This is a genomic window from Mucilaginibacter sp. BGA-UO-ETr-C110, assembly GCF_059567985.1.
In genome coordinates, this window is record NZ_JCAQPB010000002.1 from 3,574,465 (window position 1) to 3,632,135 (window position 57,671).

49 protein-coding genes (2 of these 49 only partly in view) are annotated in these 57,671 nt (G+C 41.0%); 19 read left to right on the forward strand and 30 right to left on the reverse strand.

Annotated elements, in window-relative coordinates; all coding sequences use genetic code 11:
• Nucleotides 1–647: the final stretch of a DHA2 family efflux MFS transporter permease subunit gene (locus tag AC57BQ_RS15455; protein ID WP_496407141.1), read on the forward strand. 904 nt of this gene lie to the left of the window's left edge; 647 of the gene's 1,551 nt are visible here — the last part of the coding sequence; the start codon falls outside the window, past its left edge; its stop codon occupies nucleotides 645–647.
• A gap of 483 nt (nucleotides 648–1,130) precedes the next feature.
• Here AC57BQ_RS15455 and AC57BQ_RS15460 read toward each other — a convergent pair whose 3' ends face one another.
• The gene (locus AC57BQ_RS15460) at nucleotides 1,131–3,665 is read right to left on the reverse strand and encodes a phosphocholine-specific phospholipase C (protein WP_496407142.1); all 2,535 of its coding nucleotides are present in this window, start codon (nucleotides 3,663–3,665) and stop codon (nucleotides 1,131–1,133) included.
• Between the two features lie 540 nt (nucleotides 3,666–4,205).
• Here AC57BQ_RS15460 and AC57BQ_RS15465 point away from each other — a divergent pair.
• Nucleotides 4,206–5,822: a Na+/H+ antiporter gene (locus AC57BQ_RS15465; RefSeq protein WP_496407143.1), complete on the forward strand. Its 1,617-nt coding sequence runs from the start codon at nucleotides 4,206–4,208 to the stop codon at nucleotides 5,820–5,822.
• 681 nt (nucleotides 5,823–6,503) lie between these two features.
• Here AC57BQ_RS15465 and AC57BQ_RS15470 read toward each other — a convergent pair.
• The 25 genes from AC57BQ_RS15470 to AC57BQ_RS15590 all read right to left on the reverse strand — a co-directional run bounded on the left by AC57BQ_RS15470 (nucleotide 6,504) and on the right by AC57BQ_RS15590 (nucleotide 39,090).
• Nucleotides 6,504–8,018 carry a RagB/SusD family nutrient uptake outer membrane protein gene (locus tag AC57BQ_RS15470; protein WP_496407144.1) on the reverse strand — a complete coding sequence of 505 codons (1,515 nt, stop codon included), beginning with the start codon at nucleotides 8,016–8,018 and terminating at the stop codon, nucleotides 6,504–6,506.
• A gap of 11 nt (nucleotides 8,019–8,029) precedes the next feature.
• A complete protein-coding gene (locus AC57BQ_RS15475; protein WP_496407145.1) occupies nucleotides 8,030–11,434 on the reverse strand; it encodes a SusC/RagA family TonB-linked outer membrane protein in 3,405 nt (1,134 codons plus the stop codon).
• 131 nt (nucleotides 11,435–11,565) lie between these two features.
• Entirely contained in the window at nucleotides 11,566–12,546 is a 981-nt protein-coding gene (locus tag AC57BQ_RS15480) for a FecR family protein (RefSeq protein WP_496407146.1), read from the reverse strand.
• A 374-nt stretch (nucleotides 12,547–12,920) separates the two neighbouring features.
• A complete protein-coding gene (locus tag AC57BQ_RS15485) occupies nucleotides 12,921–13,520 on the reverse strand; it encodes an RNA polymerase sigma factor (RefSeq protein WP_496407147.1) in 600 nt (199 codons plus the stop codon).
• Nucleotides 13,521–13,846: 326 nt separating this feature from the next.
• A complete protein-coding gene (locus AC57BQ_RS15490; RefSeq protein ID WP_496407148.1) occupies nucleotides 13,847–14,671 on the reverse strand; it encodes a DUF4249 domain-containing protein in 825 nt (274 codons plus the stop codon).
• Between the two features lie 3 nt (nucleotides 14,672–14,674).
• The gene (locus AC57BQ_RS15495) at nucleotides 14,675–17,308 is read right to left on the reverse strand and encodes a TonB-dependent receptor (RefSeq protein ID WP_496407149.1); all 2,634 of its coding nucleotides are present in this window, start codon (nucleotides 17,306–17,308) and stop codon (nucleotides 14,675–14,677) included.
• Nucleotides 17,309–17,541: 233 nt separating this feature from the next.
• A complete protein-coding gene (locus tag AC57BQ_RS15500; RefSeq protein ID WP_496407150.1) occupies nucleotides 17,542–18,513 on the reverse strand; it encodes a FecR family protein in 972 nt (323 codons plus the stop codon).
• Between the two features lie 76 nt (nucleotides 18,514–18,589).
• A complete protein-coding gene (locus tag AC57BQ_RS15505) occupies nucleotides 18,590–19,171 on the reverse strand; it encodes an RNA polymerase sigma-70 factor (protein ID WP_496407151.1) in 582 nt (193 codons plus the stop codon).
• A 151-nt stretch (nucleotides 19,172–19,322) separates the two neighbouring features.
• Nucleotides 19,323–20,672: a sugar transferase gene (locus tag AC57BQ_RS15510; protein WP_496407152.1), complete on the reverse strand. Its 1,350-nt coding sequence runs from the start codon at nucleotides 20,670–20,672 to the stop codon at nucleotides 19,323–19,325.
• Between the two features lie 402 nt (nucleotides 20,673–21,074).
• Complete coding sequence (locus tag AC57BQ_RS15515) at nucleotides 21,075–22,064, reverse strand: WaaS/CpsH family glycosyltransferase (protein ID WP_496407153.1); 990 nt, start codon at nucleotides 22,062–22,064, stop codon at nucleotides 21,075–21,077.
• Between the two features lie 7 nt (nucleotides 22,065–22,071).
• Nucleotides 22,072–23,211 carry an NAD-dependent epimerase/dehydratase family protein gene (locus AC57BQ_RS15520; RefSeq protein ID WP_496407154.1) on the reverse strand — a complete coding sequence of 380 codons (1,140 nt, stop codon included), beginning with the start codon at nucleotides 23,209–23,211 and terminating at the stop codon, nucleotides 22,072–22,074.
• A gap of 20 nt (nucleotides 23,212–23,231) precedes the next feature.
• The gene (locus AC57BQ_RS15525; RefSeq protein WP_496407155.1) at nucleotides 23,232–23,840 is read right to left on the reverse strand and encodes an LbetaH domain-containing protein; all 609 of its coding nucleotides are present in this window, start codon (nucleotides 23,838–23,840) and stop codon (nucleotides 23,232–23,234) included.
• 12 nt (nucleotides 23,841–23,852) lie between these two features.
• Nucleotides 23,853–25,025, reverse strand: coding sequence for a glycosyltransferase family 9 protein (locus AC57BQ_RS15530; protein ID WP_496407156.1), 1,173 nt, complete (start codon nucleotides 25,023–25,025; stop codon nucleotides 23,853–23,855).
• Nucleotides 25,026–25,041: 16 nt separating this feature from the next.
• On the reverse strand, nucleotides 25,042–25,854 hold the full coding sequence (locus AC57BQ_RS15535; RefSeq protein ID WP_496407157.1) for a glycosyltransferase family protein: 813 nt from the start codon (nucleotides 25,852–25,854) through the stop codon (nucleotides 25,042–25,044).
• A complete protein-coding gene (locus tag AC57BQ_RS15540) occupies nucleotides 25,851–27,074 on the reverse strand; it encodes an O-antigen polymerase (RefSeq protein WP_496407158.1) in 1,224 nt (407 codons plus the stop codon). The genes AC57BQ_RS15535 and AC57BQ_RS15540 overlap by 4 nt, the downstream gene beginning before the upstream one ends.
• A gap of 111 nt (nucleotides 27,075–27,185) precedes the next feature.
• On the reverse strand, nucleotides 27,186–27,941 hold the full coding sequence (locus AC57BQ_RS15545) for a glycosyltransferase family 2 protein (RefSeq protein WP_496407159.1): 756 nt from the start codon (nucleotides 27,939–27,941) through the stop codon (nucleotides 27,186–27,188).
• Nucleotides 27,942–27,970: 29 nt separating this feature from the next.
• Nucleotides 27,971–29,155 carry a glycosyltransferase family 9 protein gene (locus tag AC57BQ_RS15550; protein ID WP_496407160.1) on the reverse strand — a complete coding sequence of 395 codons (1,185 nt, stop codon included), beginning with the start codon at nucleotides 29,153–29,155 and terminating at the stop codon, nucleotides 27,971–27,973.
• Nucleotides 29,139–29,873, reverse strand: a complete 735-nt coding sequence (locus AC57BQ_RS15555) for a class I SAM-dependent methyltransferase (RefSeq protein ID WP_496407161.1) — start codon at nucleotides 29,871–29,873, stop codon at nucleotides 29,139–29,141. Before AC57BQ_RS15555 ends, AC57BQ_RS15550 begins: the two co-directional genes overlap by 17 nt.
• A gap of 11 nt (nucleotides 29,874–29,884) precedes the next feature.
• A complete protein-coding gene (locus AC57BQ_RS15560) occupies nucleotides 29,885–31,237 on the reverse strand; it encodes a lipopolysaccharide biosynthesis protein (protein WP_496407162.1) in 1,353 nt (450 codons plus the stop codon).
• 12 nt (nucleotides 31,238–31,249) lie between these two features.
• A complete protein-coding gene (locus AC57BQ_RS15565; RefSeq protein WP_496407163.1) occupies nucleotides 31,250–32,317 on the reverse strand; it encodes a GumC domain-containing protein in 1,068 nt (355 codons plus the stop codon).
• Between the two features lie 22 nt (nucleotides 32,318–32,339).
• On the reverse strand, nucleotides 32,340–34,838 hold the full coding sequence (locus AC57BQ_RS15570) for an SLBB domain-containing protein (RefSeq protein ID WP_496407164.1): 2,499 nt from the start codon (nucleotides 34,836–34,838) through the stop codon (nucleotides 32,340–32,342).
• A gap of 187 nt (nucleotides 34,839–35,025) precedes the next feature.
• Nucleotides 35,026–35,538, reverse strand: coding sequence for a D-glycero-beta-D-manno-heptose 1-phosphate adenylyltransferase (gene rfaE2, locus AC57BQ_RS15575; protein WP_496407165.1), 513 nt, complete (start codon nucleotides 35,536–35,538; stop codon nucleotides 35,026–35,028).
• Between the two features lie 34 nt (nucleotides 35,539–35,572).
• Nucleotides 35,573–36,130, reverse strand: coding sequence for a D-sedoheptulose 7-phosphate isomerase (gene gmhA / locus AC57BQ_RS15580; protein WP_496407166.1), 558 nt, complete (start codon nucleotides 36,128–36,130; stop codon nucleotides 35,573–35,575).
• Between the two features lie 80 nt (nucleotides 36,131–36,210).
• Complete coding sequence (gene rfaE1, locus AC57BQ_RS15585) at nucleotides 36,211–37,191, reverse strand: D-glycero-beta-D-manno-heptose-7-phosphate kinase (RefSeq protein WP_496407167.1); 981 nt, start codon at nucleotides 37,189–37,191, stop codon at nucleotides 36,211–36,213.
• Nucleotides 37,192–37,428: 237 nt separating this feature from the next.
• Nucleotides 37,429–39,090 carry a capsule assembly Wzi family protein gene (locus tag AC57BQ_RS15590; protein ID WP_496407168.1) on the reverse strand — a complete coding sequence of 554 codons (1,662 nt, stop codon included), beginning with the start codon at nucleotides 39,088–39,090 and terminating at the stop codon, nucleotides 37,429–37,431.
• Between the two features lie 489 nt (nucleotides 39,091–39,579).
• On the opposite strand from AC57BQ_RS15590, the gene AC57BQ_RS15595 reads away from it, so the two are divergent.
• The gene (locus tag AC57BQ_RS15595) at nucleotides 39,580–40,431 is read left to right on the forward strand and encodes a hypothetical protein (RefSeq protein WP_496407169.1); all 852 of its coding nucleotides are present in this window, start codon (nucleotides 39,580–39,582) and stop codon (nucleotides 40,429–40,431) included.
• 210 nt (nucleotides 40,432–40,641) lie between these two features.
• Here AC57BQ_RS15595 and AC57BQ_RS15600 read toward each other — a convergent pair whose 3' ends face one another.
• Nucleotides 40,642–41,571, reverse strand: coding sequence for an AraC family transcriptional regulator (locus tag AC57BQ_RS15600; RefSeq protein WP_496407170.1), 930 nt, complete (start codon nucleotides 41,569–41,571; stop codon nucleotides 40,642–40,644).
• 154 nt (nucleotides 41,572–41,725) lie between these two features.
• Between AC57BQ_RS15600 and AC57BQ_RS15605 the strand changes: the two genes are divergently transcribed.
• The 7 genes from AC57BQ_RS15605 (at nucleotide 41,726) to AC57BQ_RS15635 (ending at nucleotide 47,267) form a co-directional block, all read left to right on the forward strand.
• Nucleotides 41,726–43,228 carry an aldehyde dehydrogenase family protein gene (locus AC57BQ_RS15605; RefSeq protein WP_496407171.1) on the forward strand — a complete coding sequence of 501 codons (1,503 nt, stop codon included), beginning with the start codon at nucleotides 41,726–41,728 and terminating at the stop codon, nucleotides 43,226–43,228.
• Between the two features lie 62 nt (nucleotides 43,229–43,290).
• The gene (locus AC57BQ_RS15610) at nucleotides 43,291–43,665 is read left to right on the forward strand and encodes a DUF779 domain-containing protein (RefSeq protein ID WP_496407172.1); all 375 of its coding nucleotides are present in this window, start codon (nucleotides 43,291–43,293) and stop codon (nucleotides 43,663–43,665) included.
• 86 nt (nucleotides 43,666–43,751) lie between these two features.
• Nucleotides 43,752–44,690: a helix-turn-helix domain-containing protein gene (locus AC57BQ_RS15615; protein ID WP_496407173.1), complete on the forward strand. Its 939-nt coding sequence runs from the start codon at nucleotides 43,752–43,754 to the stop codon at nucleotides 44,688–44,690.
• A 90-nt stretch (nucleotides 44,691–44,780) separates the two neighbouring features.
• Entirely contained in the window at nucleotides 44,781–45,521 is a 741-nt protein-coding gene (locus AC57BQ_RS15620; RefSeq protein ID WP_496407174.1) for an SDR family oxidoreductase, read from the forward strand.
• Between the two features lie 130 nt (nucleotides 45,522–45,651).
• A complete protein-coding gene (locus AC57BQ_RS15625) occupies nucleotides 45,652–46,404 on the forward strand; it encodes an SDR family NAD(P)-dependent oxidoreductase (protein WP_496407175.1) in 753 nt (250 codons plus the stop codon).
• A 78-nt stretch (nucleotides 46,405–46,482) separates the two neighbouring features.
• Nucleotides 46,483–46,836 carry a DoxX family protein gene (locus tag AC57BQ_RS15630; protein ID WP_496407176.1) on the forward strand — a complete coding sequence of 118 codons (354 nt, stop codon included), beginning with the start codon at nucleotides 46,483–46,485 and terminating at the stop codon, nucleotides 46,834–46,836.
• The gene (locus tag AC57BQ_RS15635) at nucleotides 46,833–47,267 is read left to right on the forward strand and encodes a hypothetical protein (protein ID WP_496407177.1); all 435 of its coding nucleotides are present in this window, start codon (nucleotides 46,833–46,835) and stop codon (nucleotides 47,265–47,267) included. Before AC57BQ_RS15630 ends, AC57BQ_RS15635 begins: the two co-directional genes overlap by 4 nt.
• A 54-nt stretch (nucleotides 47,268–47,321) precedes the next feature.
• Here the strand turns inward: AC57BQ_RS15635 and AC57BQ_RS15640 are convergent, their stop codons facing one another.
• A complete protein-coding gene (locus AC57BQ_RS15640; protein ID WP_496407178.1) occupies nucleotides 47,322–47,663 on the reverse strand; it encodes a YciI family protein in 342 nt (113 codons plus the stop codon).
• 155 nt (nucleotides 47,664–47,818) lie between these two features.
• On the opposite strand from AC57BQ_RS15640, the gene AC57BQ_RS15645 reads away from it, so the two are divergent.
• Complete coding sequence (locus AC57BQ_RS15645) at nucleotides 47,819–48,295, forward strand: GNAT family N-acetyltransferase (protein WP_496407179.1); 477 nt, start codon at nucleotides 47,819–47,821, stop codon at nucleotides 48,293–48,295.
• Nucleotide 48,296: 1 nt separating this feature from the next.
• Here AC57BQ_RS15645 and AC57BQ_RS15650 read toward each other — a convergent pair whose 3' ends face one another.
• Nucleotides 48,297–48,704, reverse strand: coding sequence for a winged helix-turn-helix transcriptional regulator (locus tag AC57BQ_RS15650; RefSeq protein ID WP_496407180.1), 408 nt, complete (start codon nucleotides 48,702–48,704; stop codon nucleotides 48,297–48,299).
• 86 nt (nucleotides 48,705–48,790) lie between these two features.
• Between AC57BQ_RS15650 and AC57BQ_RS15655 the strand changes: the two genes are divergently transcribed.
• From AC57BQ_RS15655 to AC57BQ_RS15685, 7 genes are all read left to right on the forward strand, one after another.
• Entirely contained in the window at nucleotides 48,791–49,534 is a 744-nt protein-coding gene (locus AC57BQ_RS15655) for an SDR family oxidoreductase (protein ID WP_496407181.1), read from the forward strand.
• 93 nt (nucleotides 49,535–49,627) lie between these two features.
• Entirely contained in the window at nucleotides 49,628–50,443 is an 816-nt protein-coding gene (locus tag AC57BQ_RS15660; protein ID WP_496407182.1) for an AraC family transcriptional regulator, read from the forward strand.
• A gap of 99 nt (nucleotides 50,444–50,542) precedes the next feature.
• Nucleotides 50,543–50,920, forward strand: coding sequence for a VOC family protein (locus AC57BQ_RS15665; RefSeq protein ID WP_496407183.1), 378 nt, complete (start codon nucleotides 50,543–50,545; stop codon nucleotides 50,918–50,920).
• A gap of 116 nt (nucleotides 50,921–51,036) precedes the next feature.
• Nucleotides 51,037–51,678 (forward strand): hypothetical protein, encoded by a 642-nt coding sequence (locus tag AC57BQ_RS15670; protein ID WP_496407184.1) that lies wholly within the window; start codon nucleotides 51,037–51,039, stop codon nucleotides 51,676–51,678.
• A 122-nt stretch (nucleotides 51,679–51,800) separates the two neighbouring features.
• On the forward strand, nucleotides 51,801–52,223 hold the full coding sequence (locus AC57BQ_RS15675) for a secondary thiamine-phosphate synthase enzyme YjbQ (RefSeq protein WP_496407185.1): 423 nt from the start codon (nucleotides 51,801–51,803) through the stop codon (nucleotides 52,221–52,223).
• Between the two features lie 157 nt (nucleotides 52,224–52,380).
• Nucleotides 52,381–54,249, forward strand: a complete 1,869-nt coding sequence (locus AC57BQ_RS15680; protein ID WP_496407186.1) for a tetratricopeptide repeat-containing sensor histidine kinase — start codon at nucleotides 52,381–52,383, stop codon at nucleotides 54,247–54,249.
• 759 nt (nucleotides 54,250–55,008) lie between these two features.
• Nucleotides 55,009–55,878: a creatininase family protein gene (locus tag AC57BQ_RS15685; RefSeq protein ID WP_496407187.1), complete on the forward strand. Its 870-nt coding sequence runs from the start codon at nucleotides 55,009–55,011 to the stop codon at nucleotides 55,876–55,878.
• Between the two features lie 213 nt (nucleotides 55,879–56,091).
• On the opposite strand, the gene AC57BQ_RS15690 is transcribed toward AC57BQ_RS15685, so the two are convergent.
• Nucleotides 56,092–57,039, reverse strand: a complete 948-nt coding sequence (locus AC57BQ_RS15690) for a Smr/MutS family protein (protein WP_496407188.1) — start codon at nucleotides 57,037–57,039, stop codon at nucleotides 56,092–56,094.
• 152 nt (nucleotides 57,040–57,191) lie between these two features.
• Here AC57BQ_RS15690 and AC57BQ_RS15695 point away from each other — a divergent pair, with 152 nt between their 5' ends.
• Nucleotides 57,192–57,671: the 5' portion of a DUF892 family protein gene (locus AC57BQ_RS15695; protein WP_496407189.1), read on the forward strand. 27 nt of this gene lie beyond the right edge of the window; only the first 480 of its 507 coding nucleotides appear in the window; it begins with the start codon at nucleotides 57,192–57,194; its stop codon lies beyond the right edge, outside the window.

The following is a 57,671-nucleotide window of genomic DNA, read 5'->3' on the forward strand; positions in this document are numbered from 1 at the left end:
TTTTGCTTTTGCCCGGTTCCATCGTGGCGGTATTGGCTTTGGTGATCACCGGTAAGCTGTTGCAAAAGGGCGTTTCGGCTGCGCTGATCGTATTTTTTGGTTTTATGTGTTTTATTTATTTCAACTGGTCGATGTCAAGGATCAACCTGGAAACACCGGCTATTGATATTACTTTAAACCTCATTTTCAGGGCGATAGGTATGGCCTTGTTAACCGTACCACTGGGTACGCTGGCCGTATCATCATTGGAAGCTAAGGATATGCCTCAGGGAACCGCGCTCAATAATATGATGCGGCAACTGGGCGGCTCCTTTGGTATTTCTATCATCAATACCTATGTGGCCCGGCGCATCGCCTCGCACCGGATGGACCTCATCACCCATATTACGCCCGATAACCCGGCATTTATTAACCGGATAAACGGTTATGCCACAGCTTTTATGCAAAAGGGCTTCGGCTTACTGGATGCCAAACAGAAGGCTATGCTGCTGGTAGAAAAAGTAGTGATTCAGCAATCGTCCTTTTCCAGCTACCTGGATGGCTATTTCCTGATCGGCTTGTTTTTCGCGATGGTATTGCCTTTGCTGCTTTTTGTGGCTAAGCGCGATAAGAAAAAACCGCTGGTTATCCCGTCCTCAGATCATTAACATTTGGGGGCCGAAAAACTTTTTAAACCTTAAATTTTAACACTTTTCTGTTCAAAAAGGGGGTAAAAACATCCAAAAACGAGCTCAAAACCATCGATTTTAACACTTTTTAACAAATTTTAACGCGATTTTTAGCGGTTTTAGAAACTTTAAAAAGTATTAATTTATTGATTGTCAAATAACTACATACCAAACGGTCGATTTTTGACCTGGTTTTGTCCTTAACAAAACAGCCCGGTTATCCTTTTTATAGAATAACCGGGCTGGCGTTTGTATAAAGATACGAAATTTTGGGGAGAGTATCAACCGGGCTTCGAGTATCCCATCAAATATAAACAGGCGTCATTGCGAGCGCAGCGTGGCAATCCCCGATTTGCAGAGCCGCTCTGTATAGTTAGGGATTGCCACGCTGCGCTCGCAATGACGGGGGGGGGGGTTATACTCTCCTATACATCCGCAATGACATAAGGAAGATACTCCCCCCTACACCTCCCTTCCCATTACCGGGTCGGTTTTAGTGGCGGAGCCGGTTTCTACACGACCGGCGAAGCGTTGTTCAAAGTTGCTATCGCCCTTTAGCTTTACGCTGAAATCGTACCAGTTGTAGTTTTTAGCCAGGTCCAGCACCACATCAACCTTGCTGTTGGCCGGGATGGTTTTGGTAATATCAGCGGCTTTGTAGCCATGGTCGTGGATAGTAATCGTATATGCTTTAGTAGCATCATTGTTAACGATGCTGAGCAATACATTACCGGTTAATTTGGCCGGATTAATTTTGTTTTTTTCGTAAACACAGGCAATTTCTAAACCCGAATTTTCCTGGTTACCTATAAATTCCCTGAAAAAGCCGTTAGGACCATTTACACGCAGGTGATACCGGCCATTCTCAAAAGCTTCTAAAGGCCAGCTATAGTTCAGCTGATCACCTGCTTTAACCGCGAAGCTCCAGTTACGGGAGATCTCGTCTTTGCTAAGCTCATCATTATATTTAACCGGTACCGATACGGTGAAAGGTGAGCCGGCCGCGTTTTTGCCAAACACCTCCTTACCGGCTTTAAACTGGATCTCAAAGTTTTTCCTGTCGGCTCTTAGACCGCCGTGTGTATATAATTCATAAGGCAAGGCGCAGGATGTCCTTACTCCTTTTTCCTGTAAAGTGATCAAAGATGGCTGCGCGCTGATTTTCGCTATCTCATCGGCAGAGAGTTTTTTGAACGAAGTGGGCTCTTCCTTGAATTTGGCGTTGTAAATGGTTTCTACATTTTTGTTGCGATCAAGAAAAGGGATCTGACCCAATTGATCACCATTATAAGGTGCAAAAGCCGAAGTCAAATCGCCGCAGATGGTACGGCGCCACTCGCTGATGTTTCCCAGTTTGATATCCTTCTTATATTTTTTGTTCACAAAAGTTTCCAGGAACTGTAGTGTTGAGGTATGATCAAACACTTCCGAGCAAACTCTTCCACCCCTGCTCCATGGCGAAGCGATCATCATCGGCACACGGAAACCTAAACCGATAGCGCCCTCACGGGCCTGGTTTTTAGGGATCCCCTGTTTCAGCTCATTTTCCAGGCGCACGTGTTCTATTTCTGTTTCGATGCCAGCAGAGCATTTACCCGTTCCGGGAATTTTGGCATCAGGGATAGAGAAGGGCGGAACGTGATCAAAATAGCCATCGTTCTCATCATAAGTAACAATAAATATCGTTTTTTTCCATACCTCGGGATTTTTCGTCAAGATATCCAGTACTTCCGACACATACCAGGCGCCATACCATGGCGCGGTTGGGTGATCGGAGAAGTTTTCGGGACCGGCCAGCCATGATACCGTTGGCAGTTTGCCGGTGTTCACATCCTCCCTGAACTGGTGCAGCAGATCGCCTTTGGGCACAGTAACCTTCCGCTCCTTACCATTATCCTGGTAAGTCAGCTCGGCGATGCTCCTGAAATCCGGGTCGCCGGAATTGATCACAAAGGCGCTACGGTAAAGGGACTTTTCCTTATCACTTAGTTTATTGTAGCTGTCCTGGTTCCACAAGGCCAACTCGCGCTGCGCGTTATCCAGTACTTCCTGTTTTTTTCGGATGCTTTCGCGCGCTTTGACAGCCGCTTGCTCATCGGCAGGTGTGGCTTCCTGTAGCTTATTGATCTGATCTGGCAGTTCCTGAACCTGTTTTTGCAGACTTTTGATATTACGCTCAGAAAATTTAACGTTGTAGGCTTTAAAAAACTCCAGCAGATTACAGCCAAAGTTAGCCAGCCAGGCACGCTCTTCCCTTTCAAAACCACCGCCGCAGCTCAGGTCGTTCTGATAAAATTTCCAGGGGATGTTATTTTCCTGCAACAGTTCCGGGAAAGTTTCCCAGGGCATATTACCATAACTAAAATCGGTGTTGCGGATATTGGCTTTGGGTATACCGTCCTGCTCATGGGTAATCTTGCCAGTCCAAAAGAAAGAACGGTTGGGTGTAGTGCTGGTCATGGCTGAGCAAAAATTCTGGTCGCACACGGTAAAAGCATCGGCCATACCGTAATTGAAAGGTAGATCTTCGCGGGTATAATAACCCAGCGTTAACGGCATACTCGCATAGTTTTTATTGCCCGATTGTTTGGCGATAAGCCATTGGTCGTATTTACCCAGGTTGTTGGCATCAACCTGGCTGGCGCGCGAATGCGGTAAGGAGCCCATCCAGGTTACTTTAGTATCTTTTATATCGAGCCTGAAAGGGCTGTAGGTATTGCCTACAGCATCGGTTTGCAGCCATACCGGTTTTTGATCGGGCAGGCGAATGGCGCGAGGATCGTTAAAACCACGTACACCTTGCAACGATCCAAAACAATGATCGAACGAGCGGTTTTCCTGCATCAGTATTACAATATGCTCGGCATCCAAAAATGTACTGCCCGGCTCGGGATTGATAGCCAGCGCTCTTTGTATAGCGGGGGGCATTACACTCATTATTGCCGCGCTGCCTGATAATAAAGCTGCTTTTTTTAGAAAATCTCTGCGTGAATCCATAGGTTAATGTGTTGTTTTTATATTTTGTAACAGGAGACCTCTCCTAAACGGCAAAGCCCTCATGTAATAATCCTCTCCAAAGGAGAGGACTTTATTAAACCCATTATAGCCCCCTCTCCTTTGGAGAGGGCTGGGGTGAGGTCTTTTGAGTAAGGCGCCCAAATATCCTTTTGGCAATTTAAATTTATGTTAATTAAGAGTTAACTATACATATCCAAAGTATAATAGTTGTTACAAAGACAGGGCTAAACCAGTATCCGCTTTAGCATTTATATTTAAAAGGGGGTGTCACCCTGAGCTCCGTCGAAGGGTAGAGCGCAGAGGCTCAGCCACCATGCGTCGACGGAGCTCAGCATGACACCCTTTTATTTCATCACGGATAAACCCCTCCCTCCCCCTCCCGTTGGGAGGGAATCGCACGAAGCCCACGCTTGCTCCTCCAAGAAGGTGATGGAAGTGGTTTTATTTCAGCAGGTTCATACATATCTGCTACCGCACCTTTAAGATATTATTGTATTTTAGTAATTCATCTAAACTTACATGCACCATCTCATTATTCAATATACCTGCCTGCTGGTCATTATCATCGCAATAGTGATGCTGGCGCAAAAAATCAAGATTGCTTATCCTATATTACTGGTGATAGCCGGGCTGGGACTGGGTTTTGTACCGGGCTTAAGGGGTATTGAGATAGAGCCAGATATGATATTTGTGATCTTTTTGCCACCGCTGTTATATGAGGCGGCCTGGAGCACCTCCTGGAAAGATTTCTGGAAATGGAGGCGGGTGATCAGCAGTTTCGCGTTCATCATTGTTATTTTGACCGCCGGTGTTGTGGCTTTAGTATCCAGCAATGTTATCCCCGGTTTTACACTCGCAGCGGGCTTTTTGCTAGGCGGTATCATATCACCGCCCGACGCGGTGTCGGCCACCGCTATCCTCAAAAACGTTAAAGTACCCAAAAGGCTAACCACCATACTGGAGGGCGAAAGCCTGATGAACGACGCGGCCAGTTTGGTGATCTTTAGGTTTGCCGCGGCGGCTATAGTTACGGGCTCTTTTGCTTTCGGTCAGGCTACCCTGAGTTTTGTTCTGGTGATTGTAATGGGGATATTGATAGGTTTGGCCATAGCGCTGGTGTTTTATGCCATTCATCGCTGGATGCCCACTACCACCAATATTGATATCGTGCTCACGTTTATAACGCCCTATGCCATGTATATGGCGGCAGAGGCCTTTAATTTTTCGGGCGTACTGGCCGTAGTAAGCGGTGGATTGTTCCTTTCCATCAGGCGCGACAGTTTTTTAACTCACCGCAGCCGGCTGCAGGGCATCAATGTTTGGGAAGCCGTAGCCTTTGTACTGAACGGCTTTGTATTTATACTTATTGGCCTGGAGTTCCCGGTGGTGATCAAAGACCTTGGGCCCAACGGACTTGAACCGGCTATCCGTTACAGCGCCATTATTTGCGGCGTTTTAATTGTTGGGCGCTTGGCCAGTACTTTTGGAGCTACTGTGTTTACGGTATTCATCAGCCGGTATATTACCACTGCCGATAGTCGCCCCGGATGGAAAGGTCCTTTACTATTGGGTTGGGCAGGTATGCGTGGCGTGGTATCGCTGGCGGCGGCGCTCAGCATCCCGGTTACGCTTCATTCGGGCGCGCCATTCCCCAACAGGAGCCTCATTTTGTTCATCACCTTTTCGGTTATCCTGGTTACGCTGATACTGCAAGGTCTTACCTTGCCCCTGCTCATCAAATGGGTTGATATGCCTGACCCGGACTACACCGTTTCTTTTGAACAGCAAAGGCAGCTGGTACGGAAAAAATTGTCGATGGTGACATTGAACCTATTGCAGACCAAATACCCCAAACACCTGAAAGAAAATGATATGGTGAAGGCCATCAAAATTAAGATTGATGCCGATATGGAACTACTGGCCGATTGGGACAAGGAAGATGGCAAAGGCCGCGCCGAAGCTTTTTACCGCGACTATATCACGATACTGGAAGATATGATGCACGAGCAGCGCAACCTGCTGAAAACACTGAACAAGAAAGAAAACATTAACGACGATATCATCAAGCAGCAACTTGCCCTGCTCGACCTGGAACAGGAGAAACTGCGTCAGCATTTTTCTTTTGAGGATGAGTAAATATTGGCATCCGCATGTCGTGTTAGAACGCCGGTGAAGACTCACCCCGGCATCGCTGCGCTTGCCGACCCTCTCTTCGCCTTCGGCGGAAAGAGGGAGGAACGCCCTTTCTTTGCACGCGTCATTGCGAGGTACGAAGACAACCGACCGGAGGGAGCTCATTAATACAAATAAAAAGATAATCAAAATATTAATAATCTCTATACTTTACAGGGCCGCTTATCAGACCTATACCCGCTCTTGGCCGCGGGAGGTCCAGATACTTTTGTCGCCACAAAAGTATCCAAAAAGGCTTTCAGCAGAAATGCTTCTTTGCGCTCATGGCCTTTGCCCTGCAAAGCCGACAGAACCACGGGCTGCAATTATTTTGCTCCACTTCGTTCGCACAATCTTTCGCTTCAGCAAAAACTTGCTATGCCCCCTGCAACCGCACAAGCCACCATTGTTCTGCCCGCTTTCGCCCGAAGCTTATCTGCTGAGGGGAAAAAAGTATTATGGTTATTGGTTAAATAAAAAGGCCGCCGGATAACCGGCGGCCTTTTCTTGTTATGTTTTAAGTTCCCCTCTTGAGAGGGGGCGCGTAAGCTTGAGTGGTGGCGGGGTGTGTTTATGTAAGCGTAATAACACACCCCTGCCCCCTCTCCAGAGGGGATCCACACAAAACCCCTCCTTTTTTATTTATTACCAGCCCGCGTTTTGTTTGATAACACCGTTGCTGCGGTCAATTTCTTTTTGGGGTACTGCCCAAACACCGTTTACAGCCGGGTTAAAGTTACGTGCAGGCCATATTACGGAACCTGTATAACCATGTAAAGGTTTGGCATAAGCGGCAGCGGCATCGCCCCAGCGTACCAGGTCGCGGTGACGGTCGGACCATTCGCCGGCCAGTTCACAACGGCGTTGGTTTTTCAGATCGGTCATGGTAGCGCCCTGGATAGCTTTCAGGCCTGCACGCTGACGGATCATGTTGATCTCCGCATCGGCATTTTTACCTTGCATCAGCTCAGCTTCTGCTTTGATCAGGATAACCTCGGCATAACGCATCAATGGTACGTTGAGGTTAGTTGTTGGGTGGTCGCCATTAGGACTGATAGACGATCCTACCGGGTTAGCATAAGTGAATGGCTCCATATACTTATTGAACTGGTAACCGGAAAGACTGTTTACCGAAGCATAAGTTTTTGGAGCACCAAAAAATTGAAACACATCGCCCGGTTTCAGGATAGTGGCTTCACGACGTTTATCACCTGCTTCAAAAGCATCATACAGCTCTTTGGTTGGCTGATAGTAGCCCCAGCCATTAAATAATCCCCAGCCTTTATTCTCCAGCATTACGCCAGGCAGGATACTGCCCCAGCCTGAAGCACCCTTTGCTGTGCTCACCGCAGACCAGATATATTCTGTGCTGAAGTTATTAGCCGCTTTAAAAACATCGGCAAAATTTGGCAATAAGGCCCGTTTGCCCTGGTTGATCACCGAGTCGGCATATTTTTGGGCATTGGCATAATCCTTTTTAAACAGGTACATTTTTGCCAGGTAACCCCAGGCGGCTACTTTGTGCGGTCTGCCCTGATCGGCAGGACTCAGCTGATCAAAATAGGGCAACAGATTGGCCGCCTTTTTCAGCTCGCCTTCAATGTAGTTGTAGTTTTCGGTAACGTTGGCTGCCCTTGGTGTAGGGTTGGGGTCGTTATTGTTGGCACGGGTAATGATAGGTAGCCCGGCGCGGTCATCACCATAGTTATAAGCCATTTGAAAATACATCAGTCCGCTTAAAAAATAGGCCTCGCCCATGTAACGGTTTTTCAGGGAGCCGTCCATGCTGATAGCAGGGATCTTGTTGATCACGTCGTTTGCACGCCGGATCACCTGATAGCGCATATCCCATTGGTCAACGGTATAACCGCCGGAGTAATAGGTTGGGCTGAAATTCTTGATGGCATCGGCATTGGTGTTGATACGACCGGTCACCATATCGTCGCTGGCGTTGATGAACCACATATAACCACGGCCATAAAACTCTTCGCCGTCAAAAGGCTCGTACATGGCGTTCACACCCAGCAGGGCATCGTCGCCGGTTTGCCAGAAGTTATTTTCAGATACCGCGCCTTGTGGCTTGATATCCAGATTTTTGGAGCAAGCACCCAAAAGCATGCTTGCCGATATTGCTAATATAATATTGCTGATCTTTTTCATGATTGCTTTACTTACAGATTTAAATTGATACCGAAAATAAATGAGCGCGATTGCGGGTAACGGCCTACGTCGATACCGTAGTTATCAAAGCCAACTTCCGGATCAAAACCTTTGTATTTGGTAATGGTGAACAGGTTGTTTGATGTAGTGTATATACGCAGGCTACTGATACCGGCACGGGTTAACAATGTTGGCGAAAAGGTATAACCCAGGGTTACGTTCTTAAAGCGCAGGTATGAGCCGTTCTCGATATAAAAATCGGAGTTGGTACCGAAGTTGCCATTAGCATCACTGGCAGTTACGCGCGGGATAGTGGTATTGGTATGTTGCGGTGTCCAGGCGTTCAGTACATCCTTCAGCAGGTTGTAGTTTTGACCCAAACCGCCGGCGTTTAAGCTGGTATATTTTAAAGCATTGTACAATTTATTGCCTTGTACCCCTTGTAAAAAGATGTTCAGATCGAACCCTTTGTAGCTGGCGTTCAGGCTGAGGCCATAGGTAAACTTAGGATACGCGCTGCCCAGGAACTGCCGGTCGCTATCATTAATTTTACCATCGCCGTTGGCATCCACAAAACGTATATCACCTGGCTTGGCATTGGGCTGGATAGGTGTTCCATTAGGGCCTTTATAAGCATTAACCTCGTCCTGGCTTTGGAACAAACCATTGGTTTTGATAGAGTAGTAAGAATACAATGGCTGACCAACCTGAACCCAGGCAGGTGCCAGCAAGCCACGCACGCTCGGGCTTACACCTGGAATAGTTGTAGCACCATTAGGTAAAGACAGTAATTTATTGGTGAGTGTGCTAACGTTGGCATTGATACCATAACGGAATGCTTTTTTAGGATCGCTGTTATAACCCAGGCTCAATTCAATACCCTTGTCACGTGCCTCGCCACCGTTAAGCCATATAGTGTTTAATCCTATGCCTGCCCTTGTTTGCAGTAACATATTCGTAGTTCTCTTAACAAAATAGTCGGCAGTTAAGGTGATGCGCTCATTCAGGAAACCCAGATCTAAACCTACGTCGGTTTGTTTTGAACGGGCCCAGGTCAGGTTCGGGTTGCCCCTGTCATAGCTGTAATAACCGTTTAATGGTGCCGGGTCTGAACCCAGGTAAATATTACCTACGCTCAGAGGAGGGCTTACCGCTATTGTATTTACAGATGATAAGTTACCCAATACGCCATAGCTACCCCTGATCTTTAAATTGCTCAGCCAGGTTAGCTTCTGCATAAAATTCTCGCGGCTTACAACCCATCCGGCAGATACCGAACCAAAGTTCTGGAACCTGTTTTTTGGAGCCACCAACGATGTACCGTCCTTACGACCGGTAAATGATAACAGGTATTTGCCATCGTAATCATAATTAACACGGGCAAGGTACGAGATCAAAGCTTCGTCTGACTTATAATCGCCGGGCTTTGGAACCGGGGTACCAGTACCATTGATAAAATAACGGAACAGGGGATCTTCGTTGCTAAAACCTGAAAGGGAAGCTGAAAGCCCCATGCTGCTGTTTTTCTGATAAGTATAACCTGCCACTACATCCAGGTTGTTTTTACCCAATGATTTCTTGTAGTTTAAGGTTTGCTCGGTCAGGAACCTTGAATCCTGTGATGATGATTCATTTAAGGTATTGGTTAAGCTGGGCTTACCAACCTCGGGTACAATCGGCGAAAAGCCTTTGAAATAATAGAAGTTTTTAGTTACCGAATAGTTCGACCTGAATTTAAGGCCGGGAATGATACTGGCTTCAAAATAAGGGTTAGCAATAATGGTGTTCACCGGGCTGCTGGTATCAATACGCTCCAGGTTGGCCACAGGGTTAACTACGTCACCGTATGAACCGGCGTAAGTTATGGGCAAGCCTGAGTAAGCGCCCGATGGGGTACGCACTGTAATACTTGGCGGATAAAATATCGCCGCCTGAATAGCGCCGGTATAACCGCTGAAAGTGTTGGTACCACGACCATTTGAATAGGTATAAGATAAATTTTCGCCAACCTTTAACCAGTTATTCAACTGATGGGTGGAGTTGATGCGGTAGGCATAACGCTCGGAATAGGTATTCAATAATATCCCTGTTCCTTTGCGATAGTTAAAACTCATGAAATAGTCGGATTTATCGTTACCGCCATTCAGGCTCACGTTATAATCCTGGGTATGCCCTGTTCTGAATACCTCATCAACCCAGTTGGTACGGGTTATTTGTCCGTCGGGATATTTGGTAGCATCAAAAGCAGGGAGGCGTGGTTTACCCGCGTTATCTGCGGCTGTATTATATACATCAGCATACTCTTTGGCATCCAATGCTTCCAGTTTTTTCCAGGCATTCGCAAAACCTTGTTTGGCATCAAAAGAGATATTCATTTTGCCTTTGGTGCCTTTTTTGGTAGTGATGAGGATAACACCGCCAGATGCACGGGCTCCGTAGATGGCTGCCGATGCATCCTTCAATACCGAAATAGATTCTACATCATTTGGGTTGATCACAGGTGTGCCCGGATAAAAAACCGATCCGTCGATAACGTATAAAGGCTGCTCACCGTTGATACCACCCAGGCCGCGGATGTTTACCTGCGGGGCATTGGTAGGGTCGCCACCATTGTTATTTACCACTACACCGGCCGCTTTACCTTGCAAGGCTTCCTGCAAGTTATTGAATGAGCGTGAGCTCACTTTATCCAAACCAACGGTTGATACCGCGCCGGATAAGGTTGAACGGGTTTGTGTACCATAACCTATAACTACTACTTCTTTTAATGATTGGCTGTTGGCTTTCAGCACAACATCAATATTTTGCTGACCTTTTACCGGGATTTCCTGGCTGTCGTAACCAATGTATTTAAAAACCAGTATCGAGCTTTCATCGGTGCTCAGGGAATATTTTCCTTCGGTATTGGTCATGGTACCGGTAGTTGTTCCTTTTACGGCAACACTTACGCCGATCAAGGCTTCACCGCTTTCGTCGGTTACTTTTCCTGATACAGTAATATTAGCCTTTACCACCAGCTCTTTTTCTTTGGCTTTTACTACTGGTTGTTGTTTTTCAACCTGTAATAAGATATGCTCTTCATCAACCTGCCTGATGTTGCCCTTGTAACCTTTAATCAGTTCTTTCAGCACATTAACCAGCAACTCATTGTCGGCAGATATAGAAATTTCTCTATCAGCATCAAAGCTGGTGGAGTTGTAACCTATTTTGAATGAGGTTTTCTGTTCGATCAATCTAAAAACGCTTTTAATGCTTTGATTTTTTGCGTTCAAGCTGATGCGGATGGTATTCATGGTTTGTGCAGCGGCCGAAAAAGATGGGCTTGAGCATACGCCAATAATGACCAGGACGATGCAGTAGGATGCCAGCCATTTGAGGTGATTTTTTAATGATAATATGTGTAATAGATTTCTCATTTTTATAATGTTATTTTATGTGATAAAAAAGAATCGTTAAAAATGACATGGTCTGCTGCTACAGCAGCCATATAGCAGGCAGGTGTTCGCGCATCTGCCTGTTTTTTGTTAGGGGGTGACGGCTACATAGCTTAATGGCAATTTTGTGATTGAATGAAAATTTTATGGTTGGTGTACTGATAGGTAATGCCTGTAAGCTGACTTAACACCCGGAGCACTTTGTCTAAAGGCTGGCTGTTAAAACCAATGGTATATTTGCAGTTGCGACCGGGTTTATCCTGCAACTGAACATCTATATTATACATTCTGGATAGTGTTGAAGTTATTTCGGGGATGGTAGCCTCGTCAAAATAAAGCTGACCGTTTTGCCAGGCGCTCAACTTATCGGCATCGGCAGTTTTAATATAATGCCCGTGTGCCTGGCGGTTGTAAACCAGCATTAAATTGCGGGTAAGCACTTTACCCATAGCAACCACTTTGTTGGCCGCTTTCTTTTCGCCTACGCTTACCATACCGCTTACTACGGCTATCTTGTATTCGCTTTCGTTATTGTAAGCGTGTACGTTAAACTGGGTTCCCAGTACCTGGGTTTGTATGTTCCCGGTGGTCACTATAAAAGGTTTGGTTGCATCATGCTTTACATGAAAAAAGCCTTCGCCTGTGAGTTTAACTATCCGCTTTTTTTCGCCAAAATCGGAGCTGAGGGTTAAAACAGATGATGAGTTGAGGGTTACCACGGTGCTATCAGGCAGGGTTAACACCTTGCGTTCACCACGGGCGGTAAAATATTGCTGCAAGGTCTGCGGGGCGGGCTGCTTCCATTTGGAGTACAATAAAAAGCCGCCGGGCACCAGTAATAACAGCGCGGCTACTTTAAGGTATTGAAGTACATACACCCTCCGCACAGCAGAGCGTGATGGTATGCCTTTGAGCACACGTTTCCGGATACGGTTTAAAATTCGGTCTTCTGCCGATGGTGTAATACCGCTTAGTGATGTGTTATCTAATTTATTGAGCCAGGCCTCTACGCGGGCCCGTTCGGCGGGTGTACATTCGTCCTTTTGGTACTTTTGTAATAATGCTTTGATCTCTGCAGATTCTTTTGTGTTCATCTGCCCATATAATCGGCGCTTACCGAAAATAGTACCGTTAAATAATCATCAAGTGTTTATTAACTAAATGTTATCTAAAATCAAGTAGGTTAACTAAATTCCGGACAGACACAAATTAGCCTCATTCCACAAATCACAAGTATATCCACGTATATAATAAAATATCCCTGCGACAATATTATTCCTCGAAGACAATGTCAGTAGGCTAAGAAGCCCCATCGGGGTCAAATGTCGGTAGAAGAATAACCCAAAAGAAAATCTCGTGCCGTCAGGTACGAAACCAAGCAATGTCGCGTACCTAACGGCACGCTAAAAATGAATATTTATAGTTTCTACCAACATTTTGCACCGATGGTGCACGCTAATCTATGAAATTAATGGAGCAGGATCTTTACCACGATCAAAAACAGCGGGAAGCTTTCCATCCGCTTTAAGCGCAATTGCAGGCGCTTTAATGCTATAGTAAGATTGTTTTTTACGGTTTGCTCTGATAAAGCCAGGCGACCGGCAATTTCCTTAACCGGCAATTGCTCCAATCGGCTTAGTTTAAATACATTGCGAACGTTGTCGGGCATTTTTTCTATTTCGGAGCTTAGCCAGTCTTCCAGTTCGGCTTCAATAACTTCATGTTCTGGCGATGGGGATACCAGGTGCTCATAATCAGGCAACAGGGTTTCAAAGTGAGCTGCTTTTTTACTGCCGGCCAGGTAAAAATCAATAGTTTTATTTTTAGCGGCCTTAAATAAATAAGGCGAAAGACTATCGTTGATCACTACGGCATAGCGATTATGCCAAAAGGAAATAAAGATATCCTGTACAGCTTCTTCCGATGCTTCGAGCGAGCCGGTTTTGGAAAGTATATATCGAAAAAGGGCCTTATCGTACCGCTGCATCAGCGCCAGCAGGGCCTGTTCATCATCGTCCTGAAGCCGGGCCAGTAAATCAGTATCCGAAATAAACCTGCCACGCATCATGGCGCAAACTTATGTCAGCACCTTTAACTGAATGTTAGCTCAACATAAAATATCACGGTTTTTCGACTCACCCCGACGTCGCTACGCTCGTCACCCCTCTCTCCGCTTCGCGCATAGAGGGGAATACATTCATTCTCCACGCGTCATTGCGAGGCACGAAGCAATCTCTATGCTATACAGAGCCGCTCTGCTTATCGGGGATTGCTTCGTGCCTCGCAATGACGCGTGCATTAAAAAGCGCAGACCGAGCGAGCCGAATCTGCGCCTGGTTGTATCCCTCCCAAACAAAAAGCCTCTTCAATTGAAGGGGCTTTTTCTTGTTAGCTTTAATTAGCCGGTACCGTTATGGTTTTACGCGTAATAGGATAGGCGCTGAAATAGCCCAGCACACCGCCGGTAATATTACTGGTTGGATTGGTTGGCGCGGCGTTGTTGCCATCGCCTGTGGAACCGGCGTTTAAACTAAAAAAGTATTTGTAAACCGCGGCATCAATACATTCCATTTCTATCATGAGCTGTTTGCCCGTCCTGATCTCGCGAGCGGGATCATCATTATCATTATTGAAATTAAGCCGGCTGTTTACGGTTTGGCCATTGGTAAACTCATCATCGTCTACAAATAAGCTTTTTTCCTTTCTACCGTCAATGTATTCAATAAAGCGGTAATAGTTTTTCTCAGCAGCAGGGTCCTGAAACTTTACGGTTGCTACCCGCAGTTTAGTTTTGTCTTTATTGGTGCCAAACTCATCATCAACCACATAAATACTGTCCAGCTTAACAATCTGGGGCATAGTACTGGTTGATGTATAGGTTTTATCATTCAGCTTAATTGTTAAATGATAAGTATGCCCCGGTACACCAATAAGGGTGCTATTCTGGTAAACACCTGCGGCGGTAGAGTCAAAATTATAAACCGTGCCATCCACATCAACACTCACCTGCGCGCCGCTTATGCCGGTAAAAGTAGTCTCGTCGTAAAAATTCTGCGACCGGCTTATCGATACTCTGGCGCCGCCGGCTTCATTGCTTATGGTACCTTCTATCACTGTTTGGGGGCCGCTATTATTCAATTTCAGGTCGATAACCTTTTCGCAGGAGCTCAATAGCCCCAGCAGGATCATCAATATGGCCGAAAAACGTATAGTATGCATGTGTTAAAATTTAAAGTTATAAGTAACAGAAGGCACATAGGTAAATAAAGTGGTGCGTACGGCCTCTGTTTTATTAGGATCTGTTTTGTTATCTCTGAAAGTTATACGATAAGCGTTGCGGTTACCATAAGCGTTATACAAACTAAAGTTAAGCTCCGAACTGTACTTTTTGGTTTTCTTAAGCTGTTTGGTAGCCCCCAGATCGAGCCGGTTATAAGTCGGAAGCCTCGAAGCGTTACGATTGGTATAGTAATAATAGGTTGCCCCATCTATCTGGTATTTGCCGCTTGGATAGGTAACCGCGTCGCCGGTGTAGAGTACGAAATTGGCGGATAGCGTCCATTTTTCGTTCAGTTTATAAATACCAACCACGGCCAGGTCATGTGTACGGTCCTGGCGGGCGTTGTACCATTGATTATTATTGATACCGTCGATCAGGCGTTCTGATTTGGATAGCGTATAACTTATCCAGCCGGTTAAACGGCCTGTTTTTTTCCGGAGCAAAAACTCAGCGCCGTAGGCACGCCCTTTGCCATACAGTAATTGTGTTTCAATAGGTTGATTGGTAAAGATGTTGGCATCATTACGATAATCCAGCTGGTTTTGCAGTTTTTTATAATAGGTTTCAAAGGTGAACTCGTACTTATGCTCAGCCAGGTCGCGGTAGTAACCAACAGAAAACTGATCGGCCAGTTCTGGCTTGATGAGATTGGTACTGGCCACCCACTTATCCGTTGGCGAGCCCGGTGTTGAGTTGCTGATGAGGTGCAGATTTTGCGCGTTACGGGCGTAAGAAGCCTTGACAGAGCTGATATCATTAAGCTGAAAAGCAGCGGCTACGCGAGGTTCGGGGTTTACATAAGTTTTAACTATCTGGCCCGAGTTGTAGTGTTTTGAGTTGGTTATTTCGCCATCGGAATCTACATCATAAAAAGTACCAGGGCCTATAATAGAAAAGGCCGACAAGCGGATGCCATAAGTAAGACTAAAACGATCGGTAGCTTTCCAGGTATCGCTTACGTAAGCGGCATTATCCCAGGCATAACGGGTTTCGAGCTTCTGGGATATAAAACCCGAGTTGCCCGTGGCCGATATTTCGCCGGGTTTAATGGTATGATAAACGCTGTTGAAGCCAAAACTTAGGGAATGATCTGAACCGAGATCATATTGCATATCTTCTTTAAAATTCCAGTCCTTGATACGCGAGGTGATATTATAGGTGTTTACATCCTGTTCTACATGGATCTCATAGTCGTAATTACTATAGATGAAAGAGGTGTTTGAGAAAAAACGACTGTTAAAAATGTGGTTCCAACGTACGGTTGCCGTGGTATTACCCCAATTGATGCCACTTACATTATTAGCCGAAAGCACATCTTTACCTAAATACCCAGAGACATAAACCCGGTCTTTATCGCCCAAAACTAAATTGGCCTTGGCATTAATATCATAAAAATAAAGCTTGCTGTTTTTAACCACGGTATCTTTTGACAGTTTCAAAAAGGCATCAGCATAAGTACGCCGGGCCGATATCAGGAACGATGATTTACCCTTCTGAATGGGCCCTTCTACATTCAAGCGGGCCGCTATCACACCCACTCCGCCGCTTACACCAAACTTTTGGTTGTTACCATCGTTCATCTTCACATCTATTACCGATGATAGCCTGCCGCCGTATTGCGCAGGCATATCGCCTTTATAAATGCTTACGTTTTTAATAGCATCAGAGTTAAAGGTGGAGAAGAAACCTAAAAGGTGATAGGCATTATATACAGTAGCTTCATCCAGCATCAGCAGGTTTTGATCGGTAGCGCCGCCACGTACATAAAAACCGCCGCTACCCTCTCCTGCTGATTTAATACCAGGGAACAGCTGTATGGTTTTCATCACATCATGCTCGCCCAATAATACGGGCACATCATTTATTTCCTGGATGTTCAGTTTTTCGACACCCATCTGCGGGCTTTTCAAATCGCGGGTGCCTTTTTGCGTGGCGGTTATGGTTACGGTTTGCAGCTCTTGCGCGTTATCGTCCATAGAGATATTCAGCCGTTGATCCTGTGTTAATGAAACCGGTATGATCAGGGTTTTCTGGCCGATGGCGCTGATCAAAAGTTGGTGATCACCGGCCGGCAGTGTGATCGAATAAAATCCATAACCATTGGTCGAAGTTCCCTGCGCTCCATCTACAAGCCGTATACTGGCTCCTATTATCGTTTCCCCAGACTGTTTTGATGTAATTATTCCGCTGATGGTGTGCTTTCCTGCTGCCGGTTTTGCCGCCGGTTCGGCGTCGAACTTTTTTAGCTTCGTCGCGTCATAGCGGATCAGTATATCCTGATCCAATTGGGCATAGCTGTAAGGATAATTGGCCAGGGCCGCATCAAGTACCTGTTTCAGGCTTTGCGCTTTGGCATTGATGGTTAATTTGATATTGCTGGCGGCTACGGCTTCGTTATAAGTAAAACGCACGCCGGTAACCGCGGTTATTTTATCAAGGGCCTGTCTTAACGGTACATTATTTAAATTGATGGTTACGGTTTTATCAAGCGGCGACTGGGCAAAGGTCCGTAAGCTGCCAAACGTGAGGATAAGGGTTATACAAAAAAATATACTTAAAAATTGGTATAGTTTCATTAAAGGATAAATCAGGTTAGAGAACCGTAGAGGTCCGGTTTTTTTCATAACTTTAAGAGGTTTAAAATAATCAGTCATTAGTTTTCGAAGGCCATGACTGGCTAAGGTTTTAAATACAAGCCCGGTTCTGTTTCCCTGATCCGGGCCTTTTTTTCATAGGTGTGTAGGGGCAATTTTAAAATGTCATGGTTGCAGGTTTGTGAAATGGCAGGGGTAAATAAATCATATATGTATTAAGGGTGAAGCAGGTAGGTTCCGTTTTGTTTTTCCCAGCGTAGTTCCATAACCGTGCTGAGCTTATCAAGCGTACGGTTTATTGGATCGGTGGTTTGCAAACGGCCATAAAAGGTTTTTGATGTTAAACCAGGAGCCAGATTTATGCTGATGCCATATTGAGTTTCGAGGTCACGAATAACTTCTGCCAGCGACGCACCATTAAAATCAAAGATCCCTTTGCGCCGGTCAAGAAATTTTGCAGCGTTTGGATAGTTTTCTTTTACCAGGCTGGCTGTTGCCTTTTGATATATCGTTCTTTGATTGGCGGTTAACATCGTAGCGGGAGCGCTTGTTTTTGCCGATACGCCTACCTTGCCACTGATCACCGTTACATCGATAGATTTAGTGTGCGCGTAAGCCTGAATATCAAAGCTGGTACCTAATACCACCGTTTTTACAGCCCCGGATTGAATAACAAAGGGATGCCCGGTATCGTGCTTAACTTCAAAGTAGGCTTCGCCTTCAATACTTATATCGCGCAATTCGCCCCTGAACTTTTCGGGATAACTAAGTGTAGTTGCCGGGCTAAGCCAAATATGGGTGCCATCGGCCAGGTATATCTGTTTGTATTCACCGGCGTTGGTAGTCAATTTCAATTGTTTTACCGGATCAATCAAATTGAGGATGGGCGTCCTGTAAAGTACCGCAAAGCCTATAGCAAAAACAACAGCTGCCGCGGCAGCTAAGCTCCGCCACATCCTGCGTATTTTCCCTTTAGATACCAGTTGTTCATCTATGCTGGAGTTAATCCGGTTTAATATGGTTTCCCTGATCTGCCCGGTTGAAGTATACAGGCTATCAGAAAGCAATAATTCTTCATCATTAAAATCGGCATACCATTGCTCAAACCGCAACTTTTCATCGGGGCTGAGTGTGTCTGCCACCCATTTGTGGGCCAGCTCTTCAGGATTAAAGCTATTACTATCCATGGTTTACTTGGTATGTTTATACATATAGTCAGCCATAGCGCGGTTTACCCTTAGTGGCAAATGAAAAAAATATGAATTATTTTTCGAGCAGGTAAAGCAGCAGCGGAATGGTGATATTTAATGATTGCCGTAGCGTGCTTAACGCTTTGGTCATATGTGCCTCCACCGTTTTTTCGGCAATATTGAGTTCGGCGGCAATTTCGGCGTTTGTTTTATTTTGTTCGCGGCTCAGCAAAAAAACTATCCGGCACTTTTCGGGCAAGCGACCGATGCTTTGTTCAAGCTGCGCACGAAGCTCTTTTTCCAACAGCCATTGACTGGTACTATCATGCTCACGTGGTGCATGAATGGTCAAGTGCTCTATATGCTGCTTTTTACGAAATTGTTTATCCAGGTGATTGATGATGCGATATTTAACAGCAACCGACAAATAGGTATTTAGGCTATGGGTAAGTTCGATGGTTAAGCGTCGTTGCCAAAGGCTCAGAAAAACCTCCTGCACTACCTCTTCAGCCTCATGCTCGTCATTCAGGCGATGCATGGCTACCGTGAATAGTTTATCCCAATAACGATTATATAATTCTGTAAAGGCTACCCGGTCATCCTTGCGGATCAATTCCAATAACTGGCTATCTGTTGCTGTTTGGTAGCGCTCCATATAAGAGTATGACGATCAATTGCCTTATTCGTTACACGGCAAGTACGCAAGTTTACGAGAAATCATCTGATCATACTATATCTAACGGATGCTTTGATCAGTAGTTCAGTCTTTTTACTTTAAAACAACATGCGTTGATCACCCTAACGGCTTATTTGCCTTTTAATTGCACCATTACCCTTATGGTTTTTAGGATTATCCCCATATCACTATTGAAATTGATATTATTGAGATAAATGAGGTCGTAACGGATGCGGCTGTGCATCTGATCAAGGTTTTCTGCATAACCGTATGATACTTGCCCAATAGAGGTAAGACCGGGTTTAATACGTAACAATTTCCTATAGCTGGGCGATTTCTCTATCAGCTGCTCAATAAAGTGTTGTCTCTCAGGTCTCGGGCCTACTACAGACATCTCGCCTTTAAGTACGTTCCAGAATTGAGGCAATTCATCCAGTCTTGATCTTCTTAATATTCTTCCCCATCCGGTTATACGCGGATCACGCTCACTTGATAATTGCGGCCCAGCTTTTTCGGCATTTACATACATGCTTCTGAACTTGTATATGGTAAATGGTTTATGATTTCTGCCTATTCTTTCCTGTTTATAAAAAGCAGGGCCTTTTGATGTTATTCTGGTAATTAACATCAATAAAAGGAATATCGGAAAGCCAACAATCATTACACTTAATGAAAACACAATATCAAAACTCCGCTTAAAAAATATTACTTTAAAGCTCAGCTCTGGATTTGCAGACAGTTGGATAACCGGAAGGTTTTCATAATTAACTATACTGGCATAGTTGTTATTCAGTATCAGATCTGATACTAATTTTATTTTAACCGCATTCTGTTCACCAAAATCAACCAGCTTTTGCAATAACAGGGGATGCAGGTATTTATAGCATACAAATATCTCATCCGGACTTCTATCGACTAACTTCTCCATCAAAACCTGTTCGGGAAAATCTTTTATCATATCCTCCGAAATAAAATCGGTAAAATAATAACCGTATTCCGGGTGTTTTGAGAATGACCTGATGAGGCGGTTTGCGATATCTTCATCACCTATAACCAGTACATGCCTTCTGTTGTATCCTTTTTTTCGGATATAATCCAGTATAAAAAATATAACCGATCGTTGTATGATGATAAAAAAGAAGAACAGAGAATAGGTAAAGAACATCTCCCAGCGACTAACCTCGTATAGCTTGAAGAAATAAATAATACCAAGAACTATGAGCAAATGGTACAGCAGGGATGATAAAAACCGATTGAGGTTGTCCTTTAACACCAATGGTCTGGAAATAGTATAATTTTTGGTAACGGTTGCAACAGACACCCAAACCAAATTAACAAGCAGTATAAAATTTACAGATTGTATCTCGGATGAATAATATTTAAATACTAGTGAGTGCGCACATTGTAATGCAATATTTAATACTATTAAATCACTAATAAAAGTAACGGGCGGGAGAAATTTCGAGTATCGTATTGCCATAGGTATAGTTTTGCAAATATAACACTTTATCTGTTATAATATTTATATAACGATAAAGCCTGTACTTTAATACCCTTACGGTGATTAAATGTAAAACGCTACAAAGGCATTTAAGTTTTAATATTTTATTCATTACAGTAAAAAGTATCGAAATACCCCCAATTTGTTATCCATTTTACCATTTATGAAGGTAAAAAACTCATTTTTAAAATGCGTAGTTGAAAAACCGGCAGCATCTCCCGCTATTTTTTTATAATTAAATAATACTAAATTAACATCAAATCAGTCAAATGTCGCAGGTAAATTTTTGATCAATCCGCATTCGCGATCTGTAAAAAAATACCTCCAATATATAAATCAACAACAATATAAATATTTGATATTCTGACAGGTAGATTGTGACTAATTAAAAAACTCTTTTACCCAATTGTTCACATAAAACTCCCCCAGTTCATTAAACAGTGGCGTTGTTTTTGCCTTTTGCCTGTCAATCCGTTCTTTAATCCCCGTTATTTCAGCGGCTTCCAGATCATCCAAAACCATTATATATTCCGGATCATAAAAAGCGGCCTCTTTTATATGTATGTTGGTGGTTATAAGTATGGCTCCTGTTGCCAAAACCTCAAAGGTTCGCATGGTTAAACCACTTTGCCCGGAACGTTGTATATCTACAACACTTTTTGATGATTTGAATATCTCTGCCACTTGCTGCCTGGACAACTTATCAAAGCTAACCTCAGACCATTTAACGTTACTATGTTCTTTCTTGATTAATTTTTCGAGCAGGAAAAACCATTTTGCCGGAGAGTAAAAGAAGGTAAATGTGTTATCGATGTTATTTAACAAGCGTTTTACTGTTTTATATCTGCTGGAGTGTAGCGTGCCTACAAAAGAAACCGGGTACTTTTTATCAGGCTTAGTGGAATCATTAATAAATTCGCTGGTATAAAACAGGTGTTTTAACTTAAATACCGGATTGCGCTTTACATCTTCAAAATCAAAACTGTAACACCGGTCAAAATGCTTTAATATGTATATTGAATTGGCGTTATTGTTATTAAATGAATCATAGGTATAGTAGATAAGCTGTGCTTGCGGGTTTAATTTTTTAAACTCAACAATAAACCACACAGGCACTACTTCACCTTTAATTAAAAAAAAGTAATTGTATTGCTTATGCCTTATCTTGTTTAAAATGTGCTTATAGTATTTATTTATCGCATTGTTAAGCAAATTCTTTTTTACCCTGAAAACAGCTTTTAAAAATGAATTATTTGAGGTTCTTTCATCAAAGAAATCAACCTCATAGCCATTTTCAATGAGCGCGTTGGTAATAGCCACTTCATACCCAAAAAATGCGGGTGCAATAAATAAAATAGATCTGTTGCTCATTGCCCGGCTATTTGAATAATCCCTTTTCCTTCATTTCCTGGATAGATTGCGCATACTTATCCTCCTGTACATGTTGGGTATTTACCCATTGCGCAAATTTGCTGATACCTGTGCCAAAGTTTACTTTAGGTTTAAAACCAAGTGTAGATGATATTTTACTAATATCGGCGTAATTATGTCTGATATCGCCTAAACGGTAGTTGCCCGATATCTGATATGGCACTTCTTTTTTATAATTAGCAAATAGTTCTTTTACAACAGTAATTACATCTGTAGGTACACCAGTACCTACATTGAACACTTCCCCGTTCGCGGCATCCTGCTCAATTCCGGCAATAGTGGCATCAACAACATCATCAATAAAAACAAAGTCGCGCGTTTCTTTTCCATCTTCAAAAACATTGATCTCCTTATCGTTTTTTATTAAGGTTGAAAAAATGGACAAGATACCCGTATAAGGATTAGAAAGTGACTGACCCGGGCCATACACATTCTGGTAGCGGAATGCAACCGGTGCAATACCAATGGTGGGGCAAACTGTCATGATCATTTGCTCCTGATTTTGTTTGGTAATACCATATACAGACGAAGGATGTATTTTTGAGCTCTCATCGGTTGCAACCAATTTTAAGGGAGAGTGATTACCCGGATACTTTACCTCAAAGTCACCTGCGCGCATAAATTCATCTGTACGGTGGCCGGGATAAACAAACCCCAGCTCGCTGCTTTCATATTTCCCTTCGCCATAAATTGACCTTGACGATGCTATTACTATTTTATTTACGCTATGTTTGGTATTTGACAGTATATCAAGCATTAAAGCAGTACCGCCTATATTAACATCGGTATAATGAGCTATCTGGTACATTGACTGGCCAGTTCCCGTTTCTGCCGCAAGATGTACAATGGTATCCTGACCTTCAATTGCTTTTAGCAGATCTGTCCGGGAGGTTACCGTGCCTTCAATAAAGTTTACCTTATCTTGTATCGATTTAAACAACGGGGAGGTATTTCTGGGGTTATCACCGTGTATTTGTTTAGACAGATTATCCAAAACAGTTACACAATGTCCTTTTGCAATAAGTTTTAAAGCCAAATTGGAACCTATAAAGCCAGCGCCCCCTGTAATCAGTATATTTTTCTTCACTTAGTATATGGTATAATTATTTAATTAAAATCGCCGTTGGCATTTGTTTTTTCCCATTGCTCCGTATTGGCGTTATATCGTTTCACTATCTTAGCCGGGATACCTGCAATTACACAAAAATCCGGAAATATCCCTTTCACCACGGAATTGGCACCAACAACACAATGTTTACCCAGTATGGTACCAGGCAATATTACCGCGTTGTTATATATTTTACAGTCTGCATGAATAACAACAGGATAAACCATTAGTGGCTGTTTTTCTGGTGGCGTATGAATATCCTGATAACCATGATCAATATCACTTATGGTTACATTTGCCGCTATGGCTGTATTGTCTCCAATATGTACCGAAGAGGCACAGGTAAGATGCATATTTTGTTGAATCTTTACCTCGTTGCCAATAACAATATGAGGTGTATAACTTACCCCTTCATAATTGTAAACCCCTTCTATTCTTGAATTGTTCCTGATTACCACACTATTACCAACAGAAACATATTTAGGAGTAAACCATATAGGCTTAACAATAACAAACCTGCTGCCTGATTTTTTCAGGAATGGTTTGTAGAATACAGATGTTATCATGTAATGATAAGCGAGGGTCAATACTTTTCTTGAAATTGGCATGATCAGTTTTTTTTAAATACCCTTACTTTTTTGCAACTCAGCTATCAGACCTGTAACCTCATTGTACACCTCAGTTACAGTAATGGTATCTAAATAATCTTTATTATCCATTTTTCCATGACTGAGTGATTCATCATTTAGATGTGATATTAACCTCACCTGGTTTTTATTATAGGGTTTCACCGTTTCAGGATCGGCTTTCCCGAAAAGAATAACCGATGGCTTATTCAGCGCCCCCGCTATGTGACCAGCCCCGCTATCATTACATATGATGAGGTCACATACCCTCATCAAAATTATATATTTTTTAAGGTCAACATTAACCACCAACGGATTTATAGACATTTTGTTTAAATAGCCATTAATTTGCTCAACAGTATCCCGTTCACCCGGACCTTCAAAGAATACAAATACACTTTCAGATTGCGTTTTAGCTATATCTATGATAAGGTCGGCATGTTTTTTTTCATCCCATTTACGTGCTGCTACACTTGCTCCGGGATGGATACCAATAACAAATTTGTTCTGTAAATTATTTTCCGCAATAAAGGCCTGTAATATCCTTTCTGAATCTTCGGTCAGGTTTAATACCGGATACTTATCATCCGGGGTAATTTTGCACCCAAGATACTCCAGCAAATAAAGCCATTCATCAATATAATGTTTAATACTTTTATCAGGAGATGGTACAATGTCTGTAAGCATGTACTCACCACCAGAATAATTAAAACTGACTTTTCGACGAGCTTTTATAAAATTCATTAAGAAAATATTCCTCCAATCGCCCCGAAAATCAATAGCGATATCATACTTTTTGGCATTCGCTTCGCGGATGGATTGCCAGATCTGATACAGTTGTTTTTTCCCATCATTCTTGTGCAACCATGGTGTTTTAATAATATAAAAATCATCCGCTAAACGCTGATCGGCTAAAATTATTTGAACAACGGGCTCGCACAATAACGAGATATGCGCGTCTGGAAATTTCTTTTTTAAAACACGTAGCGCCGGTATGAGCATAATAGTATCACCTATCATCATACTGGCTATTATAAGAATACGATTTACAGGGGTATTAATAACAGGTTCCCTGCGTTTTCTATTCCGTGGAAAAAGGTAGATGGATTTGAATGCCTTATCAACCTTCTGTAGTTTTTTTATTTTTTCCGGATCAAATTTTGACATACCTCAGCTTAAATTATCAGGCATCCTTCGCTTTTATAAACCAGCTTTTATAAGGCAATAAGCTGGATAATGCAATAAAAAAACGCATTTTTAACCTCGTCCATTTATAAGATCTATTACTGCGGATCTTAAAATAGTCCTGATATGCAACCATGTTAAAATAAAACTTTTTCTCCTCCATGCCTCCCGCCAGGTTTTCGATGTGATGGGTTACCATTTTACTTTTTTCAAACGAAAAAAAACGTCCTTTTGCAGCAAATGGGTATTTTCTGAAATAACGTGGTAAACTCACCGGCATATTTTCTGTTATATAGATAAACTTAAATCCATTTTCTTTCAGATAATTGGCCACATAATATTCGGGTGTACCGGTAAACACAAATATATCCCGATGTGATTTGATGAACGATGTTTGGATAAGAGCATAATCCGTAGCCAGGTTTAGTATATACCTAAAAAATTGGGCACTCGCCCAAACGGCCCCTGTGTCCTTAAGTTTTTGGGTATATTTTTTTATCAGATCATCTTTATATAACCAGGTATCTGCTTCAAGTATCAAAGTGTATTCACAATCATCGGGTATGGCATCAAGGCCTTCAATAAGCAATTGGGAGTTTCCGTTAAAATGCCCTACATTATCCTTTAACTCAATCAAATGATCAATTTTTGATTTTGTTTCTTCATCAATCAAGTATCCATCATTAATACCATTTGCTACTACCAGGATATAATAATCAAACGCTTTCCAGGTATCCCTGATAATATCGATGCAATATTTTAAATCTTCGGTGCGGTTATATACGCGTATAAGGATACATATTTTATTCATACTGATTTTTCCGCTTTATCAGGGTTAAAGTTCATCAATAATGAGTAGCAAAACGCGGTAATTGCTGCAATGATAGGCAGAACCAATAAGAGGTTCTCAGTATTTGAAATAGCCATCGGTGGGTCTGTTTCTAATGATACAAGCTGCAGGTATAACAGCATAAATATTATCTGCCCTATTACGTTCTTTTTAAAATTAAAAAAAAGCTTATTCCGCAAGAAACTAAAAACTACACCAATTATGTACGAAAAAATGATGCTGCCATAAAACCCAAAGTAAACATACCCAAAAACATTATGCCTTGCGTTTGGGCCTGCGGTTAAATCGGTATCACCAAATAATCGATACAATTGAACGCCTAATATTACAGGCTGATCTTCATGAGGTATAATTCTAAGTGTACTAAAAATATTGCCAAAAAGGGCTAAAAAGGGCTTTGAGCTATTTAACGTTTCAATATAGCCATTGGGATAAGAGAAATAATAGGTATCACCGGCTGCAACCAGCCTGAATAAAAATACACCAAGGCTACTTGAATCGTCATCAACCAGCCTCGATTGGATAATTATTGTAAAAAAAACAAACACCAAACCAGCTAAAATGAGCCTTATTTCGATCTTTTTCAGATTCAAAAAATAATCTTTGTACTTGGGGGCGTTTAACAACAAAAAGCAAAAAAATATAAGCCCGATGCTCATAAATTCCCCTTTACTGGCAGAAAGGGCAAAGAACAGTAATACAAGCGCTAAAAAGGTATACTTGTAAATAAATAAAAAGTACGACGAGCTTTTTGTAAACAAATAGTATATCAGCATAAATATACTAATGGGTTTCAGCACGTCGATAAAATGACCTACAATGCCCCAACCACCACTATTGCTGTAAATATCTATATGAGAACCTAATAAAAGAGGAATTCCAATTACTACATAACTAAGCAACTGAAGCACGATATATATGATGGAGGTTGTATAAAAAAGGATTTGTAAAATTAAGGCTTCATGCTCTATAACTATTGTTTTCCTATCTTTTATGATCTGCTTTTTTGTTAGTGTTTTAAAGGAGAATAAACCCAGCCAAAAGGCAATCTGTGTAAACAGGTAGCTTAACAGGTACCTGATTGTAATACTATCGGTAAAGTAGAGAAAAAGTACCACGGAAAACCCGAAACACGAAAATACCAGAGAATAAATAAAGGGGTCAAGTATGGATATGTACATCTTTTTAAACAAAACAACATATAGCACAATTGACGCTATCAGCATCAACAGATACAATAAAATGTGTTCATTTAGTAAAAGTCCGAAGGAAACCCAATCCATTTTACACGTTTACTTTTTTAAAAATCCGGCCAACTTTCTGCGAAGATAGGTATAACCAAAAACGATAAAAGAAAAATTGGCCTTTATTATCTGAGGTTTATCTTTGAAAAACAACTCATCAACATTGTTCCGGGAAGAAAAACCATCACCATCATAAATGCATATCAGGTTTGGCAAGTATGTAAATTTAAAGTCGGCATCACCAAAACATTGCATATTCAAATGATGATCGGCCAGTATACGATATTGCGTATTAAATTTATATCGTTTAATAGCTGCTAAAGGATAAAATATGGCCTGATGGCAGATATTGCTTACGGCCAGCTTAAATGCCGAAAAACGGCCATCATATACAATACCCCGGTCGTTCCAATATACATTGCCATAGTAAATATGATTTGGCATCAACATTTTTGGAACTATCTGATGCAATACATTCAGCAATATATCTCCTGCTCCCAAAAAGTAAACCCAATTGCCTGTGGCTATATCAATAGCTTTATTCATGGCATCATATATTCCTTTATCAGGTTCGCTTTTCCAGTAGCTTATTTTATCATCATAACGCTTTAATAGCTCAATTGTATTATCTGATGATCCTCCGTCAATTATAATGAGCTCAATATGCTTGTAGGTTTGTTGCATTACACTAAGTAATGTTTGCTCAAGATACTGCTCGGCATTGTATACCACAATTATTATACTGATCAATGGGCTTTCCTTTTGTAAATCAACCAACTGAATTTGCTTATCCTGATATTGCATACGTGTTAAATCTTTTCCTGTGGGGTAAATTATCTGTCATTATTTAACATTTCCTTATGCCCATTAGTTATTCCCCATTGTTGTTCCAGCAAAATAATGTTCTGATAAATGGAATCTGGTTTAATAGCATCAATACAAGGATATGGTTTAGCCAAGTCAAATTCATATACGCAATGCCAGTTACAATTGTAACAGGGCATTGGCTCGTAACAAATTTTAACGTTATCCCGCTTAACATAATTAACAAACCTGTCAAAGTGCCCACCACCGGCAAAACATAAAACCGGTTTATTTAAAGCCACCCCTATGTGATATATACCACTGTCATTACAAATAACTCCCAAACTTTTGTTAAGCACATAAGGCAACTCATTGAGCGGTATTTGCCCTGCGAGGTTTATTATTTTTCCGGAGTGGGGAGTGGGTACCTGGTCAATGAGGTTATTGATGAGGGGTAAATCTGCCTTTGAGCCTATAAAACAAATGGTATAAGCTTTTTCTAATAAAAACTCAACTACTTTATTAAGGGATGTATTGCTTAATTGCCTGTTAGCAACCGCTGCTGCTGGTGCTATGGCAATAAACTTTTCATCAGGGACATTTAGTTTGTATTTATCACCGACAAGCTGCATTACCGGAGCATTTAGTGTTAGTTCAGCATCAATTAAACGTTCTGTAAAAAACGCATTGTATTTAAACTCACTTTCGATATTTACAGGATTATCAATAATACGACTGTACATTAAATTAAAAAGCCGCTTTTGTATTGGCTTTATCCTTAAATTATCTCCCTTTATCGTAATCTTTTTTCTTGCTGGCGCTGCAAATGATATTAACTCTGTTGTTGGAGTTCTTGAACGATTAAAGTTGATCAATGTATTATACCGATTTTGATTAACCTCTCTGATCAACTTATTCCAATCTTTTTTTTCAGGATTATGATCAATGTATATGAAAGTGTCAATAAGATTGCTGTCAAGTTCAGTAATAAGGGGTTGTAACAAAACGTTACCTACCAAGGTTATTTTATGATCTTTGTATTGCGCACTATTTGCTATAGCCTGCAAAAAATTCCTGAAAATGATATAATCGCCAATAGCATCAACTTTAATTATAATAAGACGGTTAGTATCATGTTTTCGATATATTATATGTTTGATCTTAATAGCAATTATATATAATATCGAAAATAATTTCTTAATCGTTTCCACCATTTGATATCGCTAAAACCTTGAGCTCCCATGTGTATATCCTGGGGCTGGGTAAATGATAAGTTGCTCCAACTGCAGCGAACTTAATTTTCTCTGCTAATTTAAATAAGCCAAATAAACCCTTTTTTATTACTTTTTTTAATCCTTTGACCTCATAAAATCCGTCTTCATCAATGAAGTTTACTGTATTGAAACCCGCCGCTTTTAATACATAAATAATACTCCCTGGTGTAAACAGCGTATTATGAGTAAAATCTTCATAAGCCCAGTATGTGCCCGTTGGTGATTGAGCGTTAGGTACCATTAAGAATAATTTACCTGTATCTTTAAGAAGGTTGGTTCTTATATACATCAGGGTTGAAATAACTTTTTCTTTATCCAAATGCTCCAGCACATGGCTCATTACAGCAAAGTCATATTTTTCGTCTGAAACTTTAAAATCGGCTATATCATTAATCTGGTAAACGTTCAGCTGCTTTTCTTTACAAGCCCTTATCGCCTCATTTGATATATCTATCCCAGTTAGCGAAGTGTATCCATCCTCTTTAAGCTTTGACAACGTTTGTCCGAGCCCACATCCTATATCTAAAATGTTTGACTTTTTATCTTTTGGTAAATTTTCTTTAAAATAAAGTGGTAAATCAGCACCAGCATAATAATCAACATTTATTTGCCGCTGTTTGAAATAAGATTCAACCTTTACACTTTCATTTTCACCCATGATCATAATAATTATTTATTCCAAACTCCTGTTGCTTTGTTATTTAACAATTTATAACATTGAATTGGCGACCAAACGGCGCTTATACAAAGGCATAATGTATTAGCTACTACTATTGCTGATATACCTAAACTTGTATGCTTAACCAAGATATATGACAACGGTATATTTATGATACCTACAAATATAGAACTATACAGCTGTAAACGAATTTTACTTATACCGTTAATAAAGTAAGCAAAAACATTATTCCAATTACATATTACAGCATAAAATCCTAAAGATAATGAAAGGGAAAACGGTACTGAAACCTTATTACCTACCCAGAGTTTAAATGCAAAATTTGACAAAGTAACCAAAACAGCTACACCTAATACCTGCAAGGCCCAAAGGAGCAATAATTTTTTAAAGGCATTTCGTATCCAGAAAAAATCTTTCTGAACATACGAGGAAGTAAATGCAGACCAGTAGGGCAATAGAATAATTGAAAAAACAATTATTGAAATGCTAAAATACTTATAAGCAACATTAAAAGTTGTTACATCTGAGGGTGAAAGCAGTTGCGTTATTAGTATATTGTCTGTAGAAAAAATAATTATTCCTATAATTTGAATAAAAAAGAATTGTAACCCAACATTAAGCAAACTATGAATATAACCAGATTTAAAGTATTTAAGACCTGGTTTCAAATAACTAAACTGGCCCGAATATAAAACGTAATTAAATACAATTAATACAATTACAGGAGCAATAGCTACAACTGAACTAAATAAAGCAAAGGAGGATGAGGAGGTTTTGGAAATCAGATAAATACTTACAATTGTAAGTAAATTTATGCTAAAATCTATCAGTGTGCGTAAGTAAGGCTTTTGCAAAGCAATGGCAACTGTGCCAGCTAAATCAAGAATAAGTCTTATGCAAAAAGAAAGTACAATAAGGTATGTGGTAAGTAACAGTATCCTGGAATTAATATTTGTTTTTAAAATACTATTCCAATCTAAAAATATATTGCACAAGGCAAAAATTATAAAAACACTAAGCATTACAGCCCCAAAAAGCACATAAGTAGTACTCACATATTCACGCGCTAATGTATTATTACCATGTGCTAAGGCTTCGGCTAATTTATTCCGGAGACCATTGCCTAAACCCACATCCATATAAGACAACCAAGCTGTTACTGATGTTAAGGTTAACCATACGCCATATTCGGTTTTATCAATATACAACAGGGCCATTGGTACTAAAAGGAAACCACATAATACCCCTCCCCCTCTAAAAATGATATTTAAGGCCGTATTTATCTGTATTGCTCTTGATCGTTCATCTTTATTAAGAATCAAAGTCTTAATTTTATCTATCATTGTTAAACACCTTTAGCCTGCCGTCCCTCTAAAAACCTTTGTTAATAACAATCCAAAAACAACAGCTAATGCACAAAGTATACTGCCTAATATCGTTCCTTTTATTTTTGATAGCTTATCATTATCCAGCGGTAATACAGGCTGGTCAATGATCTGTATTAACGGGGTTTCCTGCCGCAGTGATAATCGCGTAAGCTCCAGATTCTTTACAATTTCACCGTAAATAGCGGTGCTTGCCTGTACATCAACCTGTTTTCTTTGAGATGCGACCTTTAATACCAATAAAGCAGGATTAGCATTTGGCGAAGCATCCATAGCTGAAGCTACCCCACCAATAGAATTATTGAGTACTTGCCTTACACTGTCTGCCTGATGTTGTAATACTTGTATATTCTGATTGCTTTTTTTGGTTTTTGTTTGAGAGTAAAAATCGTTTACGGTTTCCACAAGTTTTATATTAAAAGCTCTTGCAAATAATTCATCCTTACTGGAAACTTCAACCCTGATAATACTTAGTTTTTTATCTATTTTACTAACAGACAATAGTTTTTTATTAAAAAGCTCAACAATGTTGGTTACGATACTATCCTGGGTCCGTGAAAATTTTTCGGGGTTATTGCTAAATGATATGTTTTGTAAATCTTTGTTATCCTGCCATTTGGAGCGTAGTTTATTAAAATCAATATATCTATCAATGAGCATTTGTTGTTTGCCGTTAATATTTACAGTGCTCAATAATGTTTTTTCAAGCATTGTTCGCGACTTATAAAGCTCAAGGATATTATCACCCTGAAATATTCCGCTATTGCCCATGGAGCCACCAATATCAACTCCCGCGAGTGATGCCAATCCAGCATATTGACCCAAGCCACCACCTTTGGAGCCATCTTCCAAAACAAACGTACTAACGGCCTGATAGGTTGGTTTTTTAAAAATTGAATAACTAAAGCCAAGTATCGCGCCTATTATAATGCCCACCAGAATAATTTTCCACTTACTCTTAATGTACCTTATAACATCCTGCATTTTTTGAACTAACTGCTTAACAGATATCTCTTCAGGCTCTATATTTTTATCCATTAGGTTAAAATCGAATAATAAACTATTTATTTAAACTTAGAATACCTAAAATAATCGCACCTAATGAAGCTAACCCTGTGGTAAACCCTAAAATGGTTTGTGCGGTATTGCCTTTAGCCTCTGATTTTTTAGGCACATAAATTTCACTGCCTGGTTTTACAGACGGATGGTTGTTAAAGAACAAAACCTTACGGGTACCTTTTACTGTTCCATTAGCATAAACAATATAAGCCCCCCGGCGTAGAGCGTCGGGCCCGTAACCACCTGCATTAGATACAAAGTCATTAAATGATTTTGATTTGCTATAAACTACAGCACTTGGATACAGTACCTGGCCATTAACCCGTACAATTTGTTGTTGTTTAGGTATCCTGAGTACATCACCATCTTCTAAAAGCAGGTCGATACTTGAACCTGGTTTATCCATTATCTTTTTCAGATCGATACCTACAAAGTTATTACGCATGGTGGTATCTTCACTTTGGGTTTTGGTTGAATCTTTAAAGCTTCGCTTTAAACGTAATAAGCGGTCATTTCTTTCACGAGCAATCTCGGCCGTATCAGCTTTACGTTTATCTATACCCAAAATAGCTATATTATCTCTTTTTAATGAACCACCCTCTATATCAGCAGAAGCGGTAAGCCCCCCGGCGCGTGCAACCAGGTCTGATATTTTTTCATTTTTGCTTTTGATGGTATATGATCCCGGATAAATCACTTCGCCTTCCACTTTCACGGTTTTCTGTTTTTCAAATCCGGGTAGCGTATACACAGATACGATATCATAGGGCATTAGTACAAAATTTGCTTCGGCCGGTTTTAATTGTCCATCCACATTTACGCTAAAAACCTGCGCTACTGTACTATTCTTCGAGTTGGGGTCAGCATTATTTATCCGCCTGGCTACTTCAATACGTTTGGTACTTGCCCCTTCGGCAAATCCCCCGGCTTTAATAATCAGGTCTTCTACCTTCATATTGTCTGAGAAAGCAAATTTACCGGGTTTTCTTACACTACCATTGATAATCACATTATACTTATCGCGGAGGTCAAATATGGATGATATGTTAACAATATCCTCCCGTTGTAACGGTATCCTGACCGTTTTGTTAATAACATCACGTAAATTAAACCCAATAATCTCTGTACTGTTATCTGGCCGCAAACGGGTTATAGTACCGCGCTCTGTAAAAGCATCCTCTTTTAGGCCAGCCGCATTATCAATTAATTTATCAAGTGTTAAGCCGTTTTGTAATTCATACTCCCCGGGTTTAAAAATCGCTCCTTTTATGGTTACACGATTTTCGTAACGGTTAAGGATAGGTTCAATAGTATACTTATCGCCCCTAAGCGGTATATAATTTTTATAATCAGCCTCTACCACATCGGCTATTTTACGCTGCTGATCGCTAATTTGCGTAACCTTTATACGTGCGGTGTAAGCACTATCTGTAAAGCCTCCTGCATAGGTAAGTATATCATTAAGGCTTTCGCCCGATAGTACCTCAAAAAGAGCAGGTATCTTTACTTCACCAACCAGCTGAACCCTTGTACGGTAAGTTGGTACACGCACAATATCCTGATCCTGCAGGGAGATATTATCTTTTTGGCTACCTTTGACCAAAAAATCATAAACATCCAAATGCCTGATGATCCGGTTATTCCTGATCACTTCTATTTGTCTTAAACTACCGTTTTCATTTGGCCCACCCGATACGTACAAAGCATTGAAGACGGTTGCCAGCGAAGGCAAGGTATAGGTACCCGGTTTTTGAACCTGCCCTACTATAATAACTTTGATGCTCCTGATGTTGCCCAAACTTACCTGAACATTTGTGCCGCGACCTATAGCATAATTATTTGCCGAAAGCCTCTTCTTTATTGATGCTGTGGCATCCTCAATAGTTTTTCCACCAACATTTAAAACACCAACATTAGGGATATTTATATTACCGTCTGGAGAAACATCTAACTTCCAATTCACAGAGGAATTGCCATAAACATTAATGTTCAACTGGTCATCTGGGCCAATGATATAATTTACCGGGGTGGCTATCTTTAAATTAGGTTCGAAAGAGTTATTTTTATTTTTAAAAAGATCGGCTCCAAATATTCTCGGCTTCAAATTTTCAAACATATCTTTCTTATTATACAGGGTATCCAGGCTATCGGGCTTATAATTCAGTTTTCGTCCGGTAATTATTTGCCCATCAGCATTTTCAGTGGTATCAACCTGGCTCTTTTTTCCGGTTGCCTTGCTGCGTATATCTTGTATTCTTGTTTGCAGTTTCTGAATCTGTGTACTTGACATCCCTCTTGACTGCGCTTGTCGTATTAATTCTGCATCACTTAAGCCACTATTCTGGGCCTGTTGCAATAGCTGGATGATTTGTTGATCTGACAAATCATCTACATTGATGGATGATAAGTTTTGAATATTATTTTGTGCCGAAACATGGTTAATTGTCCCGCAACAAAACACAGCAACAAGCAGAAATATAAGAAAGTTAGTTTTAATCATATTTGAAAAAATATAGGAGCCCAAAGTCCTGCAACAAATCGATTTAGAGTTTTGCAAAGGTAAATCAATTTGTTGTTGACGATGGCGGTAAAATTTTATATATTATTTAATGATCTCAATTTTATTAACCATGTATATAAGCGTATCCTGCTCAGCGTTAAAAAAAGATGACCCGTATCTTCATTTTTTAAGCCTTACCAGGAATTTGTTGCCTGATTTTTTCAATAATAGAGGTTGATGAGTAACCTTCCACAAAATCGATGGTTTTCACCTCGCCACCGTTGGCCAACACTTCTTTGCTTCCCACAATATTCTCTACAGAATAATCGGCACCTTTTACCAGAATATCGGGTAATAAGGTACTGATGAGATTAAGGGGCGTATCTTCCTCAAAAACCACAATAGCATCAACAAAAAATAGGGCGGCCAATATAGCAGCCCGACTATTTTGGTCATTAACCGGCCGGCTTTCACCTTTGATACGCCTTACCGAGCTATCCGCATTCAAGCCAATGATGAGTTTCTGGCCAAGTTCGGCAGCTTTAGCCAAATAAGTAATATGTCCAATATGCAGAAGATCAAATACGCCATTGGTAAAAACAACCTTTTGACCCATATTTTGCCAACTTTGTACCTGAGTTTTAAGCGAAGATATATTAGTTATTTTGCTTATCAATGTTTTTTCAAGGTCGATTCTCATGTATTTATTTCTTATTGCACGTTTACGATTGATGTTATTCAAACAAGTTATCAACTGATTGGCAAAGAATATGTCCTATCAGTATGTGCATTTCTTGTATACGGGCGGTTACGTTTGAGGGTATAACGATATTCAGATCGCATATACCGTTCATTTTACCTCCGTCGCGACCTGATAATCCCAAGGTTTTACAGTTAAATTTTGTAGCTGTTTCAAAAGCGTTGAGGATACCCTGGCTATTACCGCTGGTTGAAATACCGATAAACAAATCACCTGCCTGGGCAAAAGCTTCAACCTGGCGTGAAAATACATGATCGTAGCCGTAATCATTAGCTATTGCCGTAAGTGCCGATGTATCAACCGTTAAGGCAATGCCGGGCAAGGCTCTTCGTTCTTTTACAAACCGGCCGCTCAACTCAGCTGCAATATGCTGGGCGTCAGCGGCACTGCCACCGTTACCTGCCAGTAAAACCTTGTTTCCGCTTTTTATAGTTTCTGATATCAATTGACAAGCTTGTTCAATATCTCCAGTAAGCGTATCTATTACTTGTTGCGTAGTATTCTGATGATCCTTTAATGCTTCTAAAATCATTATGGTTTATATTAGTTACAATACGTTGTACTTTATACAACTTCTTGTCTTTTCTTTTAGTATTTATTGGGGGTTCAAAGTTAGCTGTCCCTTTTCATATCAAGAATAATTTCATCAATGGTTGTGGTGGCACTACCTACCTGGCGTATTACTATAGCAGCAGCATGGTTGGCAAGCTCACCTGCTTCTTCAATAGTTAGACCTGCTGCAATAAAGTAAGCTAAAGTAGCCAACACCGTATCCCCGGCGCCGGTTACATCAAATACTTCCGTGGCTTTTACCGGTAACAACTTGTATCCAGATTCATTCAATATCAACATACCTTCCTCTGAGAGCGTTACTACCAGATAAGCAGCTCCGGTTTGTTTTAGAATAATTTTAGCAGCATGCTGCAGACTTTCTAACGAATCGACCTTTTCAAGTTGGGCTGCCTCAGCCAGTTCCTTACGATTAGGTTTAATGATATATGCCCCTTTGTATTTCTCGTAGTTTAATCCCTTAGGGTCAATGATCACTCTTTTACCATAACGCGTAGCTTCCTGAATTAGTTTTTGGGTAAGGAATGGAGAAAACAAACCTTTATTATAGTCGGACAGTACCACGATATCGGCTTTCTCTAAGTAATTAGCCAGTTCATTAAGCAGCTTATCTGCAATAACCTCCGATACCGCATCGGTAATTTCACGATCTATCCTAACCAATTGGTGGCTGCCTGCAAGCACCCGGGTTTTAACTGTAGTAGGCCGAAATTCATCTTTAATTATAGTATGTGTTTGCACCCCTTCATTGCTGAGTATTTCTATCAGCTGAGCACCCGCACTATCGTTACCTATTACACCGGCAACGGCTACCTGTGCGCCTAAGGCTACCAGGTTTTGTACTACGTTACCAGCACCACCCAGGGTAACCGACTCATTTTTCACATTTACAATAGGTACCGGCGCTTCCGGTGATAACCGGGATGCGCTGCCAGTAATATAATGATCAATCATCAGATCGCCTATAACGAGTATATTGGGTTTACGGGTAGATGATTGTATAGAATGTATCTTGTTTATCATTTATCTAAAAGTCACAGATCATTAACTATTAATAACCATTAATTAACAGTTTGTTTTAATAACGTGGAATTATTAAAAGTTGAGAAAAATTTCGCAAAGATAATTTTTTAAGGTTATTTTTTTGAGGTAATAATATTTTGGGTAGTCTTTCATGTTTTTTTCTAAAATACACTAGTTACACTACGTACCGCAAACACAAAATATAACATTTCCTTCTTAATAAATTTACCTTATCAATTATTCAAAGTAATAGGTAAGATTGAGTCTTGCATGTAAATTTAAACTATTCCCATGGTTATACTGATAGTTTAAAGAGTAAACCGGGGTTACCTCGGCCGAAATCAAATATTTTTTCAATTTTATATTAGTATAAAATGTACTGTTTATATCTACCCAATGCGAGTTAAAATTGCCTGTACCACTAAAAGCACTATAATACAGATCGTTATTATGAAGTTGCCGCTCCAATGTTAAGCCAAAGGAATTCATCCCCTTTAAATAACTAATATCAAGCATAAAGCTGTTACTCCCTGGACCAATACCGGCACCAACATATCTTCCATCATTAGTATATCCATCTCGTGGGCTCAGGTAATGTGTATACCAGGTGGGTTCATCCCTTAACAGAAACGTAGAAGCCCGCTGTAATTGGGTTAATTCGGCTTTTATTTGTATATAACTATCCTTAGATAGCCCGAATAACTTACGCCCCCCCAAAGTGATTGCAGCTGAATGATCAGGTTCCTGCAAAAAATCATTAATACTACCGGTTCTGTCATTCCTTGCCCATTCAAAATAAAGCTCGGCGTTATAGAGAGGCAGTAACTGACGTATATTAAGTGCAAAGGCAAAATCCTGGCCATCTCCACTGCTACCATTAGAAATATCATTTGCTTTGATCGATGAGCCGGTAATTACCGGAAATAACCTTCGAAAGATATTCCTGTTATGATAAAGTGAATCTTTGTCCAGATAATCATATCCTGTGATTCCTAAATACAAGCCTTTTAACCATTTGGGTTGCCAGTTAACTGTGTAGGCCGAAATATAGCGGGTAACTTCGGGCTTCGGAATATATAAACCTTTACCATTCCTTATCCTATTGGTATCAATTGGAAGGTAGCCGGATTGTTTTAAATTCCCTCCTATTATCTGCCATTCAAATGAACCTATTATCGTTTTAATGGGTTTAACCGAATTAAATGTCCAATGCAAAAAACCTGGCGCTGAGTTACTCATCATAATGGAGTTTTGTACACCTGGCCCCCACCATATATTTTCTGTTGAAACGCCTGCTTCTATATTTTTAAAGTTGACCGTTATTTTTGATTGCCCGGGATATAAATGCTGTAATGATTTATTACCAAACCTTTCCGGAGCATCCACGCCGTTTATGTTGGTATAATATGCCTTTAACAGTTGCATATTGGTGCTATTGGCCTGTATATCAGCAAATGTGTTAAAATTTTTGTTTTGGGCATATACAAACTCTGGTTTTATCTGCACCCTAAATATGCCTGCTTTTAGTAAAAATCCGCCACTGACCCTGGTCTGGTAACCTGCAGCGGGATATAATGATGAATTATTATACCCATATGGTCTTTTAACATTATAATCATTTAACCAGTTAAAAGGCAATATCTGAATACCGGATGGTTTTCCCATAAACTGAAAATTGGCATATGTTTTACTAGCTACTAATTGTTTAAAAGAGGAATCAGTATCATTCCATTCAGCATTTATAGGCCTTACAGTAAAAGAAGAAGTATTATCACTTTTACCCAATAGCTGATTTCGCCTGGCAATATCTTCCGCATAACTTCCTATTGGTATAGTTTGTGAAAAAGCTTTTGCACCTAAAAAGCTCAAGGCAACTGCTAGTAATAAAATTTTCTTCATAATTATTGATAAGGACGTAGTAAATCATCTAAACATAACAAAGCAGTCTATTTTTTTTCCTAGATAAAAAAAGCGATCTCTCGTAATGCCCTATTAGCCTGGATGCCGTGATAAAGTTTAAAGTATTTGCCGATAAAACGACAGTATTTGAACAAAATTACATTAAACTGTTACAAAAAATAAAAAGACAAAAACATTAACACCTCATAATTAATAAATTAACAGCAAAGCATTATTTATTAACCAAAATGACAACAGTGCAATCATTGATCTAAAACATATCGTAAACAGCCTGTAACAATTGTATGCTGCCTCGTCTATTTCATCAGGGCTCACAACAGAAATCCAAATCAGATCGGATCTGATTCTTTACAATAAATTAACATTTATTTTTATTGATATTATTTTTTTATCGCAGGCAACCAAAGGCTATTTTCACAACGTATTGGAGTTATAAAAGATTATTATTAACCATTTTTAACCAGTACAATGAATTTACGCAAAAATCTACCCCTCGCAATTGCCGGCATTGCTGTTATGTTTGCCAGCTGGTCATGCTCAAAAAACAACAACAGTACAAACGCCCCTACCTCAGCCAATGCGGTTAAGTTATCAGCAAATGCAAAATTTGGTAATATCCTTACCGACTCCAAAGGAAAAACACTTTACTTTTTTGCCATTGACGCCAACGGCACTTCAGGCTGCAACGGCGGATGTTCTGTAGTTTGGCCTACTTTTTACCAGGCAGATCTTACTTTAGATAAGGGCCTGGACAGTAAAGATTTTGGTACCATAACCCGCACCGATGGATCAAAACAAACTACCTACAAAGGCTGGCCGCTCTATTATTATCAGAGTGATGCCAATGCTGGTGATACCAATGGTGATAAAGTAGGAAACACCTGGTTTGTTGCGAAGCCCGACTATACCGTTATGGTAAGCAACAGTCAGTTAATTGGTAACGACGGTGTTAAATACAACAGCGATCTTAAACCCGGTGACGGTGTAACTCAGTACATTGTTGATGATCGTGGTCAAACTTTATATTCATTCAGCCATGACAAGTTTAAAACCAACAATTTTACTAACTCTACTTTCAGCAATAACAAAGTGTGGCCTATTGATACCATTAAAACGGTTTTGAATGTGCCTTCTGTTTTGGATAAAACCCAGTTTCAAACCATAACTGTATTCGGAAAAACACAACTGGTTTACAAAGGCTGGCCATTATACTACTTTGGCGCTGATAATAACCAACGTGGTAATAATAAAGGTGTATCTGTACCAACTCCGGGTATATGGCCATATGCTAATGCTACTACAGCTGTTGCGCCTAATTAATTTATTTTTTTCATAACAAAAGCGGGTAAGAATATTTCTTACCCGCTTTTTTATTGTTCATAAAAGCGTATCCGCTTACAGATCTATCTCATACATAAAATTATCGGGCTTGGAGTATACCGTATACTTGGTCAACGGAACATTTAAAACAGGTTGTTTAATTGCAGCCTTCAAATCATTTATTTGAGAAGGATTATCTAAACGGGAATATCAATTGGTCGGTTTTATAACCCCAGCTTTGTACAGACTTGGCGTGGTGCCCACCATCTTACGAAAAACCCGACTGAAATAATGTTGGTTATTAAACCCTGCTTTAAAACAAGCATCAGCAATGCTGCAATAAGGGTTTTGCATAAACTGCTTGGCCAGTTGTATTCTTTCTTTAATAATATAGTCAACCGGCGAAACGCCCAACTCATGTTTAAAGGTCCTAAAAAAACTGGCTTTGCTCATATAGGCCATCTGGCTCAGGGCATCGATGTTTAACTTTTCGGTCAGATGCGCTTTGATGTATTGTAAAATATAAGCAAAACGATTACCTGCTGACATTTGGTTAAGATTGTCTTTTATATCGTGCAGATTTTGCATTTGCATAATACGGATCAGTAATTCTTTAAGCGTTAAATTGGCCAGCACATCTTTAGCTAAATTATCACCGGTACTAATACTGATGAATTTATTGATCAGCTGGGCCAGTTCATAATTATTAAAAAAGTGAAATTGCTGGTAATTAAGTTGCCAAAGATCATTATTGGCCCTCGGATAATTTTCATTTAAAAAATCGAGTGTATTGCGTATTTCCTGTTGGTTAATGGCCAGGGCTGTACATTGTGAAGGATTTATTTCTGATGCCTCCGGGAAATCAATGGTCATGGTTACGTTTGGCGGTACAATAACAGTTTCGCCGGGTAAATAGTCAAAACCGGGTTTATCAAACAAATGCATCACTTTTTTACCCCTCAGCATGCTGGTAATTACCAGGTCGCTAAAGGTTAAAGGCACAAGTTCGCTGCGCTCATAGGTTTCATATATATTAAGTTCACAGTGATTTAAGGTATAAGCTTTACGGTTTTCCACCAATGTTCTGAGCTCTTTTTTACCGGTAAGGTTAAAAGGCAATACCAGGTTTCTCTCATTCATAACAGGCTTATTTTAAAACAAGTTAGGGATAGTTTATGACAGTTTACAATCATTTTATAAAATGGAACGATAGTGCACCTAATTGATAGTATAGTGCAAAAGCTTTATGACACAAGCGGCTAACTTAGTACTACCAATTAAACTGAAAATAACTATGAGTATTGCACGAAGACCATCCTTTAAGGATAAGTACGACAATTTTATTGGAGGCAAATTTGTGCCACCGGTTAAAGGAGAATATTTTGATAATATATCACCTATTGATGGTAAGCCTTTTACCAAGGCAGCCCGCTCAACCAAAGAGGATATTGATGCCGCCGTTGATGCTGCTACCGAAGCCTTTAAAACATGGAGCAAAACATCGGCTACTACCCGGAGTAACCTGTTGTTAAAAATAGCACAGGTTGTGGAAGATAACCTCTCCTATCTGGCAACGGTAGAAACCATTGATAACGGCAAGGCTATTCGCGAAACCATGGCTGCTGACTTGCCGCTGGTAGTTGATCATTTCAGGTATTTTGCCGGTGCCATACGTGCCGAAGAAAGCAGCATATCTGAGCATGATGAGTTTACGGTTAGCATTAACCTGCAGGAACCGCTTGGGGTGGTAGGTCAGATCATTCCCTGGAATTTCCCTTTGTTAATGGCTACGTGGAAAATTGCGCCCGCTCTGGCGGCTGGGTGTTGTACTGTAGTAAAACCGGCTGAGCAGACACCAACCAGCATCATGATTTTGATGGAACTGATTGGCGATATACTGCCTCCCGGTGTATTGAACGTAGTGACAGGTTTCGGCCCTGAGGCTGGTAAGCCGCTGGCCACCTCATCCAAAATAAGTAAGGTTGCCTTTACGGGCGAAACCACTACAGGTCGCCTGATCATGCAGTATGCTTCAGAAAATCTGATTCCTGTAACCATGGAACTCGGAGGTAAATCGCCCAATATATTCTTTGAATCTGTTGGTGACGCCGATGATGAGTTTTTTGACAAGGCTGTGGAAGGAGCCGTTCTGTTTGCACTTAACCAGGGTGAGGTTTGTACCTGCCCGTCGCGGATGTTGGTGCATGAAAAAATTTACGACAAGTTTATGGAGCGTGTTCTGGCCCGAACCAATGCTATCAAAATGGGGGATCCGCTTGATTCGGATACCATGATGGGCGCCCAGGCTTCTAATGATCAATACGAAAAAATACTAAGCTATCTGGACATTGGTAAAAAAGAGGGTGCAGAAGTTCTTGCAGGCGGCGATGCCCAAAAGCTTAGCGGCGATCTGGGTGGTGGTTATTATATAAAACCTACCATATTTAAAGGTCATAACAAGATGCGCATCTTCCAGGAAGAGATCTTTGGCCCGGTAGTTTCCGTGACCACCTTTAAAACCACCGAAGAAGCTATTGCCATTGCTAACGATACCCTATATGGTTTAGGTGCCGGTGTGTGGACCCGCGACGCGCACGAGATTTATCAGGTACCGCGGGCTATACAAGCCGGGCGCGTTTGGGTAAATTGCTATCATGCCTATCCTGCCCATGCACCTTTTGGTGGTTACAAAAAATCGGGCTTTGGCAGGGAAAATCATAAAATGATGCTGAACCACTATCGCCAAACAAAAAATATGCTGATCTCTTATAATAAAAACAAACTGGGCTTCTTTTAGTCTGTAATAAAAGGCAGCTGCAAAAAGACAGATTTTTGCAGCTCCTTTTTTAATTGATGATCATGACCAAAAGAGTTTCTATTACACCCGCAGCCGAAAAAGTGATAAACGACTTACGCGGCAGATTTGGCGAGCTCATGTTTCACCAAAGCGGCGGATGCTGTGATGGCTCCTCACCCATGTGTTTTGAAAAAGGTGAGTTTAAAATAGGTAGCAGCGATGTTAAAATAGGCGAGGTTTATGGTTGTGAGTTCTTCATGAGCATTGACCAGTTCGAGTACTGGAAGCACACGCACCTTACCCTTGATGTTACCCCCGGCCGGGGCTCCAGTTTTTCGTTAGAAATACCTATGGGTATCCGATTTATCATCCGGTCGAGGTTATTTACCGATGATGAATTAAATGATCTGGAACCTGTTGAGTATTTTGAATCCTGATCGATTCTGAATTTTGACCTAATCTGCAAATTTGTTCTTAATTTTAGATCGTGTGTTACCCCAACGTAACATGTGCCTTCTGCTCCATGAAAGAACCAGAACAAAAGCTTGTTTTTAATACCTTGTTGAAACAATACATCTACTTTGGGCTGTCAACCGAGGGTATTGATGATAAAACCGATTTCACCATTCATAATATCAGGGATATTCACCTGGAGCTTCCTTTTAAATCGCCGGTGTACCGGCCTAACTTTTTTTCATTTGTTTTTGTGAAGGATGGCCGCGGGGTATACACAACCGACGATCTCCATTTTGAAACCGTACCAGGTACCATTTATTTCACCAACCCAGGTCACTATAAATCGCATGAATGGTTTGAGCTTAACGAGGTATACCTGATCACCTTAAGCGAGTCTTTTTTAAAAGAGAATGTTCACCCGGATATTTTTGAAGAATTTCCCTTCCTGCTTGCCGAAACGGTACAGCCAAGAGTACTGGATCAGGCTACATTTGCCGAATTTGAAAGCTTATACCTGCAAATAAACAAAGAGTACCTATCCAACAGCCCTTATCGCGCCCGTATGATCGGCAACCTGTTTGTGGTGCTGCTGTTAAAGATCAAAGAGTATTTCTGGAAAGATTATAATCCCATATATGAAGGTAACCGCAGTTCGCAAATTGTTAAAAATTTTAAGCGGAAGCTGGAACAGCATTACCGGGATCTGAACAATGGAAAAGTTCACCAGGTTTTCAGGTTGCAGGATTATGCCGACGACCAGAATCTACACCCCAACTATTTAAGCAACGTGATCAAGACCAAAACCGGCAAGCCTATTAGTACCTGGATAACCGAAAAAACAATTGCGGAAGCCAAATCGCTATTACAAAATTCATCTACCTCTATTAAAGAGATAGCCTTTATGTTAGGCTTTTCTGAAGCTAATCATTTCAGTAATTATTTTAAAAAACACACCAATACTTCCCCTGTTTTATTCCGGAAACAACATACAGTAACCACATCTTAGATATTTATATGTAATGCTTTAGTATCTGTACTTTTTGGGTTGCGTTAAACCTGACCTTTGATTTATCAAAACAAACAAAGGAAAATAATCATGAAAACGCTAACAGAAAAAGTAATCTTAGTAACCGGCGCCTCCAGAGGAATAGGCGCAGCAGTAGCCAAAAAATTAGCTTCAGAAGGAGCTAAAGTGATCATTAACTATGCCGGTGGTGTTGAAGCCGCCGAGCAAACTGTTAATGACATTAAACAACAAGGTGGCGATGCTATCGCCCTACAAGCCGACGTAAGTAAATCAGACGAAGTAAAGGCAATGTTTGATGCAGCCATTGCCCACTATGGCAAAATTGATGTACTGGTAAACAATGCCGGCATCATGATCACCAAATTATTTAAGGATACCACTGACGAAGATTTTACCCGCCAGTTTGATATCAATGTACGCGGCACATTCAACACTCTGCGTGAAGCAGCTACTAAACTGGCAGACAACGGCAGTGTAATCAACTTTTCATCAACCACTACCCGTGTAATGATGCCTACTTATGGTACCTACGTAGCCTCTAAAGGAGCTGTTGAACAGTTAACCAGGATATTCGCTAAAGAGGTTGGTGCAAGGGGCATCAACGCAAACACCGTATCTCCGGGCCCAACCAATACCGAGCTTTTCACCAAAGGCAAACCACAGGAAGTGATCGACCGCCTGGCTTCTCTATCAGCCTTCAACCGCATCGGCGAACCAGAAGATATCGCCAAAATAGTAGCCTTTCTGGCCAGCGACGAAGCCAAATGGATCAGCGCGCAAAACATTGGTGCCAACGGCGCTATGGCGTAACTGCAAGTCAAAAGTCAAAATTCAAAAGTAAAAATTCAAAACCGATCAAAATAAATCGGTGAAATCACAGACCCAAAATCAGTGAAATCACAAAAAACGTAATCACAAAAAATTTAAAAACATAGAAATCATGAACACATTAAAAAATAAAGTAGCCTTAATTACAGGATCAGCTCGCGGTTTAGGAAAAGCCATTGCAGAACGTTATGCAGCATTAGGTGCAGATATCGTTATCAACTATTCCCGCGATAAAGCATCGGCCGATGAAGTATTGAGTAACATTAAAGCCATGGGCGTAAGGGTAATTGCCGTACAGGCCGATGTAAGCAAAGTAGCCGATCTGGAAAGATTATTTACCGAAGCCAAAAAAGAATTTGGTAAAATAGATATCGTGGTAGCTAATGCAGGTATCGAACTGGTAGAAACCCCGGTTGTTGATTTTACAGAGGAACAGTTTGACCGTGTATTTTCCATCAATACCAAAGGCACATATTTTACCATGCAGCAGGCTGCCAAACATGTAGAGAACAATGGCAGGATCATCTACATCGCATCGAGCACCACCTCTTTTCCGGTACCGGGAATGGCTGTGTACGGCGGTAGTAAAACCACTCCACGGTATTTGGTTGATATCCTGTCAAAAGAAATTGGACACAAGGGTGTTACCGTGAACTCTATTATCCCCTTCGCGGTTGACCATTCAGGCATATTTGCCGAAGCCGACAGCTATCCTGAACTAAGAAAACAATTGCTGGACAGCTGTCCGATGGGCAGACTGGCCGAAGTTGAAGATGTAGCCAACGCGGCCGAATTCTTTGCCAGCGATCTTTCCTCATTCGTATCAGGTCAGCACTTGCTGGTAAACGGTGGTGCCACCAATTAATTAGCTAATTGTATTTAATATTAAGTTATAACAGGGTAAATTAGGCTATCCTGTTATAACTTTTAATAATAAAAAGCCATGCTTGTAAAAATCATTAATTCGCTGCTTATCCTGTTTGTAGTATTTATGGGATTTAAGCAAGGTTGGGCCATGTTTAGCGGCAAACCCGAAATGCTGGCCATGTTTGGCAAATGGCATTTCAATAACCAAAGTCTTCTGGTATTGGGTACTATTACCCTACTCAGTGCTTTACTTATCCTGTTTCCGCAAACCTTTATTTGGGGGAACTTTTTAATGGCAGCAACTATCCTGCTCATTATTTGCCTGCAGCTATCTACCAAAAGTTTGAAGGGCGCGGCTATTGAATTGCCATTCCTGCTCATGAATTTGCTGATCATCTATCTTCAATACCCGCTAACAAAACTAAAATGAAAGCAATTAATCATTACCTGGTTTACGCTTCGCTGATCAGTTTATCATTATCAGCACAGGGGCAAACGCCAAACACACCGGTTAAAACCATAAAAAATATAAATGTTGTGAACACCGATCAATTAACCGATCCTACCGTAAAAAAAGCCATTGAAGCTTTGCAGGCTGGTGATAAAAAAGCATGGTTCGCCTTATTTACCGCTGATGCCGAGCTTTTTGACGACGGCCATAAAATGAACTTTAAAAGCTTTTTTGAAAAAGCCTTAGGTCATGAACGTTTTACCCATATTGATAAAGTGGAGAATAAAAGCCTTGATATTTACGGCAGGTTTCACAGCGACCAGTGGGGCGATTTCAAAACCTATTTCCGGTTTATTATTAACCATGAAGGAAAGATCAGCCGCCTGGATATTGGGCAGGCGAGTTACTAAAAACTAAAAGCCTTTATAAAAGTAAAGGCTTTTAGTTTTAACCCTGTTATATACTTATAAAGGGTTAACTTCTCTTACTTCTACATTGCCGCCAAAATCTAAAATAGGGCAACCTTTGGCCAATTCGGTAGCCTCTTCTAATGAATCGGCTTTAACCATGGTGTAGCCACCGATCAATTCTTTAATTTCGGTATAGGGGCCATCGGTAATAACATTATTGCCTCTTACCACCTTACCATCCCCGAATAAACGGTTTCCGCGATCAGCCAGTTTGTTCTGGGCGGCTATACCACCTACCCAATCCATCCATCTTTGGGTAACAGCCTGCATTTCTTCTGGTGAACCTTGTGGTGCGCCAACATAATCGTTTCTGAATACAAAAAGGAAATCTTTCATTTTATTAAGTTTTAAAGTTTTAAAAACAGATGACGAACACCATTTTCAAAACTGGACAAATTGGTTAAAATATTTTTAGGCCGATGGAAAATCCTGGTGTGATCCCGAATTCCAAAACAAACTTATAATTTTACCAGATATCAGAGACCATAAAAATGGAGCAAATAATTATTAGAAAAGCGGAGTTAAAAGATCTGGACGTATTGTTTGAGTTTAAACAGGCTTTGGTTGAATCTGAACGCCCTTTTGACACCACTTTAAAGCCCGGGCCGCTTTATTATTATAACATCCCCGAATTAATTGAGGCTACAGATGCCAGAATGGTGGTAGCCGAAGTTGATTCAAAACTCATTGGCTGTGGTTACGCGCGTATTGTTGATTCAAAACCATATTTAAAACATCAGCAGCATGCCCATTTGGGTTTTATGTATGTACTGCCCGATCACCGGGGCAAGGGCGTAAATAAACTGATCATCAACGCGCTAAAAAACTGGGCGCAGCAGCAAGGCATTACCGAAATACGGCTGGAGGTTTATGCTGTTAACACCGCCGCGCTAAAAGCCTATGAAAAAGTAGGTTTTGCACCGCACATGTTAACCATGCGATTGGGTTTAGCAGATGAAAAAGGCTAAACTATTGCTCCTTCTTCAATTTTTCGCGATGATCAATTCCCCACTTGATCATTTCAAATATGATATGACCAAAAGTTTTACAATAACTGGTTGATTCGTATTCCACCAGAACCGGCGGGCCAGGGCTCACTGTCCGGGTGATCAATTTGTTCAATTCCATTTCCCGTAGTTCTCTCGAAAGCATCCTTGTAGTTATCCCAGGGATGCTCCGCTCAATCTCTCTGAAACGTTTATTTCCATTGCATATGGAATTGATAATAGGCAGTTTCCATTTGCCGCCAATTACGTAAATGGTATCCTGTAATGCCTGGATCTCCCGTGTCTGGTTTCTTTGCCCATCAATGCCATAAATAACTTCATGCATGGCTTTGATTTCCGGCGTCATGTTGTCCATTGAATATTCTCCCATTTTTTACTGGTATACTCTGTGATACTGGTTACAAAATTATACCATTTCAGCAATACATTTGCATCATTAAATAAAAAAACACAGAAATGAACAATTTTCAGAACAAAATAGCTGTAGTTACCGGCGGCAATAGCGGCATAGGCTACGCAGCTGCAAAGGAATTAAAAGAAAAAGGTGCAACCGTGATCATCACCGGGCGCCGAAAAGACGCCATAGAAAAGGCTGCCGCTGATCTGGGTGTAACAGGAATTGTTGCCGATCAGTCAGACATTAACGCAACAGAAAAACTGGTGGCAACCGTTACCGAAAGTTATGGTAAAGTTGATATCCTGTTTATCAATGCGGGCATTGCAACCTTATCTCCTATTGAATTTGCTACGGAACAACACTTTGACGATATTATGGATATTAACTTCAAGGGAGCCTATTTTACACTCAGCAAGTTTATCCCTATTCTGCGCGATGGTGGATCGGTTGTTTTCCTGTCATCTATAGTTGCCAGCACAACCAGTGCAGCCTCATCCGTGTATTCGGCCAGTAAGGCGGCATTAAACTCGGTTATGAAATCAGCAGCACTTGAACTGGCTCCACGCAAGATCAGGGTGAACGCGGTAAGTCCAGGCCCTATTGCAACCGAGATCATGTACAAAGCCGGGTTAGACGATGCCACCCTGGGTACCATAAAAGATAGCCTGATCACAAAATCTCCATTGAAACGCATGGGTACCTCCGAGGAGGTTGCCAGCGTAGTAACTTACCTTTGTGATGATGCGGCTGGTTTTATTACCGGTTCTGAATTTATTATAGATGGTGGTATACTGTTGGTATAAAATGCTCCTTTTACGGATTAAAATAGGGTGGCCTGATAGGCTGCCCTTTTTTATCTGTAGCCGAAAATTAAATTTAAGTCGTAATTTTCGGCCATGCATATCAGGAATCTTACCCAAAAGTTCGACATCGCCTATGTTATCAAAAATGAGTGGCACCTGCCTGTGCATAAACATACTCATTATGAACTGCAGTATATTATGCGTGGAAAAGGCCAGCACATGATCAACGACCGTAGTTACAATTACGAAAAGGGCGATCTGTTTGTACTGGCCCCGCAGGATACCCACTTTTTTGTTTTTGAGGAAAAGTGTGTCATCTGTATTATCAAATTTCACGAAGGCTTTTTCCAGGATCTGTTGTTGGATGCCGACTTTAAACAGGTATTTACACGCTTATCATCTCCTCACCGTAAAATGGATCTGCCGGGTAGCAGGCAACAGATCATTCAGCTGATGGACCTTATTATAGCTGAGCACCGGAAAGAAACCAATTACCAAAATATCATTATCAAAAATGCGCTGGCGCTTGTACTGTCTATTATGGCTAAAGAAACCGATCAAAACACGGTTAAGCCTAAAGATGATAAGATACAAGCCATACTCAATTATATCGACCAGCATATAACCAGCAAACAGTTACTATCCTTGCAAAACATTGCCGATACCTTTCATATCAGCAAAACTTATTTTAACCAATATTTCAGCAAGGCAACCGGCAGCTCCTATAAAAAATACATACAGGAATATGCCCTAAAACTGATCGCACACCAACTGATCCATCGCGATAAAACCTTGTCGCAGCTGGCAGATGAGTTTGGCTACACCGACGAAAGCCATTTAAGTAATGCCTTTAAAGCCCATTTTCAGCAAACACCTTCAGCTTTCAAAAAGGCCAACCGGCTGCATTAAAGACAGTCTTCCACCTTTTGTACAACATTATCATTATTAATTACATAGGTTTAGCCCTGGATGTAAACCAATTTTGTGCATCGTTTAAATACAAAAACAATGCATATAGATCATACTACCCTGCGCACCAGGCAGCTGGAAAAAACAAAGGACTTTTTACTGAACATTTTTGACCTGACTGAAGGCCCGCGCCCGGCGGTGATAGCCGTTAATATTCCCGGTTATTGGCTGTATCATAATGGTTCACCGCTTATACATCTTATAAAAAGTCCCTATTATTATAAGCAACAATCAGATCAGGCTGCCGAAGCTATTGACCATACCGCATTTTACCTGGAAAACTACGCTGCATTTAAACAAAAACTACTCAGCCTGAAAATACCTCATTCCCTGATGGATCTGCCCGATATCGGTGAGCGGCGTATATTTCTGCATACCCCTACCGGTATTTTACTGGAAACGGTATTCAGAGAATAAATTCAACAAGCTAATTGCTTGTTGACAACAATATAATATAAAGAGCTAATGATCAATATTTCAAATTCAAACAAAACGGATTAAAAACGTGTTAACAATTGACAAACCTAACGCTTATGGCTTTTTTATCACGCCTGCTTTATTTTATAAGTCATCATGGATTTCTGTTTGCACTTTGCCTTATATTTATTGCTATTATACTTGCTTTTAAATTTGGTAAAACAGTTCTCCCTATTGTAGTTTTTGTATTATCAATTATTAGTGCTTTTACCAGTCAATTCTTGAATGCAGCTTTTTTAAATGCATTTGGAACCCGTAGTACAGCAGTTATTACCAAAGAAGAACAGACCAACTCAACCCTAAATGATGCGTATATATACGACTATGATTTTATCGTAAAAAAAACTAACGGCCAGTATGTTAAGGGTACTTTCTCTACTACTTCAGCGGCCATTTATCCTATTGCCAACGCCATTCAGATACCATCCAAGGGACAAGAGTTTCCGGTAAAATATATACCTGGTTATGAGAAAAATATAGTGATATTATTTAATGAATCTGATGATGGCATAGCTGCCAGAAGATCAGAAAGCTTGAGTGCCCTGGATAAAGCCCGTATCCAATACGAAGCAAGTCCAAATGAAAAGGACTTTCAACAAGAATACATTGAAGCACTGGAAATGTTCATTAAAAATAATCAGGATGTTGATCTTAGCTCTTATAAAGAAAAACTTAGTCATCTAAAAAGTAATCCATAAAACCTAATTAGCGGGTATCTGCAAAGCAAAACAGATCCCCTATTAAAAAATATACTATATTAAGCAGCCTTAATAATAAAACCAGATACTTATTATATACAAAACAGCTGTTAATATATCCCATGCAAATACACCAGCAAATGCTTCTGCTCAAAGAAAGAAAAAGAGGCTTTCATTTGATCACCGCTGAAGTTGTACATGCCCTGCCGCAACTTGGGCAAATAAAAACCGGCATACTACAGGTTTTTATTCAACACACTTCGGCCTCCCTAACTATCAATGAAAATGCCGACCCTACCGTTCGGCGTGATTTTGAAATGTATTTCAGTAAAACCGTACCTGAAAACGACCCCGACTATCATCACGATGATGAAGGCCCCGATGATATGCCCGCGCATTTAAAGGCCGCTTTACTTGGCAGTTCAGTTATGATCCCCATCCGCAATGGCAGACTGACATTAGGTATGTGGCAGGGCATCTACTTGTGCGAGCACCGCAACTATGGCGGCCAGCGTAACCTGGTGATCACAGCCTGGGGCGAATAACCCTTTAATATTATAGTCACCAATCGTTCACTTCATTCGCCAGGTATTTTTATTTAATATATGGTTAACTCTGCGTATTTTATTTCGTATACATTATATTTAGATTATAAATCCCAGCTCCACAAAAAGTTGATTAGTTAATGTAATACCCCGCTTAATGCAAAAACGCGCTGTTTTTTTTATACCGTTATTATTTGCTGCTATCTGTAGTTATAGCCAGGTAAAGGATATTGCTAAAATTAAACAAGCGCTGCCCCATATTACTGATAGTGTTAAGTATGCTGATGCGCTTAACCGTTTAGGAATATTAATGTATGAAAGTAACCTCGACAGTACCTTTTACTATGCTAAGCGTGCCAGGGCCATCTCCGAGCGGTTAAAATACCGGCAGGGCATTGCCGATGCCTTGAACACCCTCGGTATAGTTTATGACCTGAGGGGCAACCTTCAATTATCCCTGCGTTACTATAATGATGCTTATAATCATTACCAGAGCATACATGATTCATCAAATGTGGTGCAAACCCTGATGAACATAGGCCTGGTGTTCAGTGAAAATAACGAAGAAAAAAAATCCATTGAGATATTCAGAAAAGCCATAAACCTGGGCAACAAGCTCAAGAAGGATTCGATCATGTCGCTTGTGCTTTGTGATTATTTGCTTTTATATCCAACGCATATTCCCAAAGATTCTATCACCATTTACTTAGCCCAAGCCCGGCAGATAGCCACAAAATATAAAGACAACCGATCACTATTGGTTACCGATCAGATACAGGCACAGCTATATTTAAAGAACAAGGAGCGCGAAAAAGGCATCAGCTTACTGGAAAAAACAGCCGCTGAAGGCATTGCCATGGACCTGAATTATCTGAGCCTCGACATTATCCAATCCCTTGGCGATCTGTACAACAATGTGGATACAGCCAAAGCTATTGCCAGCTACAAACAGGGACTTAATATTGCCGATGTAAAAGGTTACCACATGTATCAAAAGATATTTGGCAAGCGCTTATATGATATATACATAGCCCGCAACAACCTGCCCGCAGTTCAATACTACGGCAAGAAACTACTCAAGCTGTATGACGATGAAGAGCAATTCAACAATACCTCGGGCTTTGACTATATTGATTATGCCTTAAAAGATCAGCAGTTGGAGGCCATAACCATCCGCAGTAAAAACCGGCAAATACTCGCCATTATACTGGGCGTACTTTTTTTACTGACCGTGGTAACCGTGCTTTTCATTTATCGTTTATACCGCCTCAAAAAGAAACACACGGTAACCCTCGAAGCGCTCAACCGGTCGGTATTGCTGCGTAATGAAAAACTCGAGATAGATCATGAGTTCAACAACCGCCTGGTATCTATCCTGGCGCATGATTTCAGGCAGCCGATAGGTACCCTAAAAACATTGGCCGCGGTTTTAAAAGATACCGATGCATTGACCCGCGAGGAGCTGATGGAACTGGTAGATACCATGGAACATTCCTCCAGTATCTCGCTCGAAATATTCGAGAACATTTTACAATGGATCAAACAGCAACTTTCTGGTTTTAGCTATGAACCCAAACCATTAAAGCTAAAAGAACTGATTGATGAGGCCCTGCAACCCTTTAGCCTCATCACTGAGGAATATCAGCTTAAATTCCTCAATAATGTTGATAGCGAGATTGTGGTACATGCCGATAAAGAACTGGTACAATTTATCCACCGCAATTTTATACATAACGCTATCAAATTTTCGCCGCGCTATTCCACTATCTCCATTTCAGGTTCGGCCCATTCGGGCGAAACCATGCTTTGTGTACTGGACGAAGGCAAAGGCATATCTTCCGAAAAAATGGAGTCGATATTTAACTTCAAGGTAGCTATGCACTACAACAACGAAAAAGAGAAAGGCGCTGGTGTGGCCCTGATGATCTGTAAAGATTTTATCGAAAAAATGAGCGGTCGTATCTGGGTTGAAAATGGCAGTCAGAAAGGCGCCGCCTTTTGCTATTCCCTGCCCGGTTTAAAATAGTCTCACAAAACTTTTTAAAGCTTAAATTTTAACACTTTTCTGCCCGAAAATGGGGTAAAAACGATTGAAAATTGATCCAAAACCATCGATTTTAACACTTTTTAACAAATTTTAACACCATTTTAAGCAGTTTTAAAAACTTTAAAAAGTATTAATTTATTGATTGTCAGATAACTACATGAAAAAAGGCCGATTTTGGGTCTTGTTTTATCCTTAACACAACGGCCCGGTTCTCCTTTTATTCAGGAGAACCGGGCCGTTGTGTATACAAATATACCGATTTTTTTAGTAAGATAAAAGTTCAAAATCTCCTTTCGGGAGATATGAAATGTGATTAACTACGATATTACACGCAGGAGCCGACAGACTGAATCGAACCATCCCTGTTATGGCAATTTTGGTCGGGTGCTACCACACACTGGCTACCTCCACCGGTTTGCACGCAATCCGCATCTGTGGCACATTGACTTTTGCATGGCAGAAATCCTCCACCCGCCACTTTTCTCATTTGTTCTCTTGATAAGGCTCCTCCAATACTCAAGGCATTCAATTGCATCTTTTTCATACAAGCTAAATATTTGGTTTATAAATTGGTTTATAATATCATATTAACGCCAACAAAATAATATATTATTTCCGTTCATAAATATGCATGTAAAATCCTTATTACTTATTGGCAGATAACATTTTATGGTGCTATATAAATGTGTAAATTTCGGCATCAATAAACCCTTCTGTTAACCTATAATCTGTACAGCAATGAAACCTTGTTTGCTTTTATTTTTCGCGATATTATTATCTGGCTTTGCACGGGCACAGCAGTTGCCGGCCCGCTGGGACGAGCTGGTAGCATCTGATTTTCCGCAAGCGCTTGAAAAATCGGCTAAAACCTGCATTTTGCCTTTTGGCATCCTCGAGAAACACGGCCCTCACTCACCCCTCGGTACCGATCTGATACACGTTCGGGAATGGGCCGCCCACGCGGTTAAATCGGAGTATGCCGTGGTATTTCCTGATTATTTTTACGGACAGATCAACGAGGCCAGGCACCAGCCCGGTACTTTCGCCCTGCCCAGCAAAGTGATATGGGATCTGTTGGAGGCTACCTGTGATGAGATAGCCCGCAATGGCTTCGAAAAAATAGTGATCCTGAACGGTCATGGCGGCAACCCGGAGTTTATCCAGTTTTTCATGCAATCGCTGCTGAATAAAAGGCATAACTACGCGGTATATTTTTATACCCCCGGCAACGACGAAGAGTTTAATAAGCAGTATGCTAAAATGCATAAATCAGACCCGCGCAATGATATGCATGCTGGCGAAAATGAAACCTCTACCCTGTTATACTACCGGCCCGATCTGATGCGGATGGACCGTGCAGCGTCGGAATCGGGGGCTAACCAGCACCGCTTAAGTTTGCAAAATGTGTATACCCCTATCTGGTGGTATGCCGGTTTCCCCAATCATTACGCAGGTGAAGGCGCAAAGGCCACTCCAGAATTTGGCCAATTTATAGCCGAGCATGAGATAGCCACTTTTGTGAAAGCCCTGAAAGTGATCAAGGCCGATACGGCTACCCTGAAATTACAAAACGAGTTTTTTGACCGGGTTGATAAGTTGAATAAGTAGGTTTAAGTCTTGAGTCGGGAGTTTTGAGTCTTAAGGCTGTCATGCTGAGCCCCGTCGAAGCATGGTGGGTGGGCCTCTGCGCTCTACCCTTCGACGGAGCTCAGGGTGACAGCCCAATTTTGACATGCTTAACACTGTATGCAGTCGCTCGGCTCCAGCCGAGCGATGGCAAGGTGAACTTCAAACTCAAAACTCCCGACTCAGACTTCAGACTTACTTAAATATCACCTTAGTGGCGCCGTAGCCAAACTTTTCTTTACGGGCATCCATAAAGGTTTGTACTTTGGGGTGTTTGCCCAGGGCTTTATGTAGTTCGTTACGCAACACGCCGTTCCCGGCTCCGTGGATAAACACCATATCAGGTAATTGATGTACAATGGCCGCATCAAGCGTTTTATGAAAGTGCGCCAGTTGTATGCTCAGCATTTCGTTGTTTTGTAAAAACTGGTAATCATCGCGCAGCTTTTCAATATGCAGATCGACCTCATTGGATGGCTTATCCAACACCACTTTTTCTTCGGGCGATTTAAAAAAGCTTTCTTTCAGCTTTTGCGCATCGATCACCATTTCCGGTTCATCCAGCCGAATAAGCCAACCGGCATCTTTTAACAATGGGATCTGCTTTTTGGTGGTCGAAAAATCTTTAGCCTTAAACTTTTCGCGCAATACCAATGGCGCGGGTGGTTCTATATTTTGTTTGGTGCTGTAAATCACATTAAAAATAAAAGTGGGCCATAACTGCAGATCGGCCAGTTGGGCCGAGTAGATCTTCACAGCCGACCCCGGTGCTATCGCTTCGGCAAATTCGCCTTTAAATACTTGCTGTTTCTCTGTTGTAAGGGTTGCCAGCAATTGGAACGAGGTGGTATTCACCAAATGAAAATGTACCACCGAGTTGGCTTTTCCATCGGCCACTACACCCAGGTAAATCCCTTTTTTTTCAAATTCACCGGCAGGTACCGGTGCTTCGTTATCAACAGCAGCCTTTTTTGTACCGGCAGGTTCATAGCCATGTACCGAGGTTACTTTGCTGGCCAGAACTGGGATCTCAAACTCATCCTCGCCGGTAACCCCAATCATTTGGTCGTCAATTATACGGGTTACAAAACCCTCCATCTTTTCGTCAACAAAGCGTACAAAGTCGCCCAATTTATATTTCATAGCAGTATATGTCTGGCTGCAAAGTTACTTTATATCTGCAAACGGGTACACAAATAAAACAAAGCGGGTTAATATGGTATTTACCTTAAACAATTCATACTTTTTATAGTTGAATTACCGCAGCACTTAAAGCTCACTTTACAATTCATATCATGGATAATTTGAATACTAAACCTTTAGATCCGCAATTATTAAAACAGGTATTTGTACATAACCTTAACCGCACCTATTTTGGTAAACGTTACCTGGACAGCAACCTGGGCCATTTAATAAAACTGGCATCATTTACTGCCCTGGAACAGGCTATACAGGAGTTTTGGGATGATGTAAAGAAACAAATAGCCCGGATGGATGAAATATATAAGCTGATCAACGAAAGCCCTTCTGACAAAAACTGTAACCCCATCAAATCAATCGTGAAGGATGAGTTTTGCCTGGATGAAAAACAGGCCATGTCAATCCTGGGCGATATGGACCTCATCATGTACCTGCAGTTGCTGGAGCATATCAACATCACCTCCTGCCGTATGCTCATGATGGTAGCCAAACTGTTAAAGTATGACGACGCTACACAGTTACTGACCGAATGTTTTGATGAATCCATTGATAACGACCAGCTTTTTATGCTGATA

What these genes read in the sequence shown, in the direction of transcription:
- AC57BQ_RS15615 (WP_496407173.1), top strand. Translation starts at nt 43,752, where the DNA reads ATGAAAGAACCAGAACAAAAGCTTGTTTTTAATACCTTGTTGAAACAA.
- AC57BQ_RS15555 (WP_496407161.1), bottom strand. Translation starts at nt 29,873, where the DNA reads ATGGGTGAAAATGAAAGTGTAAAGGTTGAATCTTATTTCAAACAGCGG.
- AC57BQ_RS15540 (WP_496407158.1), bottom strand. Translation starts at nt 27,074, where the DNA reads ATGTACATATCCATACTTGACCCCTTTATTTATTCTCTGGTATTTTCG.
- AC57BQ_RS15590 (WP_496407168.1), bottom strand. Translation starts at nt 39,090, where the DNA reads ATGAAGAAAATTTTATTACTAGCAGTTGCCTTGAGCTTTTTAGGTGCA.
- rfaE2 (WP_496407165.1), bottom strand. Translation starts at nt 35,538, where the DNA reads ATGAGAATCGACCTTGAAAAAACATTGATAAGCAAAATAACTAATATA.
- AC57BQ_RS15525 (WP_496407155.1), bottom strand. Translation starts at nt 23,840, where the DNA reads ATGCCAATTTCAAGAAAAGTATTGACCCTCGCTTATCATTACATGATA.
- AC57BQ_RS15505 (WP_496407151.1), bottom strand. Translation starts at nt 19,171, where the DNA reads ATGGAGCGCTACCAAACAGCAACAGATAGCCAGTTATTGGAATTGATC.
- AC57BQ_RS15610 (WP_496407172.1), top strand. Translation starts at nt 43,291, where the DNA reads ATGACCAAAAGAGTTTCTATTACACCCGCAGCCGAAAAAGTGATAAAC.
- AC57BQ_RS15645 (WP_496407179.1), top strand. Translation starts at nt 47,819, where the DNA reads ATGGAGCAAATAATTATTAGAAAAGCGGAGTTAAAAGATCTGGACGTA.
- AC57BQ_RS15465 (WP_496407143.1), top strand. Translation starts at nt 4,206, where the DNA reads ATGCACCATCTCATTATTCAATATACCTGCCTGCTGGTCATTATCATC.
- AC57BQ_RS15550 (WP_496407160.1), bottom strand. Translation starts at nt 29,155, where the DNA reads ATGGTGGAAACGATTAAGAAATTATTTTCGATATTATATATAATTGCT.
- AC57BQ_RS15500 (WP_496407150.1), bottom strand. Translation starts at nt 18,513, where the DNA reads ATGGATAGTAATAGCTTTAATCCTGAAGAGCTGGCCCACAAATGGGTG.
- gmhA (WP_496407166.1), bottom strand. Translation starts at nt 36,130, where the DNA reads ATGATTTTAGAAGCATTAAAGGATCATCAGAATACTACGCAACAAGTA.
- AC57BQ_RS15545 (WP_496407159.1), bottom strand. Translation starts at nt 27,941, where the DNA reads ATGCAATATCAGGATAAGCAAATTCAGTTGGTTGATTTACAAAAGGAA.
- AC57BQ_RS15660 (WP_496407182.1), top strand. Translation starts at nt 49,628, where the DNA reads ATGCATATCAGGAATCTTACCCAAAAGTTCGACATCGCCTATGTTATC.
- AC57BQ_RS15565 (WP_496407163.1), bottom strand. Translation starts at nt 32,317, where the DNA reads ATGGATAAAAATATAGAGCCTGAAGAGATATCTGTTAAGCAGTTAGTT.
- AC57BQ_RS15665 (WP_496407183.1), top strand. Translation starts at nt 50,543, where the DNA reads ATGCATATAGATCATACTACCCTGCGCACCAGGCAGCTGGAAAAAACA.
- AC57BQ_RS15600 (WP_496407170.1), bottom strand. Translation starts at nt 41,571, where the DNA reads ATGAATGAGAGAAACCTGGTATTGCCTTTTAACCTTACCGGTAAAAAA.
- AC57BQ_RS15460 (WP_496407142.1), bottom strand. Translation starts at nt 3,665, where the DNA reads ATGGATTCACGCAGAGATTTTCTAAAAAAAGCAGCTTTATTATCAGGC.
- AC57BQ_RS15675 (WP_496407185.1), top strand. Translation starts at nt 51,801, where the DNA reads ATGCAAATACACCAGCAAATGCTTCTGCTCAAAGAAAGAAAAAGAGGC.
- AC57BQ_RS15620 (WP_496407174.1), top strand. Translation starts at nt 44,781, where the DNA reads ATGAAAACGCTAACAGAAAAAGTAATCTTAGTAACCGGCGCCTCCAGA.
- AC57BQ_RS15630 (WP_496407176.1), top strand. Translation starts at nt 46,483, where the DNA reads ATGCTTGTAAAAATCATTAATTCGCTGCTTATCCTGTTTGTAGTATTT.
- rfaE1 (WP_496407167.1), bottom strand. Translation starts at nt 37,191, where the DNA reads ATGATAAACAAGATACATTCTATACAATCATCTACCCGTAAACCCAAT.
- AC57BQ_RS15635 (WP_496407177.1), top strand. Translation starts at nt 46,833, where the DNA reads ATGAAAGCAATTAATCATTACCTGGTTTACGCTTCGCTGATCAGTTTA.
- AC57BQ_RS15470 (WP_496407144.1), bottom strand. Translation starts at nt 8,018, where the DNA reads ATGAAAAAGATCAGCAATATTATATTAGCAATATCGGCAAGCATGCTT.
- AC57BQ_RS15690 (WP_496407188.1), bottom strand. Translation starts at nt 57,039, where the DNA reads ATGAAATATAAATTGGGCGACTTTGTACGCTTTGTTGACGAAAAGATG.
- AC57BQ_RS15640 (WP_496407178.1), bottom strand. Translation starts at nt 47,663, where the DNA reads ATGAAAGATTTCCTTTTTGTATTCAGAAACGATTATGTTGGCGCACCA.
- AC57BQ_RS15625 (WP_496407175.1), top strand. Translation starts at nt 45,652, where the DNA reads ATGAACACATTAAAAAATAAAGTAGCCTTAATTACAGGATCAGCTCGC.
- AC57BQ_RS15510 (WP_496407152.1), bottom strand. Translation starts at nt 20,672, where the DNA reads ATGGCAATACGATACTCGAAATTTCTCCCGCCCGTTACTTTTATTAGT.
- AC57BQ_RS15595 (WP_496407169.1), top strand. Translation starts at nt 39,580, where the DNA reads ATGAATTTACGCAAAAATCTACCCCTCGCAATTGCCGGCATTGCTGTT.
- AC57BQ_RS15685 (WP_496407187.1), top strand. Translation starts at nt 55,009, where the DNA reads ATGAAACCTTGTTTGCTTTTATTTTTCGCGATATTATTATCTGGCTTT.
- AC57BQ_RS15490 (WP_496407148.1), bottom strand. Translation starts at nt 14,671, where the DNA reads ATGCATACTATACGTTTTTCGGCCATATTGATGATCCTGCTGGGGCTA.
- AC57BQ_RS15515 (WP_496407153.1), bottom strand. Translation starts at nt 22,064, where the DNA reads ATGAGCAACAGATCTATTTTATTTATTGCACCCGCATTTTTTGGGTAT.
- AC57BQ_RS15495 (WP_496407149.1), bottom strand. Translation starts at nt 17,308, where the DNA reads ATGAAACTATACCAATTTTTAAGTATATTTTTTTGTATAACCCTTATC.
- AC57BQ_RS15560 (WP_496407162.1), bottom strand. Translation starts at nt 31,237, where the DNA reads ATGATAGATAAAATTAAGACTTTGATTCTTAATAAAGATGAACGATCA.
- AC57BQ_RS15485 (WP_496407147.1), bottom strand. Translation starts at nt 13,520, where the DNA reads ATGATGCGTGGCAGGTTTATTTCGGATACTGATTTACTGGCCCGGCTT.
- AC57BQ_RS15605 (WP_496407171.1), top strand. Translation starts at nt 41,726, where the DNA reads ATGAGTATTGCACGAAGACCATCCTTTAAGGATAAGTACGACAATTTT.
- AC57BQ_RS15480 (WP_496407146.1), bottom strand. Translation starts at nt 12,546, where the DNA reads ATGAACACAAAAGAATCTGCAGAGATCAAAGCATTATTACAAAAGTAC.
- AC57BQ_RS15570 (WP_496407164.1), bottom strand. Translation starts at nt 34,838, where the DNA reads ATGATTAAAACTAACTTTCTTATATTTCTGCTTGTTGCTGTGTTTTGT.
- AC57BQ_RS15535 (WP_496407157.1), bottom strand. Translation starts at nt 25,854, where the DNA reads ATGAATAAAATATGTATCCTTATACGCGTATATAACCGCACCGAAGAT.
- AC57BQ_RS15475 (WP_496407145.1), bottom strand. Translation starts at nt 11,434, where the DNA reads ATGAGAAATCTATTACACATATTATCATTAAAAAATCACCTCAAATGG.
- AC57BQ_RS15655 (WP_496407181.1), top strand. Translation starts at nt 48,791, where the DNA reads ATGAACAATTTTCAGAACAAAATAGCTGTAGTTACCGGCGGCAATAGC.
- AC57BQ_RS15650 (WP_496407180.1), bottom strand. Translation starts at nt 48,704, where the DNA reads ATGGGAGAATATTCAATGGACAACATGACGCCGGAAATCAAAGCCATG.
- AC57BQ_RS15530 (WP_496407156.1), bottom strand. Translation starts at nt 25,025, where the DNA reads ATGTCAAAATTTGATCCGGAAAAAATAAAAAAACTACAGAAGGTTGAT.
- AC57BQ_RS15680 (WP_496407186.1), top strand. Translation starts at nt 52,381, where the DNA reads ATGCAAAAACGCGCTGTTTTTTTTATACCGTTATTATTTGCTGCTATC.
- AC57BQ_RS15670 (WP_496407184.1), top strand. Translation starts at nt 51,037, where the DNA reads ATGGCTTTTTTATCACGCCTGCTTTATTTTATAAGTCATCATGGATTT.